Below are 42,620 nucleotides of genomic sequence, written 5' to 3'. Positions count from 1 at the left end.
CCGGCCCCCCGGGGCCAGGCGCACGGCGCTGCGGTCGCCGTCGGACAGCGCGGCGCACACCCACAGCACGCCGTGCTCCTTGGCCACCCCCGACAGGCCCGAGACGAGGCCGCCACCACCGCGTTTCATGGTCAGCTCACCGTCGTCGTCGACGGTGAAGGAGACCGGCCCGCGGTTGGACGCCACGAGAACGCTGTTCATTTGGGCTCCCTTCGCCCATAGGATCCCAGCTATGGCGCTAGATGAGCTAACCGAGGAACTCGCCCGCTCGGCCGCGGCCGGAGACCATCGCGCGCTCGGCGAGCTCCTGGCCAGGATCGAGCCTGACGTGATGCGCCACTGCGCCCGGATCCTGCCCTATCACCAGGACGCGGAAGAAGCCTCGCAGGACACTCTGCTGGCCGTGGCGCGCAACATCGGCCGGTTCGAGGGGCGGGCCAGGTTCAGCACCTGGCTGCACATCGTGACCGCCAACTGCGCGCGCACCACGTACCGCTCGCTGAAGCGCAGGGCCGCCGAGCAGACGTCGGAGGAGCTGCCGATGCAGAAGCCCGACGCGCGGCGGGTCAGCGTGATCGCCGGCTCGCGGCTCGACCTGCTCGACGCGATGGAGGCGCTGGAGGCCGACAAGCCCGACCTGGCCCAGGCGCTGGTGCTGCGCGACATCGTCCAGCTCGACTACAACGAGGTGGCCGAGCAGCTCAACATCCCGCTCGGCACCGCCAAGTCCCGCATCCACCAGGCCCGCAAGTACGTGCAGGGAGTCCTCGGGGAGGACTATCGGTGAGACGCGTCCTCTCGCATGGTGAGACGGGTGGTCGTTTCCGCCACTTGAGAAGGTAGAGTCCTTTTCGACAACTGAATATTGCTCATCCAGAGGGGTGGAGGGACCGGCCCTGCGAAGCCCCGGCAACCCTCCCGGCTTGTGCTCGCGACCTGGCGAGGCCGACCGGGACAAGGTGCCAATTCCGGTTCGCGGTCAAGGTGGCCGCGGGCGAAGATGAGGGAAGGCCTCGCTTCATGTCGCTCGACTTTGGTCCTGCCGTCGCTCTGTCCTGCCGCGAGTGCGGCACGCGCTACCCCCTGGGTCCCAGCTTCGCCTGCCTGGAGTGTTTCGGGCCGCTCGAAGCGGCCTACTCCTTCGGCCAGGTGACCCGCGCGGACATCGAGTCCGGCCCCGCCAACATCTGGCGCTACCGCTCCCTGCTCCCGGTCCCCGCCGACGTGGCGAGCAAGCCCAACATGAACCCGGGCTGGACGAAGCTGGTCAAGGCCGGCAACCTCGGCAAGGCGCTCGGCATCCGGTCCCTGTTCGTGAAGGACGACTCGGGCAACCCCACCCACTCCTTCAAGGACCGGGTGGTCGCCATCGCCGTCGAGGCGGCCAGGAACTTCGGTTTCCACACGCTCTCCTGCTCCTCCACGGGCAACCTCGCCGGCGCGGTCACCGCCGCCGCCGCGCGGGCCGGCCTCGACGCGTGCGTGTTCATCCCGGCCGACCTCGAAGCGGCCAAGATCGCCATGGCCCGGGTGTTCGGCGGCCGGCTGATCGGCATCGACGGAACGTACGACGAGGTCAACCGGTTCTGTTCGGAGCTGATCGGCGACCCGCTGGGCGAGCGGTGGGGGTTCGTCAACGTCAACCTGCGGCCCTACTACGCCGAGGGCTCCAAGACGCTCGCGTACGAGATCGCCGAGCAGCTCGGCTGGCGGCTGCCGGAGCAGATCGTCATCCCCATCGCCTCCGGCTCCCAGCTCACGAAGATCGACAAGGGCTTCAAGGAGCTGATCGCGCTCGGGCTGGTCGAGGACACCCCCTACAAGGTGTTCGGGGCCCAGGCGGCCGGGTGCTCGCCGGTCTCGACGGCGTACAAGGCGGGGCACGACGTCGTCCAGCCGGTCAAGCCGGACACGATCGCCAAGTCGCTGGCCATCGGCAACCCCGCCGACGGGCCGTACGTGCTCGACATCGCCCGGCGCACGGGCGGGGGCGTCGAGGACGTCACCGACCCCGAGATCGTCGCCGCCATCAAGCTCCTGGCCTCCACCGAGGGCATCTTCGCCGAGACCGCGGGCGGCGTCACGGTGGGCGTGCTGAAGAAGCTCGTCGAGACGGGCAGGCTCGACCCCGAGGCCGAGACGGTGGTCCTGAACACCGGTGACGGCCTGAAGACGCTCGACGCGATCAGCGACGACGCGCGGCCCACCGCCGTGATCCGGCCCTCTCTCGACGCGTTCCGCGCGACTGTCTGACAATCCAGGAAAGGCAACAAAAACCATGAGCGTTTCTGTGCGGATTCCCACCATTCTGCGCACTTACACCGGGGGTAACGCCGAGGTGAGTGGCGAAGGGGCGACTCTTCGTGACGTTCTCGCCAAGCTTGACTCCGACTACCCGGGGATCGGCGCGAGAATTCTGGATGAATCGGGCAAGATTCGTCGTTTTGTCAACGTATACGTTGGTGATGAGGATGTCCGTTTCGCCGAGGGCCTGGACACTCCCGCCCCTGAAGGCACTCAGATCTCCATCATCCCCGCCGTCGCGGGCGGCTGACCGCCGGACCATCGACTCTTGAAGGCGCCCCTTGTGGGCGCCTTCTTGTTTTAGAACCAAATTCAACCTCGAACGACTCAGCCTTCGATGAAATTAGCGTTTTGTCGGTTGACTCTGTTGCCAAACCCCGTGCCACAGGTATGGTCGAGGGCGATCGTCTGGCTGATTTTCCCAAAAGTCATGCGATTACGGGTCTCGCGAAGGAATGGGCGAGATCTGCGAGCCCAGTAAGAGGAGTCGGAAGTGGCGCAGGGCACCGTCAAGTGGTTCAACGCGGACAAGGGCTACGGCTTCATCGCGGTAGACGGTGGTAAGGATGTATTCGTCCATTACTCAGCGATCATGATGGACGGGTACCGCTCTCTCGAACAGGGACAGCGCGTCGAGTTCGAGATCACGCAGGGCCAGAAGGGGCCGCAGGCGGAGTCCGTCCGCACGGTCTGATTCACCCTCGCTGGTATGCACCAAGGCGGGACGTGCGGCAGCGCAGTCCGTACGGGCTCGCCACTGTTTCCTCCGTCGGCTTCGCACGGCGGGCCGCGCCTCAGGGGCGGCTCGCCGTACGAACCGGCGCACCCGATGACCTGCCCGATGAGCTGGGGTGGGGTGCCCGTGGCTTGCACTCGGCAGGGTAGAGTGCTAAACAGTTCGTTGGCACTCTGTGTGGCAGAGTGCCAACAACTCGGATCGAGACGATGGGGTCTGCCGAACGGAGATGCAGGCCTATGCCGTCGCGGGCGTCGGCTCGGTCCAGGACACGCCACCCTGCATCTGGGAGGTCTAGCCTTATGGCAGCCAAGATGATCGCGTTTGACGAGGACGCCCGGCGCGGTCTCGAGCGCGGTATGAACCAGCTCGCCGACGCCGTCAAGGTGACCTTGGGCCCCAAGGGGCGCAACGTCGTGCTGGAGAAGAAGTGGGGCGCTCCCACGATCACCAACGACGGCGTCTCCATCGCCAAGGAGATCGAGCTCGAGGACCCGTGGGAGAAGATCGGCGCCGAGCTGGTCAAGGAAGTCGCCAAGAAGACTGACGACGTCGCCGGCGACGGCACCACCACGGCCACCGTGCTCGCCCAGGCTCTGGTGCGCGAAGGTCTGCGCAACGTGGCCGCCGGCGCCAACCCGATGGCCCTGAAGAAGGGCATCGAGGCCGCCGTCGAGCGGGTCAGCGAGGAGCTCTCCAAGCTGGCCAAGGACGTGGAGACCAAGGAGCAGATCGCCTCCACCGCCTCCATCTCCGCCGCCGACCCCGAGATCGGCTCGCTCATCGCCGAGGCGATGGACAAGGTCGGCAAGGAAGGCGTCATCACCGTCGAGGAGAGCAACACCTTCGGCCTGGAGCTTGAGCTCACCGAGGGCATGCGCTTCGACAAGGGCATGACGTCGATGTACTTCGTGACCGACTCCGACCGCATGGAGGCCGTTCTCGAAGACCCGTACATCCTGATCGTCAACAGCAAGGTCTCGGCCAACAAGGACCTGCTGCCGCTGCTCGACAAGGTCGTGCAGTCCGGCAAGCCGCTGCTGATCATCGCCGAGGACGTCGACGGCGAGGCCCTGGCGACCCTGGTGGTCAACAAGATCCGCGGCCTGTTCCGCTCCGTGGCCGTCAAGGCCCCGGGCTTCGGCGACCGCCGCAAGGCCATGCTGGGCGACATCGCGATCCTGACCGGCGGTCAGGTCATCGCCGAGGAGGTCGGCCTCAAGCTCGAGACCGCCACCCTCGACCTGCTCGGCCGCGCCCGCAAGGTCGTGGTGACCAAGGACGAGACCACCATCGTCGACGGCGCCGGTGACGCCGAGGCGATCTCCGGCCGGGTCAACGAGATCCGCGCCGAGATCGAGCGCACCGACTCCGACTACGACCGCGAGAAGCTGCAGGAGCGCCTGGCCAAGCTGGCCGGTGGCGTGGCGGTCATCAAGGCCGGCGCGGCGACCGAGGTCGAGCTCAAGGAGCGCAAGCACCGCATCGAGGACGCCGTGCGCAACGCCAAGGCGGCCGTCGAGGAGGGCATCGTCCCCGGCGGTGGCGTGGCGCTGCTGCAGGCCGGCGCCAAGGCGTTCGACAAGCTCGAGCTCAACGGCGACGAGGCCACCGGCGCGGCGATCGTGAAGAAGGCTCTTGAGGAGCCCCTCAAGCAGATCGCGGTCAACGCCGGTCTTGAGGGCGGCGTCGTCGTGGAGAAGGTGCGCAACCTGACCCCGGGCGAGGGCCTCAACGCCGCTTCCGGCGAGTACGTCAACATGTTCGAGTCCGGGATCATCGACCCGGCCAAGGTGACGCGCTCCGCGCTGCAGAACGCCGCCTCCATCGCGGCGCTCTTCCTCACCACCGAGGCCGTCATCGCCGAGAAGCCCGAGAAGACCCCTGCTGCTCCGGCCGGCATGCCCGGCGGCGGCGACATGGACTTCTAGGCCTCGCCTGGTCGCTGACGCATCAGAAGGCGGTTCGGATCTCCAAGGATCCGGCCGCCTTTTGTTGTGTCCGGTCCCGTTATGTTTAGTAGTTATTGACTACGGACAGTAACGAAACGAAGTGACGATTCACCGCACAAAGGAGTAGTTACATGAATTCCCGCACCGCGCGCGTTCTCGGGCTCGGAGCCGTCATGCTGGCCGCCGCGGCCGCCATGACGATGCCCGCCCAGGCAGACGACCACGGTTACCTGGACGAGGCCCTGGAGTACGTCGACGTGCCCTACTGCGCGGGCTACCTGGAACTGTACGACCGCGACTACTGCGCCTCGCCGTCCAGGTGGACGTCGCAGGACGAGCGCGGGGAGATGTCGGAGGAGGGCGAGGACAGGTCGTCGGAGGAGGCCGAGGACAGGTCGTCGGACCAGGCCGACGAGTGGTCGACGGAGGAGGCCGACGAGCGGTCCGGCGAGCGCGGGGATGCCTCGGACGAGGGCGCGGACATGTCCGGCGAGCGCGAGGACGTCTCGGAGGAGGGTCAGGACATGTCGGGCGAGCGCGAGGACGTCTCGGACGCCTTCGAGGGCGAGTCGGGCGGCGAGAGCGAGGACCTGTCGTCCAACGCCCCCGGGGACTTCACGTTCGCGGACGAGCTGGTGCAGGGCGACTGAAGCCCCGTCTGGTGGCGCCGGGCGTACTGAACCCGACGCGGCACCACGGCGAAGGCGCCCCGAACGAACGGGGCGCCTTCGCCGCGGTGTTGTGCCGGTCTCAGACGCCGAAGTGCGCGACGATGTGGCCGCGGGCCAGCGTGTTGGCGGTGATGTTGAATCCGACCACGGCCGGGCTCGCGTCGCCGCCGACGCCCAGCTCGTCGACCCCGAGCGCGTGCACCGTGAAGACGTAGCGGTGAGGGGCGCCGGGCGGGGGAGCGGCGCCGCCGTAGTCTTTGGTGCCGTAGTCGTTGCGGGCGTGGACCGCGCCGGCGGGCAGGCCCTTGAAGTCGGGGCCGGTGCCCGCGCCCCTGGGCAGCTCCGTGGTGTCGCCGGGCAGGTCGAACAGCACCCAGTGCCAGAAGCCGCTGCCGGTGGGGGCGTCGGGGTCGTGGCAGGTGACGGCGTAGCCGCGGGTGCCCTCGGGCGCGCCCGACCAGCGCAGCTGGGGCGAGACGTTCCCGCCGGTCATCCCCCAGTCGTCGAAGACGTGGAGGTCGTTCAGCCGCTCGCCGTCGCGGATGTCGTCGCTCTCCACCACGAGCGCGGGGACCGGGGGCAGGTGTTCATGCGGAAGCGGTGCGGGCACGGCATCCTCCTAGGTTGACAGCTCCTTCAGGCCATCCTAGAAGCGGCCGTGCCCGCCCTCCGTCAGGTTCCGAGCTGCGCCGGGAGCGGCCTGTCGTGCAGCACCGTGAGCGAGGTGACCGCGCGGGTCAGGACCACGTACAGGCGGGCCAGGCCGCGGGGCTCGGCCTCGACGATGTCGGCCGGCTCCACGACGATCACATGGTCGTACTCCAGGCCCTTGGCGAGCGTGGCGGGCACGATCAGCAGGCGGTGCTCCTGCGTCGCGTCGGGGTCGAGCACCGCGTGCGGCAGGCCGGACAGCGACTCGGAGACCGCCGCCACCATCGCGTCGGGGACGATGACCCCGATCGAGCCCTCCCTGGCCAGGACCTCCCGGGCGGCCTCGGCGACCGTGCCGCCCGGCCGGACCGTGAGCGAGCCGGCGCCCGGACGCAGCGACCGCGGGGCGGCCAGCGCGGGGGCGATCGAGGGCAGCAGGCGGGCCGCGTAGTCGAGCACCTCGCGCGGCACGCGGAAGCCGAGCGTCAGCTCGGTCACCTCGCCCTCGTCCTGGCCGAGGTGCTTCAGCACGGTCTCCCACGAGGTGGTGGACCACGGCGTGGTGCCCTGGGCCAGGTCGCCGAGCACGGTGGCCGAGCCGTTGCGGCAGCGCCGGCCGAGCGCCCGCAGCTGCATCTCGGACAGGTCTTGCGCCTCGTCCACGACGAGGTGGCCGAGGGACGGGGTGCGCTCCATGAGGTCGCGCAGCTCGTCGAGGAGCGCGGCGTCGGCGGCCGACCATTTGGCGGACTTCCAGCTCCGATAAGGCTTCCGCCAAAGCAGCATTTCCTGCTCGTCAGGCGACAAATCAGTTTTGGCGGCTTTTGTGAGGAATTCCGGATCGGACAACAGGCGGTGCAGGACCTGTTCCGGCGTCAGTTTCGGCCACACCGCGTCGACGAGCTGCTTGACGGGCCTCGACCTGGCCACCGCGTCCTGGACCCGGTCGTCGGGCGACTCGCCGCGCTGCTCCATCCGCACGAGCACCTGGTGGGCCAGGCGCTGGGCCAGCGCGGCCCGCCCCGGCGAGTAGCGGGTGGTGCCGCGCAGGGAGGCCACCATCTCGCGCACCTCGTGGTCGGCGACCCGGTAGCGGTAGGCGCCCTTCGTGAACACCAGGCCGTCCTCGGGCTTGACGATGTGCATCCACAGCGCCCGTTCGAGCACCGCGGCCATCCTGGCGTCGCCCTTGACCGCGGAGACCATCGGGTCCTCCTCGGCGGCGTGCTCGCCGAGCAGCCCGGCCACGGTGGTCTGGTCGACCTTGACCTCGCCCAGCGCGGGCAGGACGGAGGAGATGTAGGACAGGAACGCCCGGTTCGGGCCCACGATCATCACGCCCGACCTGGCCAGTCGCTCGCGGTGGGTGAACAGCAGGTACGCGGCCCGGTGGAGGCCCACGGCGGTCTTCCCGGTGCCGGGGGCGCCCTGGACGCACACGGTCTGGGCCAGCGTCGCGCGGACGATCTCGTCCTGGTCGGGCTGGATGGTGGCCACGATGTCGCGCATCGGGCCGGTGCGCGGGCGTTCGATCTCCTCGGTGAGGATCTTCGAGGGGCCGACCTCGCCGCCCTCGCCGAGCGGCTCGTCCTCGAACGCGGTCAGCGCGCCGCCGTGGTAGCCGAAGCGGCGGCGGCGGACGACGCCCATCGGGTCGGCCGGGCTGGCCTGGTAGAACGCGCGGGACACCGGCGCGCGCCAGTCGATGACCAGCGGCCGGCTGGTGCCGTCGTGCACGTGGCGGCGGCCGACGTAGAGGGTGCCCGGCAGGTCGTCGCCGCCCTCGCGGTCGAGGCGGCCGAAGAACAGCGGGGTGTCCGGATGGTCGGCCAGGGCGGCCACGCGCTGGTCCAGCAGCGACTGGAGGATCTGCTGCGAGACCCAGTCGCCGGCCGCGTCGGCCGACAACGACTGGGCGTGGGCCCGCATCGCCTTGAGCGCGGCCCTGGACTCGGCCAGGTGGGCCTGCTCGGCGGCGAGCACGTCGGAGGGTATGTCGGGAGCCAGTTGGTGTGTGGGCATGCGAAAGCGCCTCCCATGCTGGAAAACGGAGGTGGTCAAGGCAGCGAATCGACTAGTTTAACGGCGGCCGCGCGGCGCCTCCAAAACATTTACCGGCGCGCGGCGGGGTACGGAGGGAAGGTGGCGCGGCTTCGCCTGGTCCTCTCGCCGATGATCCCCACGGTCGCGAGCTTCCTGCTGGCGGCGCTCTGGGGGATGTCGGTCTTCGCCGGTTGGGGGCTGGAGGCGTTCTGCGCGGGCGGCGAGTCCCCGGCGGCGTGCTCCCGGCGGCTCGGCGCGGTCTGCGCGGTGTCGGGGGTGTTCGCCGTGCCGGCCGCCTGCGCCACGCTGGCCGCCTGGCTGGTCCCGGCAGCCCGGCGAGACCCGCGCACGTTCGGCCGCCTCATGGGGACGGGGGTCGCCGCGTGGATCGTCGCCGGCGCGGTGCTGTTCCTCGGCGGCCTGCTGGCCGGCTAGCGAACCCGGCAAAGAACGTATCTCTGAGTGAACGTGGGAATACCGAAAAAGTCGGGCATTTCAGGTGCGTTTGTCGGATCATGGGGGTATGTCGCAGGCGGCGTGATAGTACGCAGGTGAGGGGGGTGGTTCGATGTCGACGACCCGTGGAGTCTCGTGGACGTGACATAAGCGCCGTGCCTGGCCGCTCAGGCAACGAGCGGCCGGGCATTCAACCGGTCACACCTCGCCGTGCACGTCGTCGGCGTCGATGATCTGGTAGGCGTATCCCTGCTCGGCCAGGAATCGCTGCCGGTGGGCGGCGAACTCCTGGTCGACGGTGTCCCTGCTGACCACCGTGTAGAACCGGGCGCCACCGCCGTCGGCCTTGGGCCGCAGCACCCGCCCGAGCCGCTGGGCCTCCTCCTGCCGCGACCCGAACGTGCCCGACACCTGGATCGCGATGGCCGCCTCGGGCAGGTCGATGGAGAAGTTCGCCACCTTCGACACCACCAGGACCTGGATCTCCTTGTCACGGAACGCCTGGTAGAGCCGCTCGCGCTCCTTGACCCTGGTCTCGCCCTTGATGACCGGCGCGTTGAGGTGCTCGCCGAGCTCGTCGAGCTGGTCGATGTACTGGCCGATGACCAGCACCTGCTCGCCCAGATGCCGCCGGACCAGCGCCTCGGTCACGTACGTCTTGGACGGCGTGGTGGCGCAGTAGCGGTAACGCTCCTCGGCCTCGGCCATCGCGTACGCCAGCCGCTCCTCGTCGGTCAGCGTGACCCGCACCTCGACGCAGTCGGCCGGCGCGATCCAGCCCTGGTTCTCCATCTCCTTCCACGGCGCGTCGTAGCGCTTGGGGCCGATGAGGGAGAACACGTCGCCCTCGCGGCCGTCCTCGCGCACGAGCGTCGCGGTCAGGCCCACCCGCCGGCGGGCCTGGAGGTCGGCGGTCATCCGGAAGATGGGCGCGGGCAGCAGGTGGACCTCGTCGTAGACGATCAGGCCCCAGTCGCGCGCGTCGAACAGCTCCAGGTGGCTGTAGACGCCCTTCCGCCTGGTCGTCATCACCTGGTACGTGGCGATGGTGACCGGGCGGATCTCCTTCTTGTTGCCGGAGTACTCGCCGATCTCGTCCTCGGTCAGCGAGGTGCGCTTGAGCAGCTCGGTCTTCCACTGGTGGGCGCTGACCGTGTTGGTCACCATGATCAGCGTGGTGGCCTGGGCGTGGGCCATGGCCGCCGCGCCCACGATGGTCTTGCCCGCGCCGCAGGGCAGCACGACCACGCCGGAGCCGCCGTGCCAGAAGGCGTCGGCCGCCTCGCGCTGGTAGGGGCGCAGCTCCCAGCCGTCCTGGAGCAGCTTGATGGGGTGGGCCTCGCCGTCGACGTAACCGGCCAGGTCTTCAGCGGGCCAGCCCAGCTTGAGCAGCGCCTGCTTGACGTTGCCGCGGTCGCTCGGGTGCACGATGACCGAGTCGGCGCCGAGGCGCTCGCCCAGCATCGGCTGGATCTTCTTCGAGCGCAGCACCTCTTCGAGCACCGCGCGGTCGGTCGAGGTCAGGACCAGCCCGTTGACCGGGTCCTTCTCCAGGCGCAGGCGCCCGTAGCGGGCCATGGTCTCGGCGATGTCGACGAGCAGCGCGTGCGGCACCGGGTAGCGGCTGAAGCCGATCAGCGCGTCGACGACCTGCTCGGCGTCGTGGCCGGCGGCACGCGCGTTCCACAGGGCGAGCGGCGTGACGCGGTAGGTGTGGACGTGTTCAGGCGCTCGTTCGAGCTCGGCGAACGGCGCGATCGCCTTGCGGCACGCGTCGGCCTTCTCGTGGTCGACCTCGAGCAGCAGCGTTTTGTCCGACTGGACGATGAGCGGGCCGTCGTTCACGGACATCCCTTCCTACGGTTGACCCTTATCCAACACACACGACGGCAGGAACAGTCCCGGAACGGGTAATCGATCAGTCGTCCAGGCGGCCGGTGAGGCCCAGGAAGAGGAAGAGCCCGACGTTCAGCACGAAACCGGCGCCGAACAGCACCCAGCTCCAGACCAGCAGCGAACGGGCGCTCCTCGGCTGCTCGCGGACCCGCGTCAGCGCCACGGCGGCCAGGATGCCGCCGGGCAGCCCCAGCACGTTGAGGCAGGAGGCGAGGGACAGGAAGTTGAGCACGACGGCGACGATCGCGGCGGCCTGCGGGCCCTCGTCGCGCCGCGGCGGCACGCCGTAGCCGTAGCCGTACTGCGGAGGCGGCTGCTCGCCGTAGGGCGCCCCGTAAGGCAGGTGCGGGTAGCCGGACGGATCTTCTTGACTCACGTTCACCTCCAGACAGGTCAACGTTTATCACGGAATACGGGCGCGCCCGACCCGGTGTGCGCGGACGGTCACAACCGCCCGCGCAGGGCCTTCCTGTCGAGCTTGAGCACGCTGGTGACCGGGATCGTCTCGACGAAACGCACCTCGCGCGGGTACTTCACCCGTCCGACCCGGTCGCGCGCCCACTCGATGAGCTCCTCGGCGTTCTCCTCGGCCCCCGGTCTGAGCTGCACGAACGCCACGACCTCCTCGCCCAGCCGCGGGTCGGGACGGCCCACGACGCCCGACATGACCACGTCGGGGTGCTGGTTGAGCGCGTCCTCGACGTCGCGCGGGAAGACGTTGAAGCCGCCGCGGATGATCAGGTCCTTCTTGCGGTCGACGATGTAGAGGTAGCCGTCGTCGTCCACGCAGCCGATGTCGCCGGTGCGCAGCTCGTCGCCGACCAGCGCGGTGCCCTCGGGGTCGGGTTCGTGCTCGCCCCAGTAGCCGAGCATCAGGGAGTCGCCGCTGACGCAGATCTCGCCGACGTCGCCGCACTCCACCGCTTCGCCCGCGGCGTCGCGGATGGTGATCGTGTAGCCGGCCAGCGGCAGGCCGACGCTCCCGGGCCGGCGCCTGCCCGGCGGGTTGAAGGTGGTGACGGCGCTGGTCTCGGTCAGGCCGTAGCCCTCCAGGATCTGCGTGCCCGGCATCCGGCGTTCGAACTCCTGCAGCGCCTCCCGGCCCAGCGGCGCCGCGCCGCAGGTCAGGTAGGCCAGGTCGGGGAGCGGGTGCGACTCCAGCGGCTGGGCCAGGAGCATGTGGATCATGGCGGGCACCACGGTGCCGTACTGGACGTGCTGCTCGGCGGCCAGGCGCAGGAACGCCTCCGGCTCGAACCAGCGCATGAGCACGGCCTGCTGGGGCTCGGTCGCGTGCAGGCCGGCCACGGTGATGATCAACCCGTACGCGTGCGAGAGCGGCACAGGCACGATCGCACGATTTTTCCCCTCTTGATGGGATATTTCGTACGCGTCCTTCGCCACCTGCCAGAGGCCGCGATGGCTCAGCATGACCCCCTTCGCGACGCCCGTGGTGCCGCCGGTGTACATGAGCGCGGCCAGGTCGCCGGGGTCCCTGCGCACCGGTCCGTGCTCGGTGGCCCTCTCCAGCTCGGCCGTGTCCACATGGATCGGGACGTCCACCGCCGCGGCCCGTACGGTCTCCACGAGCTCGGGCGAGGTGACGACGGCGGCCGCGCCGCTGTCGAGCAGGATGTGCCGCAGCTCCTCGGCCCCCACCAGGAAGACCACGGGCGTGACCACCGCGCCCGCCGCCCACAACGCCTGGTAGACGATCGGGACCTCGGGGGACGTCGCCATCATCACGACCACCCGGTCGCCCGGCCGGACCCCGGCCTCGACGAACCCGCCGCACATCCGGCGCGCGCGCCCGGCCAGCGTGTGGCTGCGGTGCCAGACCCCTTCGTAGAACACCGAGTCGTGGTCGTCGAAGCGGTTCCATGACTCCTCGGCCAGCTGGCCCAGCGTTTGCTCGGTCACATGCACAACCTGATCGGAGGCGCCGCGCGCAGTCAACCCTGAACGTTCACACGTCCCCCCTTGACTGACGATTGTGGACGATGCTCTCATGCCGAGTAAATGTCCAATATCGGCCTAGAAGGTCATTCGAGTTTTCGGGTGGCGCTAGATCGTGTATTGGTGGGACAACTAGGGTTCCGTGCTACCAGATGGCCTGTCGCGGTTCTTGTCACCGGCCCGTCGCCCAGAGCAATGGAGGACATGATCGACATGCGCGCGCCGGCGGCCGTGGCCGCGAGCTTCGCGAGGAATGCCTGGTCAGAACGGTGGCTGCCGGGCGGCGCACGGTCAATCCATAAGCCGGGGAAACAAGTCGCCGGACAAAGAAGTTCGCGAAAGACATTTTCCACAGTCAACGTCCCAGTCAGGCCCGAGGTGACTTCGTGATCGACACGCCTGAGGCAGGCGAGAGCGACCTCGACGACAAAACGCTCACCGAGCTTGTCATCGCCATCAACGAGCAGCTCCGGCCTCTGGTCGTCCCGGTGGCCCGCGACCTCGACCGGCGCGCGGCCGACACCCTGCTGCGCTCCTACCTGGAGCCCGCCGGCTTCGCCGACGCGGTGCGTCGGCTGTCCATGCGGCATCTGCTCGTCCTGGTGGGGGAGGCGGACCTGGGCAAGCGGCTCGGCGCCATCGCCCTGCTGTCGCGCATGTCGCTGGCCGAGGGCAGGATCACCGTGCTCTCGCCGGCCGGCAGCGCCGCCGACCTGCTCGCCAGGACCGAGTACGGGCCGGGGCGGGCGTACCTGCTGCACGACTGGATCGCCGGCAGCACCGACCCCAGCGAGCTGCTCGACCTGGCCCGCAAGCTCGCCGAGCTGGGGTCGTACCTGGTGATCACCCGGAACGGCGTCCCGTCGCAGGCGGTCGAGGTGGAGCAGCCGTGGTGCGCGCCCGACCCCGGCGAGCTGTTCGATCTGTACCTGAGCGCGTTCGGCGGCCGGAGCGCCCCGGCCGGGGCCGCCACCGCCCGGGTCCGCGCGCTGGCGCTGCGCACGCCCGCCGAGGTCGTCCGCCTGGCCACGCGCCTGGTGCGGGACGACGAGCCCGCGGGCGAGGAGGTGGCCGCCTGGTTCGACACCAAGCCGCCGATGCGCGAGGTGCGGGCGGTGGCGGCGCTCGCGTTCGCGCACGGGCTGCCCGAGCCGGAGTTCGCCCGCCGGCTGGCCGCGTTCGAGCGGAGCCGGGAGACCCACGAGCCGGGGCCGGGGCCGACCGGCGCGCCGCACCCGCTGATCGCCGTGCACGACGGTCTGGTCGTCTTCCGCGTTCCGGGCCACCGCGCCCAGGTGCTCGGCGAGCTGGTCGCCCGGTACGGCTACTGGTTGTGGCAGCCGCTGCGCGAGTGGGTGCGCTCGCTGGCCCTCCAGGGGGACGACGTGCGCGCGCGGGCGGCCGAGGGCGTGGCGTTGCTGGCCGCCTGGTCGTTCAGGGAGGCGCGGCAGGAGTTCCTGGAGGTGTGGGCCCGGGGGCGGGCGGGCGAACGGCTGGCGGCGGGCGGTGCGCTGTCGTACATGTGCGCCGACGACGCCCTCGCCCCCGAGGCCCTGCGCCTGGCGCTCACCTGGGCCCGCGACCCGGCCGACCCGCGGGCGGCCGCGGCGGTCGCCGGGCTGTGCGGCGGGCTGTCCCTGCGCTACCCGGCCGACGCGGCGGCCCAGCTGCGCCGCCTGGCCGCCGGGGACGGCCCCGCGGCCCGGCTCGCGGCCCACGCGCTCACCCGCCACCCCTGACCCGGACGCGGGCCGGGAAGGCGGATCAGAGGCCCGCGACCCCGGTGATGCGATGGAGGGCGAAACGGTGGACGGCCGCCCTGGTCTCGTCGTACGCGGTCAGGTAGCCGCCCTCCATCCGGGCTGGCTCCAGGATGCGCGAGGTGGCGTTGCCCTGCGAGTCGAGGTAACCGATCCACACCCGTACGCCCTGCTTGATGGCGTCCTGGAGGGCCGAGATCGTGGCGGTGGCGGGGCCCCGGGGCACCGCGCCGCCCGGGGCGTCGACCGGCTCGCGGCGTGCCAGGTGAGCGGCGTCGCCCGCGCGCAGCGCGCGGACGGCCGCCGAGGCCACCTCGGGATCGAGCCCGCTGACCGAGGCCACGGCGCGTACGGGCGCCACCCCCTCGGTGCGCCTGCTGTCGAGCTGGGAGATGATCACGTCGCCGTCGAGCGACTCGGCGACCGGCGCGTACCCCATGGCCCGCAGCGAGTCCACCAGCGCCGCCCTGGACGAGCGCGAGGCGATCACCGTGGGGGCCAGCCGGCGCAGGCGCAGCGCGGCGGCGCGGCGGTCGGCGGTGATCTGGTCGAGCAGCGCCGGATCGTCGCACCGGACGTAGGCGCTGGCCGTGCCCACCCGGATCCGCCCGTGCCGCCGGGCCACGTCCGTCACCAGGTACGACAGGGCCTGCGGCACCGGCGTGGCCGAATGGCGGGCCAGCATCGCCAGCAGCTCCTCGCCGCCGTGCCCGGCGTCGAGCGCCCGCCGGATCGAGCCCTCGCCGAACCGGTAGACGGTCGCCCCGCCCTTGGACTCGACGTCGGCGGTGAGCGTCATCCAGCGGTTGAGCTCGCTGGTCAGCGGCCCGGGGGCGACGGCGGTGAGGTCGGCCTGCAGCAGCACGTGGTCGACCGGCTCGGGCAGCAGCGGCGCGAGCAGGCCGGCCGCGTCGCCGCCGTCGAGCAGCGCCCGTCCGTGGCCGGACAGCGTGCCGAGCCCGGTCACGCCGATCTGCTCGGCCTCGCGCAGCGCGAACTCGGTGAGCTGCTCGCGCAGCGGCCCGCGCCGGCGCGGCTGCTCCCAGGCCAGGCGTTCGAGCACCGAGTCGCGGTCGGGCGCGAGGCCAGGCGCGGCGGCCAGCACGCCGAGGGCCGCCGTGCGCACCCCCGGTGCGGAGGCCCGGCGCAGGTCGGTGTGCAGGGCGTTGAGCGGCCGGTCGCGGTCGTCGCGCTCGCCGACCAGGCCGGGCACGCGGTCCATGTGCAGCCAGGCCGCGGCGAGCGTCACCCAGCGGTCGGCGGTGGCCCTGACCCGCCACAGGTCGTAGCCGGAGGTCGGCAGCCACTCGCCGTCGACGCCGCCGCCCGCGGCGACCAGCCCCGCCGCGTGCGCCACCTCGACGACCAGCGCCGCCGCCCATTCGGGCAGGTCGAGGTCGGTCGCGGTGCGCTTCATGTCGCGTACGCCGAGCCCGCCGGTGCGCAGCACCCCCGGCGGATCGATGCTCCACCGCTCGCACAGCTCCTCCACGGACCTGACGAACGAGAACGCCTGGCCCGCCGCCGTACGGTCGGCCAGCTGGCGGTCGCGCGCGACCCCGCCCAGCGCGGGCGGCACGGCGAGCAGGTCGCGGTGGACGCGCCCGCCGCGCAGGTGCAGGCCCACCTCGCGGGGCAGCGTCACGCTCTCCTCGCCGGTGGCCGCGAGCAGCCCGCGCGCCAGCAGCTCCTCGATGGGCGAACGGGCCGAGGCCACGCGCACCTCGCGCCTGGCGTTGGGCACCCGTCCGGTCGGCGGCCCCCACACGAGCTGGTCGAGCGCGCCCCTGGCCTCGGGCGAGACCGCCGCCACCAGGGCGTCGGGCGCGGACAGCGCGGCGGCCAGCCGCTCCTTGCCTGGCCCGTCGGTGCCGGGGGCGACGTCGTCGGCCATCTCGTCGAGCTGCTCGGGCGGGTGGTGCCGGAACACGTCGACGACCCTGGGGCCGAGCCCGGCGGGCTCCTCCAGGACCTTGCGCACGCCCGGCCCGAGGTCGAGCGCGTTGTCGGGGCCGAAGACCAGCGCCAGGTCACGCAGCCGGTCGAGGGCCGCGGTCAGCGCGGGCTCGGGTCTGCCCGCCGCCAGCGCCCGCCCGATCAGGCCGCGCAGCGCCGCCTTCGTCACCGGCCCGTCCTGTACGGCCAGCGTCTCGACGACGGCCAGCGTGAACCGGTCGAGCCGGTCGAGCACCCTGCCGATCGCCGAAGGGCTGGCGGCCCGCGCGGCCAGCCCTTCCAGATGCGCGGGCACCGGAGTGATCAACTCAGGCCGCGCGGAGACGAGCGCCCGAAGCTGTTCGTCGGTGCGCCCCCTGATCCACTCCGTGAACTCCATCGTTGCCATGGTATGTCCCGCCTGATCGGGGCAGCATTGCCAGACGTGATAGAGCGCGCGGACCAAATGGTGCTGAACTACGTCAGCAGGGCGGCCGACGCGGCGCACGGCGTGCTCAGGGCCGACCAGCGGCTCGACTTCGCCCGACGGCTGCGGGCCAGGATCGAGGCGGAGCGGCGGGGCAGCCAGGACGCCCGGGACGTCGCCAAGGTGCTGACGCGCTTCGGCGACCCGGTGGCCCTGGTGGAACGCGAGGCCCGCCGCCTGGCCGACCCAGCCGCGGCCCCCACCGACCCAGCCATCGGCCCGCCCGCCGGCCCGCCAGCCGACCAGCTCGCCGACCAGCCAGCCGGACGGCGCGGCGAGTCCGCCCCGAGGGCGTCCGCCGGGCCGCGGCCCACCCTGCGCCTCCCGGCCGTCCGGCCCGGGACCGGCCGCGCGGCGACCGGCCCGGCGGCGACCGGCCGCAGGGGCGTCGGGAGCGTGGTCAGGGGGCGGCCGCGCGACCTCGCCGCCCTCGTGGTGCTGGCGCTGGCCGCGCTGCTGGTGCCGGTGGGGCTGCCGGCCGTGGCGATCTTCCAGGTGCCGGTGCTGGTGTGGGCGGCGGGGGCGGCGGCCGTGCTGTTCAGCGACACGTGGACGGCGGGCGACAAGCTGGCCGGGGCCGGGGCGCCGCTGTTCGGCTACACGGTCGGCGGCGTGCTCGTCGGGGGGTTCCAGGCGGCCGAGCCGGGGCCGGCGGCGTTCGTCGCCCGGTTCTTCGAGGTCAGCGGGGTCATGTTCATGATCGGTACGGCCCTGGGCGTCGCCTGGCTGGCCTACCGGCTGCTCGACGTCAGCTGACCGGCGCGGGGCTGGGGAGCAGCCCGACGGCCAGACGTACCCAGGCGGCGACGAACTGGTCCTTCTCCGCGTGGCCCGGCATCTCGCCCACGGTCTCCTGGAACAGCCGGTAGTGGACCACCGAGCCGCCGAGCACCGCGGCGATGCCCGTCCAGTCGACCTTGACGTCGGCGTACTCGGGCTGGGCGCGGAACCAGGTGGTGATCGCGTCGAACATGGGTTGCAGCAGCCCCTCGCGGACCACCGCGACCAGCTCGGGGAACTGGCTCAGGTCCCGGAAGAACACCCGGGTGAGCTCCGACTCCTCCCGCACCTTGGCCAGGCCCGCCCGGCACAGCAGCGACAGGCGGTCCTCCAGGCCGGCGGCGGCCTCCATGGTGCTCAGCTCGGCCAGGCTCTCGGCGACCTGGCTCCTGGTGCGGGCGGCATGCTCGTTGATCGCCGCCGCGAGCACCTCGTACTTGGACTTGAAGTGCCTGTAGAGCCCGCCCGCGCCGGGGGAGAGCCCTGAGGCGGCCTCGATCTCGGCCACGGAGGTGGCGGCGTAGCCACGCTCGGCGAACAGCCGCAGGGCCTCGTCGATGATCCGCTCACGGGTCGATCTGGTCATGTCTGTGCAGATACCTCCGCAACGAGAGTAGTCGTCAGGGCGCGGTGCGCCTGACCAGGCCCGCCAGCGCCGAACCGGCCACGACCCACACCAGCGCGGCCAGCCCGTCGTTGACGAGCGTGGTCCAGCGCGGGTCGGCGAGCTGGAACAGGTCGGCCAGGCCCAGCGAGAGCCCAGAGGCCAGCGACTCGACGAGCTGGTACCAGCCGTTGGCCGGATTGGCCCGGAACACCGTGAAGACGCCGTGCAGCGCCAAGGAGAGCGCCGCCAGCCTGGACGCGAGCCGCACCGCGTACGCCACGAGCGACACGGCCCGCCGCCAGGCCGTCACCGGCGTGCCGCGCGGCCGGGCGGGCCGATGGGGACGGGGAGCGGCGGCGACGAGCCGGTCTTCCGCGCCGGGCGTGCGGGGGGGTCTCTGACACGGTCACTCCTCTCCGATAAGTAATTCCTTTCTGCCCATTCCCAGAGTCCCACAACAAGGGTCGTTACCGACGTGGATGCGGCGTTTGGCATCCTGCACGGGTGACTACCTCAGTGGGTTTCGACCTGGACATGACATTGGCCGACACGCGATCAGGCATCGCGGCCGTTTACGACGAGCTGTCAAGCCGTTTGGGCGTGCACATCGACAGCGGTGAGATCGTCACCCGGCTGGGGCCGCCGCTGGAGTACGAGCTGGCCAACTGGATGCCGGCGGAGGCCATTCCCGCGGCCGCCGAGCTGTTCCGGGAGATCTATCCCGCGGTGGGCGTTCCGGTGCACACCGCGATGGCGGGCGCGTACGAGGCCATCGCCGCCGTACGGGCCCGCGGCGGCCGGGTGATCGTGGTGACGGGCAAGAACCCGCGCGACGCCGCCGGCACCGTCGAACTGCTCGGGCTGGCCGTGGACGAAGTGGTCGGATCGGTGTTCGGAGCCGCCAAGGGAACGGCACTCGCGCGCTTCGGCGCGGCGGCTTATGTTGGTGACCATGTCGCCGACATCGAGGCGGCACGCGCGGGCGGCGCCATGAGCGTGACCGTCGCGACGGGCCCTTACACGGTGGGAGAGCTGCGTGAGCACGGAGCCGATGTGGCGCTCGCCGACCTGACCGAATTCGCCGACTGGTTCGCCGGATGGCGTGCGCGCGACGAACTACGGTAATTGCCGGGCATTTTCCCGGTCGCCTCCGCGCGCTTCGGGGCATAACCTACATCCATTCATCCTTTTCGACTGTTTGAACGAGGTCCTCCTGTGCCGAGTGGCAAGGTCAAGTGGTACGACGCCGACAAGGGTTTCGGCTTCCTCACCCGTGACGACGGCGGTGAGGTCTTCGTGCATTCCTCCGCGCTTCCCACAAACGCCGGCCCGCTCAAACCAGGCCAGAAGGTGGAGTTCGGCGTGGCCGAGGGCCGCCGGGGCCAGCAGGCGCTGTCGGTCCGGATCCTGGACCAGCCGCCGACCCTGGCCAAGACGAAGCCCAAGGGCAAGCGGAAGACGCCCGACGAGATGGTCGTCATCGTCGAAGACCTGATCAAGCTGCTCGACGGCGTCTCCACCTCCTACCAGCGGGGCAAGCACCCCGAGGCGGCGCACGCCAAGAAGATCGCCCAGGTGCTCAGGGCCGTCGCGGACGACCTCGACGCCTAACCGCCCGGGTTCGTCAGGGGTTTGGTGCGGTCGAGGGTCTCGGTCCGTTGCTGATCGGGGTCCTCGGCCCGCTGCCTGGCCAGCTTGGCCTCGGCCGCCCGCACCCGTCCCCGCCTGGTGACCAGCAGCCAGCCGAGCGCGCCGGTCAGCGCGACCGCCGGCGCGACGAAGCCGGCCAGGGAGCTGCGGGTCAGCGACAACACCAGCCCGAGCAGGCCGCCGAACACCCAGGCGAACTGCAGCACCGCCTCCACCACCCCGAACGTGGACGAGCGCACCTCCTCGCCGATCTCCCGCTGCACGATCGCGTCGAGCGCGAGCTTGCCCAGCTCCTGGGCGAACGCGGTGACCAGCGAGACCGCCAGCGCGGTCCACAGGCCGAACAGGACGGCCGTGGCGATCGTGGTCGCGGCCGTCACCGCCAGCGTGACCAGCACGATCACCTGGGGGGAGTGGTTGCGCGTCCAGTTGGCGACCGCGGCCCCGGCCAGGCCGCCCAGCCCGGCGGCCAGGGCGAGCAGCGCGATCGTCCTCGGCACGTCGAAGAACGAGGCGGCCGCCGCCGGCGTGGCCAGCCACGGCACCGCTTTGTCCTGGACCAGGAAGAGCAGGAAGAACACCAGGAAACCGGAGAAGATCCGCAGCGCCACGTTCGCCCAGACCGCCTCGGCCACGGCCGGGCCCACCTTGAGCAGGGTGCGCCAGCGCGGCGCCACGCCCTCCTCCTCCTGGTCGGGCGAGTCGACGTGCCGCGGCAGGCGTACGGCGGCGACGCCGAGCAGCAGGAAGGCCGGCATGGCCACGCGCAGCACCACGGCGCTGCCCAGCCACGCGGTCAGGCCCGCCCCGACCGGCACCGCCACCCCGGCCGCCACCAGCGTGAACAGCGCCACCCGCGCGTTGGCCGAGACCAGGGTGATGTCGGCGGGCAGCACGCTCGGCATGATCGCCGCCCTGGACACGTTGTACGCCTTCGACAACACCAGCACGCCCAGCGCGCCGATGAACAGCGTCGGCAGGTCGCCCGCCCCCACGGCGGCGGCCATGGCGAAGCAGAGCAGCCCCCGGCCGAACAGCGTGCCGGCCATCACGTACCGGCGCCCCGACCTGAACCGGTCGAGGATCGGCCCCACGAACGGCGCGAGCAGCCCGAACGGCAACATCGTGATGACCAGGTAGAGCGCGACCGACCCGCGCGCCTCGCCGACCGGCACGCCGAAGAACACCGTGCTGGCCAGGGCCACCGTGACCAGCGCGTCGGCGGCGCTGTTGCCGGCCGACAGCTCGATCAGCCGGCCGAGCCCGGTACGGCCCGCGCCGCCCGCGTACGTCAGCTTCCTGGTCGCCCTGCCCGCCTTGCGCGCCCCCCTGGCGGTGGCGCGGCCGGCCCGGACGGCGCCGCTCGCGGTGGCCCGGCCCGCGCGCACACCGGCGCGTCCCGCGCCGCCGATGGCCTGGCCCATCCGCCGCGAGATGTCCCGAGCCTGCTCCCAGCCACCCCCCACGCCTATCAGTCTTACCCGATTCACCCCTCTTCTCAGCTTCGGATCGGCGGTTGTGGGTCTGCCAGGTCCGCCTATGGGTGAGAATGAAGTGTGAGCGAACAGCACCTTCAGGCGGAGGCGGCCCGATGAGCCGCACCCGGGCCCGCGTCCCCGCTCCCGACCAGGCCTGCGTCGCCGCAGTCGATCTGGCGCGCGCCGCGGCGCAGGAGCTGGCGCACCCGGGCGAGGCCGGCGAGCACCTCGGCTTCGAGAGCGAGGGCGACCGGATCGTCACCCACTACTTCGCCTGCCTCGATCGGGCCTATCGCGGCTGGCGGTGGGCCGTCACGGTCACCCGCGCCTCGCGCGCGAAGAAGGTCACGGTCAGCGAGGCCGTGCTGCTGCCCGGCTCGGGGGCGCTGCTCGCCCCCGAGTGGCTGCCGTGGAGCGAGCGGCTGCGGCCGGGCGACCTGGGCGTCGGCGACCTGCTGCCGACCCCCGACGACGACGACAGGCTGGCGCCCGGTTTCACCGAGCTCGACGAAGATGCCGACCGTCAGATGGTTTTCGAGTACGGCCTGGGCCGAGCCCGTGTGCTCTCGGCCATCGGCAGAGACCGGGCTGCCAGACGCTGGCACGCGGGCGAGCACGGGCCGCACACTCCGATCGCACACGCCGCGCCCGCGCAGTGTTCCACCTGCGGGTTCTACTGGCTGCTCTCCGGTGAGCTGCGGCTGTCGTTCGGCGTCTGCGCCAACGAGTACGCCCCCGACGACGGCAAGGTCGTCGCCGCCGACCACGGCTGCGGCGCCCACTCGGAGGCGGCCGTGCTGCCCCCGCCGGTCGAGCAGGCCATCCCGATCCTCGACGACCTGGGTTACGACCTGATCGAGGAGGAAGAGGGCTCGGTGGACGGATCCGCCACCGATGAGGAGCTCGGCCACTCCTGACCGGAGCACGGGCGCGAGCGCGGGCACGGCGGTTTCGTCGGTCAGGGGGGCTAACCTACCCTGGCCCCTCTTCACTCGACCAGGATCGTGATCGATGACCGACACCTTTGGCACTGACCGGATGCGAGCCGCCGTCCTCTCCGCCTGGACGGCCTCGCCCGCCCGCTTCCGCGAGGACGCCAACGCCGAGGAGGACTTCGCGCTCGGCGGCTACCGCGACCGGCTGATCGTCGAGCTCGCCCAGAACGCCGCCGACGCGGCGCTGCGCGCGGGGGTGCCAGGGGTGTTGCGGCTGACATTGCGCGGCGACGTGCTGACGGCCGCCAACACCGGCGCCCCGCTCGACGCGACCGGCGTGGAGGGCCTGTCCACGTTGCGCGTGTCGGGCAAGCGCGACGAGATCGGCGCGGCCGGCCGGTTCGGCGTGGGCTTCGCGGCCGTCGTCTCCGTCTGCGACGAGCCGGCCATCGGCTCGCGCGGCGGCGGCTCGGTGCGCTGGTCGCGGGCCGGCACGTCCGAGCTGGTCGCGGGCATCCCCGTGCTGGCGGGCGAGCTGGCCGACCGGGCGGGCCACGTGCCGCTGCTCAGGCTGCCGTTCGACGCGCCGCCGCTGGAGGTGCCGGGCGGGTTCGACACGCTCGTCCGGCTGCCGCTGCGCGACGCCGCGGCGGTCGACGCCGTCCGCGTCATGCTGGCCGAGACCAGCCCGGCGCTGCTGCTCGGCCTGCCCGCGCTGGAGGCCATCGAGATCGACCTCGACGGCGCCACCCGGACGGTCGTGGCCGACGGCTGGCACGTCGTGTCGGACTCCGGCGAGTTCACCCCCGACGAGGTCGCCAGGCTGTTCGCGGACCGGCCCACCGAGGAGCGGGCGCGGCCCTTCTGGTCGCTACGCTGGGCGGTGCCCGTCACCGGCACCGGCGAGCCCGGCCCGCTGCCCGCCGCCGTGCCGCCCGTCGTGCACGCCCCGACGCCGAGCGACGAGCCCGTCGACCTGCCCGCGCTGCTGATCGCGTCCTTCCCGATGGCCACCGACCGGCGGCACGTCGCCAAGGGGCCGCTCACCGACTTCCTGGTCGAGCGGGTGGCCGACGCCTACGTCCGGCTGCTGGGCGAGCTGCCTCGCACGTCCAGGCTGCTCGACCTGGTGCCGTCGCTCATGGGCAAGGGCGAGCTCGACGCGCGCGTCCGGCGGGCCGTGCTCGAACGCCTGCCGTCCGCGCCGCTGCTGCCCGCGTTGTCGGCGCCCGCGCCCGCGGTCCAGACGCCGTCCTTCGCCGAGGCCGAGGTCTACGAGCCCGACGCCGAGTGGCGGGTCGAGCATCCGGCGCGCGAGCCCGAGGGCGACGGCTGGGTGGTCGCGGGCCGGGAGGCGGCCGTCGTGGCCGGGGCCACCGCCGAGCTGCTCGACACCGTGGCCGATTTCGTGCCGGGGCTGCTGCCCGCCGGATGGCCGGCCAGGCATCCGGCCATGGTCGCCCTGGGCGTGCGCCGGGTGGAGCTGGCCGACGTGGTCGACCTGCTGTCTGGGGAGGCCGTGGAGGCGCGTGAGCCGTCCTGGTGGCGCTCCCTGTACGCGGTGCTGCCCGCCGACGACCCCGAGTCGCTGGGCGCGCTGCCGGTGCCGCTGACCGACGGCCGCGTGGTGCGCGGCCCGCGCGGCACGCTGATCCTCACCGACGGCGGCGCCGACCTCGACCTCACCCCGCTCGGGCTGCGCATCGTGCATCCGGAGGCGGCCCATCCGGCGCTGCTGCGGCTGGGCGCCGCCGAGGCCACCCCGCGCACGGTGCTCGAAGACCCGCTGACCAAGGCGGCCGTCGCGCAGTCGCTCGACAGCGCCGACCCCGAGCCGGTCGCGCGGGCGGTGTTGTCGCTGGTGGCGGCGTCCGGGCTGGTTCCCGGCGAGGCGCCGTGGCTGGCCGAGCTGGCGCTGCGCGGCGCCGACGGCGAGCTCTACGCGGCCGGTGAGCTGATGCTCGCCGACGGCGCCCTGGCCGGGCTGCTGGCCCCCGACACCCACCTCGGCGTGGCCGCGCCCGAGCTGGAGGAGACCTACGGGGCGCGGGTGCTGGCGGCGGCGGGCGTGCTCGACGGGTTCGCCGTCGCCCACGACTCCGACGTGCTGCTCGACCCCGACGACTGCGACCACGACCTCGACGGCGAGACCGACTGGCTCGACCACGTGCTCGACCTGCTGCCCGACCTCGCGGTGCCGCCGGTGGTGGCCGAGTTCGCGGCGGTGCGCGACCTTGAGCTGGTGGCCGACTGGGAAGCCGCGCTGCCGCTGCTGACCCGGCCGCCGCTGCGGGCCGCGCTGCACCCGCTGCGCGTCGAGGGCGTGGAGGTGCCCTCCTACACCGCGTGGTGGCTGGCCAACCATCCGGTGCTCGGCGGCCGCAAGCCGCTTGAGCTGCGGCTGCCCGGCGCCGACCCGCTGCTGCAGGGCCTCTACGCCGACGCGCCGGCCGGGCTCGACGAGGCGGCGCTGTCGATGCTCGGCGTGCGCACCACGCTCGCCGAGCTGCTGGCCGCCCACGGCGGCCCGGAGGAGCTGCTGGAGCTGATGGCCGACCCGGCGATCGAGGTCGACCGGGCGCAGCTGCGGGCGTTGTGGATCGCGCTGGCCGCCGTCGATCCGGCCCGGGTCGAGCCGCCCTCGCGGGTGCGCGCGGTGCTCGGCGGCGAGATCGTGGTGGCCGCCGCTGAGGACGCCGTGGTGGTCGAGGCCCCCGACCTGCTGCAGCTCGTCACCGACCGGCCGCTGGTGCTGGCCTCCTACGACCTGGCCGAGGCGCTGTCGGAGCTGCTCGACCTGCCGCTGGCCGGTGAGCTGGCCAGCGGCGAGGTGACCTCGCAGGGCGAGGTGCGCGCGGTGCCGCCGCAGGTGCGCTCGCTGCTGCCCACTGCGCCCGAGACGTACGTCGAGCACGAGAAGCTGCTGGTCGACGGCGTCGCCTGCACGTGGCGGTTCTTCGAGGGCGCGGTCCACTGCACCGGCGTCGACGGGCTGGCCCGCGGGCTGGCCTGGGCCACGGGCCAGTGGAACGACCGGCTGGCCGTGGCCGCGCTGCTGCGCGACCCGGAGGCGGTGCCGCTGCTGCTGGCCGAGGCCGACCTGTCCTGAGACCGGCGGGCCGCCTCCCGTCGCGGGGGCGGCCCGCCGCGGTCAGGCCGCGGTCAGGCCGCGCAGGTGGCGCCCGCCCCCGGTCCCATCCCCGGTCAGGCCGCGCAGGTGGTGCCGGGCGCCGGCACCTTTCCGTTCAGCAGGTACGCGTCCACCGTGCGCGTCACGCAGCCGTCGCCGCTCAGGTAGGCGCCGTGGCCCTCGCCCTCGTACGTCATGAGCACGCCGGTCTTGAGCTTGGCGTTGAGCGCGGTGGCCCACTCGTACGGCGTGGCCGGGTCGCCCTTGCCGCCGATGACCACGATGGGCGCCGAGCCGGTGGCGTCGATGCGCTTGGCCGCGTCGTCGCCGGGGGTGGGCCAGTGGCCGCAGGCAGTGGCGGTGCCGTCCGCCGACAGGATGGGGAAGATCTTCTTGATCTTGTCGTCCACCCGGGCCATGTCGGCGGCGGTCGGGCGTTCGGTGGTGTCGGCGCAGGTGATGGCCTGCAGGCTGGTCATCATGGTGGAGTAGGTGCCGTCGGGCCGCCGTCCGGTGTAGGCGTCGGCCAGGGCGAGCAGGGTGGCGCCGTCGCCCTTGATCCCGGCCGCGGCGGCCTGCTCCAGCACCGGCCAGGCGGACTTGGCGTACAGCGGGGTGATGACGGCGAGCTGGGCCAGGCCGTAGGTGAGCTGCCGGTCGCCGACCTTGAGCGGCTTGCTCCTGAGCCCGTCGAGCAGCTTCTCGACGGCGCTCTTCACGGCGGCCGGGTCCTGGCCGAGGTCGCAGGTCTGGGCCACGCAGTCCTTGGCGAACGCCTCGAAGGCGTGGGCGAAGCCGGTGGCCTGGGTGACGGCGCGCTGCTCGAAGGTGACCGTGGGGTCGAAGGCGCCGTCGAGGACGAAACGGCCGACGTTCGCGGGGAAGCGGGTGGCGTAGACGGCGCCGAGGTGGGTGCCGTAGGAGAAGCCGAAGTAGTTGAGCCGCCGGTCGCCGAGCGCGGCCCTGATGCGGTCGAGGTCCTGGGCGGCGTTCACGGTGCCCACGTGGGGCAGGATCTTGCCCGAGTCCTTCTCGCAGGCGGCGGCGAACTTCTTCGACATGGCCTCGCCGTCGGCCCCCGCGGGCGCGGCGAGGAGGGCGTCGAGCTCGCCGCCGCACCTGACGCCCGCGCTGCGGTCGACGCCGCGAGGGTCGAAGCTGACGAGGTCGTAGCGGGTGCCCAGGCTGCCGAACGCCTTCGCGGCCTGGGCCAGCGTGTCGACGCCCGACCCGCCGGGCCCGCCGAAGTTGAAGACCAGCGAGCCGAGCGGGTCGCCGTTGGCCTTGATCCGGATCAGCGCCAGGTCGATCTTCTGGCCGCCGGGATTGTCGTAGTCGAGCGGCACCGGTACGGCCCCGCACTGGACGGCCTCGTCCTTCGGCAGCGGCTTGCCGTCGGGCCCGGTCAGCCCGGTGCACGGGCTCCAGGCGACGGTGCCCTTGCCGGGCCCGGCCTGCTTCGCGGGCTCACCTGTGGTGCCGCAACCGGCGAGGACGGCGGCGCCCAGCAGGATCGTCAACATCGCCTTCTTCATGCTGACCAGCCTGCCGGGACGGTGTCCGCCCAGGTAGTGGAGGGAGACATGGGTTCCTGATGACTTCGGAGATGTCCGGAAGATGATGAATGTCAACCCCGGCGCGGGCGGCTGACGAACCACATGCCGAAGAGGCCGAAGCCGACCCCGGTGGCGCAGGTCCAGATCCACCACGTGTTCTCGGGGGCCGGGCGGAAGATCAGCAGGACGATCAGGGCGACGGCCCACAGGGCGGTGCCGGCCCCGACGGCGGCCGTGTCGTTGGTCTTGATCGGCTCGGGATCGGGGCGCCACTGCTGCTTCACGTGTCCAGCCTAGCTTCCAATCGGGTCTCGATCCGATTGCGGACACTTTTCCCAGCTCACCACTACTGTCACTCTTCGGCGCGTGAGTGACATACGTAATGCAATAGACCGTTTCTTCGCAATCTCTGAACGAGGCTCCACGGTCTCCCGTGAGGTGCGCGGCGGCCTGGCCACGTTCTTCACGATGGCCTACATCGTGGTGCTGAACCCGATCATCCTCGCCTACGGCAAGGACATCGAGGGCCAGGTCATCGGTGACGGCACGACCCCGCAGGTGCCGCTGGTCGCCGCGGGCACGGCGTTCGTGGCCGGCGTCCTGACGATCATCATGGGCCTGGTCGGCCGGGTGCCGTTCGCGATGGCCGCCGGGCTCGGGCTGAACGCCTTCGTGACCTTCAACATCGCCACGATGATGACCTGGGAGGAGGCCATGGGCCTGGTCTTCCTCGAAGGCGTCATCATCGCGATCCTGGTGCTGACGGGCCTGCGGACGGCGGTGTTCCGCGCCATCCCGGCCCAGCTCAAGACCGCCATCAGCGTCGGCATCGGCCTGTTCATCGCGCTGATCGGCTTCGTGGACGCCGGTTTCGTGCGCAAGGCCGCGGGCACGCCGCTGGAACTGGGCATCGGCGGCCAGCTCACCTCCTGGCCGGTGCTCGTGTTCATCGTGGGCCTGCTGGCCACGGCCGCCATGGTGGCGCGGAAGGTCAAGGGCGCGATCCTGATCGGCATCGTCGGCTCGACCGTGCTGGCGATCGTCGTCCAGGCGGTCACCAAGGTGGGGGCGGCCGGGCCCAAGAACGCCGGCGGCTGGCAGCTCAACGTCCCCGCCCTGCCCTCGGCCGACAAGATCTTCGGGTTCCACAACCCGCTGACGCTGTTCACGGAGTTCGACCCGATCGGCGCCTTCAGCCGGATCTCCGTGCTGCTGGCCGTGCTGTTCGTGTTCACCCTGCTCATCACCGACTTCTTCGACACGATGGGCACGATCGTCGGCGTCGGCCGCCAGGCGGGCCTGGTGCAGGCCGACGGCACGCTGCCGCGGACCAGGGAGATCCTGCTCGTCGACTCGATCGCCGCGGCGGCGGGCGGCGCCGGCTCGGTCTCGTCGAACACCACCTACATCGAGTCGGCCGCCGGCGTCGGGGAGGGCGCGCGGACAGGTCTGGCCAGCGTGGTCACCGGTGCGCTGTTCCTGATCGCCATCTTCTTCGCGCCGCTGGTCGCCGTCGTGCCCTACGAGGCCGCCACGCCCGCGCTGGTCGTCGTCGGCTTCCTCATGATGACCGCCATCCGCGACATCGACTGGGACGACTACGAGATCGCCATCCCGGCCTTCCTCACCATCGTCGTCATGCCGTTCACCTACTCCATCTCGAACGGCATCGGCGCCGGCTTCATCAGCTACGTGCTGGTCAAGGTCGTGCGGGGCAAGGCGCGCGAGGTCCACCCGCTCATGTGGGGCGTCACCGCGCTGTTCGTCCTGTACTTTGCGATCGGCCCGATCCGGGCCGCGGTCGGTCTCTGACCTCGACGTCCAGGAGCCGCCCCGCGCATGTGGGGCGGCTTCGGGGTATCAAGGAGTGAGACGAACCTGACCTAGGGAAATATCTTGCCTTCGCATATAGTTAGCAAAGGTAATGAGACGTGCTAATGAACAACCAGCCCAAGATGGACCTGCGCAGCGACGCGGGCCTGGCCTCAGCCCTACGCGTGTCGATGGCAAGGCTGACCAGGCGACTCCGGCGTCAGGCGGCGGCGCACTCGCTGACGCCCACCCAGTTCGCGACGCTCGCCGCCGTGGAACGGCATTCCGGGATAACCCCCGGCGAATTGGCCGAGCTAGAGAAGGTGCAACCGCCCTCGATGACGCGCGTGATCGCCGCGCTAGAGGAACGCGGCCTGGTCGCACGCACCCCGCACCCGACCGACCGGCGTCAGGTGACCGTGACCGTGACCGAGGCCGCCCAGACGTTGCTGAAGGAGGAACGCCGCCGCAAGGAGGCGTGGCTGACACAGCGGCTGAAGGAGCTCTCGCCGGAGGAGCGGTCGATCCTGCGGCAGGCGGCGCCGATCCTGGAGAAGCTCAGCAAGATATAGAGCCTGAGCAACCCAAGACCGGGATGTTCCGGTCGCTCAAGGTTCGCAACTATCGCATGTTCGCGGCAGGTGGCGCCGTCTCCAACGTCGGCACCTGGCTGCAGCGCACCGCCCAGGACTGGCTGGTGCTCGACCTGACCAAGGGCCCGCACGGCGCGGGCGGCAGCGCGGCGGCCCTCGGCCTGGCGACCGCCCTGCAGTTCCTGCCGATGTTGTTGTTCGGGCTCTTCGGCGGCGTGCTCGCCGACCGGTACCCCAAGCGGCCCATCCTCATCGCCGCCCAGTCGATGATGGCGGTGCTCGCGCTCACCATCGGCGTGCTGACCATGACCGGCGCCGCGCAGGTGTGGCACGTGTTCGTGATGGCGTTCCTGCTCGGCCTGATCTCCTGCGTGGAGGTGCCGACCAGGCAGGCGTTCGTGGTCGAGATGGTCGGACGGCAGGACCTGCCCAACGCCATCGCCCTGAACAGCTCCATCTTCAACCTCGCCCGCGTGGTGGGCCCCGCGCTGGCCGGCATCCTGATCTCCGTGCTGGGCGGCACCGGACCGATCTTCCTGATCAACGCGCTCACCTTCGGCGCGGTGATCTCCAGCCTGGTCTTCATGCGGAAGTCCGAGCTCAACCTGTCCGAGCCGGTGCCCAGGGCCAAGGGCCAGCTCAGGGAGGGCCTGCGGTACGTGCTGCGGCGCGAGGAGCTCCTCATGCCGATACTGCTGATCGCCTTCGTGTCGATGTTCTCGCAGTCGTTCTCGATGTCGATCGCGCTGATGGCCCGCGAGGTGTTCGGCGCCGGGGCGTCGTCGTTCGGGCTGGCCTCCAGCATGTTCGCGGTGGGCGCGCTGGGCGGCGCGCTGCTGGCGGCGCGGCGGGCCAGACTCTCGCGCAAGGTGCTCTTCTCCGGGGCGATCGGGTTCGGGCTGTTCCAGGTGCTGACCGGGCTGGCCCCCTTCTACCCGGTCTATCTGCTGCTACTCGTCCCGACCGGCATCGCGTTGATCACCATCAACACGGCCGCGAACGCCAGCGTGCAGATCGCCACGTCCCCCGAGATGCGGGGCCGGGTCATGGGCATCTACATGCTGGTCTTCACCGGGGGAGCGCCCATCGGGGCGCCGCTGATCGGGTGGCTGTCGGAAGTGGGCGGGCCGCGCACGGGCGTGCTGCTGTCGGGCGTGCTCGTCCTGGTGGGCACCGGGCTCGCGGTGATGGTGACCAAGCTGATCGGCAACCGGATGGCCAGGCCGGCGCTGGCGATGGCGTGATCCGTCCCCGTCCGGGGACAATCGCATGACATGAGGCTCTTCGCGGCCGTGGTCCCGCCTGAGGAGGCGCTCGACGAGGTCGAGCGGGCCGTGGCGCCGTACGTCGGGCAGGTGCCGGGGCTGCGCTGGGCCGGCCGCCCCACCTGGCACGTCACGCTGGCCTTCTACGGCGAGGTGCCCGAACGGGCGCTGCCCGACCTCCAGGTGCGCCTGGAGCGGGCCGCCCACCGGCACACGGTGCTCGACGTGGCCCTCGCCGGGGCCGGGGCGTTCTCCTCGGCGCGGCGGGCCAGGGTGCTCTGGGCCGGGGTCGCGGGCGACCCCATGACCCGGCTGGCCGACTCGGCCCGCGCGGCCGGCCGCCGCGCGGGGGCCGTGCAGACCGACGAGAAACGGTTCCACGCCCACCTCACCCTGGCCAGGGCCCGGACGGACATCGACCTCAGAGAGCTGGTGGAGTCGCTGGCCGGGTTCGCCGGGTCGCCGTGGCGGGCCGAGCGGCTGCACCTGTTCCGCAGCCACACCGGGCCTGCGGTGAGGTACGAGTCACTCGGCGATTGGGCGCTCGCACCGGTGAAGCAGGGCTAGGCTCCAGGGCGTGGACCGTCCTCGCCCCTGGCTGCTGCCCCTCGTGCTCGGCCTGCTGTTCCTGATCGTCCTTCTCGGCGCCCTGCTGACCTGAGCCGCCCCGAGCGGCCGGGCCCGTGGTCGTGCCGGGCCCGGCCGGTCACGCCGTCACCAGGCGTAGTCCTCCGGGGCGGTGCGGTGGCCGGGGAAGATCTCGTCGAGGCGGGCCAGGGTGGCCTCGTCCAGCTCGATCTCCAGCGTGCGCATGCTGCCTTCGAGCTGCTCCAGCGTGCGCGGGCCGATGATCGGGGCGGTCACCGCGCGCTGCCGCAGCAGCCAGGCCAGCGCCACGTACGCCGGGTCCTCGCCCAGCTCGTCGCAGAGCTTCTCGTACGCCTCGATCTTGTCCCGGTGCTTGTCCAGCTCCCGCACCATGGTGTCGGAGGCGGACCGGCCCTTGTCGATCTTGCGCAGGACGCCGCCGAGCAGGCCGCCGGCCAGCGGGCTCCACGGGATCACGCCGATGCCGTAGTCCTCGCAGGCGGGCAGCACCTCCAGCTCCACCGCCCGGGTGAGCAGGTTGTAGTGGCTCTGCTCGCTGGTCAGCCCGAACGTGCCGCGCCGCGCCGCCGTCTCCTGGGCCTTGGCGATGTGCCAGCCCGCGAAGTTGGACGAGCCCACGTAGATGACCTTGCCCTGCTGCCGCAGGACCTCCATGGCCTCCCAGAACTCCTCGAACGGCGTGTTCCGGTCGACGTGGTGGGCCTGGTAGATGTCGATGTAGTCGGTCTGCATGCGCTTCAGCGAGGCGTCGCAGGCCCGGCGGATGTTCAGCGCCGACAGGCGGCGCTCGTTGGGCCAGTCGCCCATGTCGCCGTAGAGCTTGGTCGCGATGACCGTGCGCTCGCGCCGGCCGCCGCCCTGGGCGAACCAGCGGCCCAGGATGTTCTCCGTGATGCCCTCGCCCTTCTTCCAGCCGTAGACGTTCGCGGTGTCGAAGAAGTTGATGCCCAGGTCGTGGGCCTTGTCCATGATCGCGAAGGAGTCTTCCTCCGAGGTCAGCGGGCCGAAGTTCATCGTGCCGAGGCAGAGCGGGCTCACCTGGAGGCCGCTGCGTCCGAGGTTGACATAGTCCATGGGGTCCACACTAAATACCTGGAGTGCGCTCCAGGCCATAGGGTGAGTTCATGATCTGCGCGGGGTCGTCGTGATCGTCCTGCTCCGCGCCGCGCTGCCGGTCTTCCTGGCGATGGTCACCGGCATGGTGGGCACGCTGGTGGTCACGTCCGTGCTCGGCAACCACGAGACGGTCGCGCTGGCCGCCTTCGCGGTGATGACCGCGGTGCTCAACCCCGCCACCGCCGCCGTGCAGGGCGCGCTGCGGGGGCTGGGGCCGTTCGTGGCGCCGTACCGGGACGATCCGGGCGCGGCGGTCCCTGTTGTACGGGACGCGCGCTGGCTGAGCCTGGTCACGGGCACGCTGGGGGCGCTCGCCGTGATCTGCGTGCCCGCGCTCGCGCGGGTGAGCGGGGTGCCCGGCGAGGTGGTCGGCGAGCTGGGCCTGCTGCCCTGGTTCCTGGCCGCCTACCTGCTGGTCTTCGCCACGACCGGCGGCGCGAGCACGATCCTGGTGGCCCTCGGGCGCAGCCGCGACGTGTTGTGGCCCAGCCTCACCTTCGGCCTGCTGCTGAGCGTGCTGACCGCGGTGCTGGCGCCGCGGCTCGGCCTCGACGGCGTGGGCGTGGCCTGGGTGGTCGCCGGCGTGGTGGCCGCGGTCGTGGCGAGCCGCCTGCTGCGCAGGGCGCTCGGGCGGCCGATCGGTCAGGGGCGGCCCAGGGTGGCCGAGATCGTCCGGCTGGCCAGGGTCAGCGTGCCGCTGGCGGCGACCGTGCTGATCAAGTTCGGGGTGCTCGGCGTGGTCACGTTCGCCGCGGGCGCGACCGGCGCCCGCGACACCGCGGCGCACGCGGTGCTGACCACGCTCACCGGCCTCATCATGTTGGTCTCGCTGTCCGTCGCGCAGGCGTCGGTGCCCGAGGTGGCCCGCGCCGGCGACCCGGCCGGGGCGCGGCGGGCCAACCGCGCCGCCGCGCTGCTCGCCGTCGCCGGGACGCTGGCCGCGGCCCTGGTGCTGCTGCTGCTCGGCGAGCGGGTGCTCGGGCTGTTCACCGGCGACGCCGCCGTACGCGAGCGGGCCCTCGCGCTGCTGCCGCTGATGCTGGCGTCGTCGCTGGCCGACGCCGCGCAGGCGGTGCAGGGCATGGGGCTGACCGCGCTCAAGAGGTCCGGCGCGAGCCTGGCCTACTTCGTCCTCGGCTACGGCGTGCTCCTGGCGGTCGCCGTGCCGGTGGCGCGGACGTGGGGCATCACCGGGCTCTGGGTGGCCATGGCGGCGGCCAACGGCCTGCTCCTGGTGCTCCAGGGAGCCGGGTTCCGCCGTCACAGCGCCCGCGTGGGCACGGCCGAGGCGGTGGCCTGAGCGTCCCGGGCGCAGCCGTGGGGCATGATGGCGAGGTGGGGGATGTCGTGTTCCGGGTCCTGGCCGCCGTGGCGGCGACGTTCGCGCTGTCGGCGGCTCCGGCGTGGGCCGACGACGACGGGCCGGAGAAGCTGTTCACGTTCAAGGATCGGAACATCACCGAGTCGAGCGGCCTGGCCGTGTCGCCCACGCACGAGAACGTCTTCTACACCCACAACGACAGCTCCGCCGCCCCCGTGTTCTACGCGGTCGGCGCCGACGGGCGGACGAAGGCCACCTTCCACCTGCGTGGCGCCGAGGCCAGGGACTGGGAGGCCATGGCCGCGACCAGGGACCCGGACACCGGGCAGGGCACGCTCTGGTTCGCCGACATCGGCGACAACCTCGACGGCGCCTGGCCCGACGTGTCGATCTACAAGGTCGCCGAGCCGCGCACGCTCCGGGACGCCACGCTGCCGGCCACCCGCTACCGCTTCCGCTACGCCGGCGGCGGCCGCAACGCCGAGGGCATCATGATCAACCCACGCACCGGCCGCCTGTACGTCGTGTCCAAGGAGTTCTCCGGGTCCGTCTACGCCGCGCCGAAGAAGCTCCGCACCGACAAGGTCAACATCCTGCGCCGGGTCGCCGCGGCCCCGATCATGGCCACGGACGCCGCCTACGCCCCCGACGGCTCCTCCTACGTCGTCCGCACGTACTTCTCGGCCACCCTCTACCGCCCGTCGGGGGAGACCCTGGCCAGGGTGCCCATGCCGGAGCTGCGGCAGGCCGAGTCGATCGCCTACACCGCCGACGGCAAGGCCCTGCTGGTCGGCTCGGAGGGCCCGAACAGCCCGGTCTACCGGGTGCCGCTGCCCGAGCGCGCCCAGGCCACGCGCACCCCCACGCCGAAGCCCGTCGCCGTCCAGGAGAGCGCGCGGCCGTCCGACACCGGCGAGCCGAGCGGCCTGACCGTCAAAGACGTGCTGATCTGGCTGGCCGCGGCCGCGGGCGCGACCGGGGTGATCACCTTCATCGCGCGCCGCACCCGGTGAGCCGTCAGGGGTGGCGCATGGTCGCGGTGAACATGTCGCCGCGCAGCGCGCGCTCGACCACCTCGATCGAGCGTGACAGGCGCACCAGCCGCGGCCCCTCCTCGCGGTAGGCGTCGAGCACGGCCTCGATGGCGTGCGGCGGCAGGTGGCCCTTGAGATCGACGGCCGCGCCGCGATAGCCCGCGCGGGCGGCCTCGACCGCCGACCGCACGTGATGCCTGGCCATGCTGGCCAGGGCCACCGGGTGCCGCCTCAGCACTTCGTAGGCCCGGTAGTCGGGCGGCACCGCGTCGAGCAGCCAGGCCACCGCCGAGGTCTCCCAGTCGGGGACGCTGGGCGGGCGGACCTCGGCGGGCCACTCTGGCGGGACGTACATGAAGGCCATCGTACTCATGTTCGATTCGCCCAGGTATGGCGGCAGGGCGGCCTTTACCAGGAAAATCAGGTGTGTGACGGAAAAGATCGGTGTCGTCGGCGCCGGGATCGTCGGACTGGCCGTGGCGCGTGAGCTGGCCGCCGCCCGCGGCGCCGAGGTGACCGTGCTGGACAAGGAGCCGCGCGTCGGCGCCCACCAGACCGGGCACAACAGCGGCGTCGTGCACGCCGGGATCTACTACCCGCCGGGGTCGCTCAAGGCCAGGCTGTGCCGGGAGGGCGTGGCGCTGCTCAAGGCGTACTGCGCCGAGCACGAGCTGCCCTACCGGGAGGTCGGCAAGCTGGTCGTGGCGAGCACGCGGGCCGAGCGCGCGCCGCTGCGCGCCCTGGCCGAGCGGGCGCGGGCCAACGGCGTGCCGGGCGTCGCCGAGCTGGACGCCCTCGGCCTGCGCGAGATCGAGCCGCACGCGGTCGGCGTCGCCGCGATCCACTCGCCGCACACCGCCATCGCCGACTTCCCCGCCGTCGCCCGCGCGCTCGCCCTCGACGTCGCCAGGACGGGCGGCTCGGTCCGCCTGTCGCACCCCGTACGGGCGATCCGCGAGACGTCGAGGGGCGTCGAGGTGCTGGCCGGGGGGCGGCGGTTCACCTTCGACCGGCTGGTGGTCTGCGGCGGCCTCGGCACGGACGCGGTCGCCAGGATGGCCGGGGCGGCGGGGGACGTGCGGATCGTGCCGTTCCGCGGCGAGTACTACGCGCTGGCCGGGGCGGCCAGGGAGCTGGTGCGCGGGCTGATCTACCCGGTGCCCGACCCGCGGTACCCGTTCCTGGGCGTGCATCTGACCAGGCACATCGACGACGAGGTCCTGGTGGGGCCGAACGCGGTGCTGGCCCTGGCCTACGAAGGCTACCGATGGCGAGATGTACGAAATTTCGGTCAAATTATGCGTTGGCCGGGGACACTTCGCATGGCTCGCACCCACTGGCGTACCGGGATCAAGGAGGTCTACGGCTCGCTCGTCAAGAGCGCGTTCGTCCGGGCCGCCAGGCGGTACGTGCCCGAGCTCACCGCCGCCGACCTCGTCAGGACCGGCGGCGGCGTACGCGCCCAGGCCGTCGCCAGGGACGGCCGGCTGGTGGACGACTTCGTGGTCGACGTCCACGGGAGCGTGGTGCTGGTGCGCAACGCGCCCTCGCCCGCGGCGACGTCAAGTCTGGCAATTGCCCGGCATATTGCCGGAATTGTTCCAGCACTCTCCCGATGAGGGCATCCTTGGAGGTGATGGAATCACGCCTGCTGATCGTCGAGGACGACCCCAACATCCTCGAACTCCTCGCCGCGAGCCTGAGGTTCGCGGGCTTCGACGTGACCACGGCCAAGAGCGGCCTCGACGCCGTCAACGCCGTGCAACGGCACCGGCCCGACCTCGTCGTGCTCGACGTCATGCTGCCCGACCTGGACGGGTTCGAGATCGTCCGCCGGATGCGGAGCGGCGGGCTGCACACGCCCGTGGTGTTCCTGACCGCCCGCGACGAGACCGAGGACAAGATCCGCGGGCTCACGATCGGCGGCGACGACTACGTCACCAAGCCGTTCAGCCTGGAGGAGGTCGTGGCCAGGATCCACGCGGTGCTCCGGCGCACGAGCGGGGACGCGCAGGCCGCGCCGCCCAGGCTGACCTTCGCCGACATCGAGCTGGACGAGGAGAGCCACGAGGTCTGGCGCGGCGGCAACGCCGTCTCGCTCTCGCCGACCGAGTTCAAGCTGCTGCGCTACTTCATGACCAACGCCGGTCGCGTGCTGTCCAAGCCGCAGATCCTCGACCACGTCTGGGACTACGACTTCAGGGGCGAGGTGGGCATCGTGGAGTCGTACGTGTCCGTCCTGCGCCGGAAGATCGACAACCGTAGCCCCCGGCTCATCCACACCCTGCGGGGCGTCGGATACGTGCTGCGCCTGCCGCCGAGCCCCTGATGAGAGCCCTGCCGCTGAGGGTCAAGCTGATCGCGGCGATGCTGGCCCTGCTGGGCTGCGGCATGACCTTCGTCGGCCTGGTCAGCGTCTCGGTCCTGCACGGTTACCTCATGGACCGGGTGGACAGCCAGCTCAACCTGCTCAGCGTGCGCATGCACAAGAAGGTCGTCAGCGACTGGCGGCGGGACAGGGAGACCCCCGACCGCCCGATCCTCATCGAGTCCGACGCGATCGCGCTGGTCAAGGAGCCGGGTGAGGCGTTCGTCCCGATGCTGCGCGACCGCGACGTGGACGCCAAGCCCAAGCCCGTGCTGCGCGAGTCGCCCGGCGAGGACGCCTACACCGCGCCCGCCGCCGGCGGCGACGGCGAGTGGCGGGTGCTGCAGAGCGAGATCCAGCGGCGCACGCTGGTCGTCGCGGTGGACCTGGAGGAGGTGGACGCCATCACCCGGCGGCTCGTGCTGATCGAGCTGCTCGGCGGCGGCGGCATCCTGCTCATCCTGGCGGTCGCGGGCGTCACGATCGTGCGCCGCAGCATGCGCCCGCTCGGCCAGATCGAGCGCACGGCCGAGGCCATCGCGGGCGGCGAGCTCGGCCGCCGGGTGCCGGACGCCGACCCCCGCACCGAGGTGGGCCGCCTGGCCAGGTCGCTCAACGGCATGCTCGCGCAGATCGAGACCGCCTTCGCCGCGCGTTCTGCGTCGGAGGCGGCGGCCCGCCGCTCCGAGGACCGCATGCGCCAGTTCGTCGGCGACGCCTCCCACGAGCTGCGCACCCCGCTCACCTCCATCCGCGGCTTCGCCGAGTACGCCCGCCAGAACCCCGGCGCCGACCCCGCCGAGCTGATGCAGCGCGTGGAGAAGGCCGCCGGGCGCATGAGCCTGCTGGTGGACGACCTGCTGCTGCTGGCCAGGGTGGACCAGCAGCGCCCGCTTCAGATGCGCCCGGTGGACATGCTGGCCCTGGTCGCCGACGCCGTGCACGACGCCAGGATCCTCGCCCCCGACCGGACGGTGAAGCTGGACGTGGTCGGCGGCGCGGCTCTCATCGTCTCCGGCGACGAGGTGCGCCTGCGGCAGGTCATCAGCAACCTCATGACCAACGCCATCGTGCACACCGAGCCCGGCACGCCCATCGTCGTCCGGGCCGGGGCGACCGACGACACCGTCTTCACCGAGGTCGCCGACAGCGGCCCCGGCCTGCCGCCCGAGCAGGTCGAGCGGGTCTTCGAACGTTTCTACCGCGCCGACTCCGCGCGCAGCCGCCGCCGTTCCTCCGAGGACCGCGGCAGCGGGCTCGGCCTGGCCATCGTGCAGGCGCTCGTCCAGGCTCACGGCGGGACCGTGACGCTGACCAGCTCGCCCGAGGAGGGCTCCACCTTCCGGGTCGAACTCCCACTCGCCTTGGAGTGAGCCTTCAGCTAACCCTCAGGTGCCTGGGTCACCCTGGAATCGTGACAAAACCCGAGCTCCGCGAGGTCCGCGAGGCGTTGATCATGGTGGTGGACGACGAGCCCAGCATCAGGGACCTGCTCTCCGCCAGCCTGCGCTTCTCCGGATTCGAGGTGCTGACCGCCGCCGACGGGCAGGAGGCCGTCGAGGTCGCCGAACGCGCCGCGCCCGACCTGGTGGTGCTCGACGTCATGCTGCCCGACCTGGACGGGTTCGAGGTGGCCAGGCGGATCGACGCGCCCGTGCTGTTCCTCACCGCCCGGGACGCCACCGAGGACAAGATCGCCGGTCTCCGGGTCGGCGACGACTACGTCACCAAGCCGTTCAGCCTGGAGGAGGTGCAGGCCAGGATCCGGGCGGTGCTGCGCCGTACCAGGACGGAGGGGGCGCCGGCCAGCCGGCTGAAGGTGGCCGACCTGGAGCTGGACGAGGACGCCCGCGAGGTCTGGCGGGCCGGCCGCCAGGTGCGGCTGTCCCCGACGGAGTTCAAGCTGCTGCACTACTTCATGGTCAACGCCGGCCGCGTGTTGTCGAAGGCGCAGATCCTCGACCACGTGTGGAACTACGACTTCGGCGGCGACGCCGGCGTCGTCGAGTCGTACGTCTCCTACCTGCGGCGCAAGGTGGACGACGTCGAGCCCCGCCTGATCCACACGCTGCGCAGCGTCGGGTACGTGCTCAGGGAGCCGCCGCCCGCCGGTTGATCCCCGCCGCGCGGCCCCGGCCGGTGGACCGTCCCGGGCGCTCACCGTAGCGTGGACCTGCGGGCGCGAGGTGTCGAGCGGCGTACCGCGGGAAGCGGGGTTGGCACCTATGGATCTGCTGGGGGCGTTGGAGTCGTTGCGCCGCCCGCTCGACCGCGAGCTGTTCCCGCTGGCGATCGGCGAGGCCGCGGCGGACCGGCGTGCCCTGCGCGAACTGGCCGGGCAGCTCGACGACTACCTGCTGCCGCGGCTGCGGGCGATCGACGCGCCGCTGCTCGCCGTCGTCGGCGGGTCCACCGGGGCGGGCAAGTCCACGCTGGTCAACTCGCTGGTGGGGGCCGACGTGGCCGAGCCCGGCGTGCTGCGGCCCACCACGCTGGTGCCCACGCTCGTCGTCAACCCGGCTGACCGCGACTGGTTCACGGGCCAGAACGTGCTGCCCGGCCTGTCCCGCGCCACCGGCGACTCCGGTGGCGGCGGCGCGGGCGCGCTGCGCGTGGTCGCCTCCGACGCGCTGGGCGCCGGGCTGGCGCTGCTCGACGCCCCCGACATCGACTCCGTGGTCACCTCCAACCGGGAACTGGCCGCGCAGCTCCTCGCCGCCGCCGACCTGTGGCTGTTCGTCACCACCGCCGCCCGGTACGCCGACGAGGTGCCCTGGAGCTTCCTGCGCTCGGCCCGCGAACGCAGCACGGCCCTGGCCGTCGTCCTCGACCGGATCGCGCCCGAGGCCGTCGAGCCCGTCTCGCGCGACCTCGACCGGCTCCTGGTGGAGAACGGCCTGCCGGGCACCCGGCTGTTCACCGTGCCCGAGGCCGCGCTGCCCGACGAGAGGGCGCGGCTGCCGGAGGAGTCGGTGCGGCCCATCGTCTCCTGGCTCACGGGGCTGGCCGCCGACGCCGCCGAGCGGGCCCGGGTCGTCCGCCAGACGTTGTCGGGCGCCCTGGACAGCCTGGACACCCGCGTCCCCGCGCTGGCCACGGCCGTCGAACGCCAGCAGGCCGCCTTCGACGGGCTGCGGACGATCGTGACCGGCGCGTACGCGGGCGGCATGGCCGACTTCGACGAGGGCATGCGCGACGGGTCCCTGCTGCGCGGCGAGGTGCTGGCCCGCTGGCAGGACTTCATCGGCACCGGCGACCTCATGCGTTCCCTGGAGAGCCGGGTGGGGTGGCTGCGTGACCGGATCGTCGGCTTCTTCACCGGCCGCGCCCCCGCCGTCGAGCTCAAGGACGCCCTGGAGAGCGGCGTCGAGTCGCTGATCAGGGGCGCGGCCGACGGCGCCGCCGAACGCGCGCTCGAAGGGTGGTCGGCCGCGCCGGGCGGCGGCGGGCTGCTCGACCGGCTCGGCGCCATGGAGGCCGCGCGGCTCGGCCGGGCCTCTCCCGACCTGGCCGGACGGGCCGAGGCGGCGGTGCGCGGCTGGCAGGAGTTCGTCCTCGACCTCGTCCGCGAGGAGGGGGCGGAGAAACGCACCACCGCCCGGCTGGCCTCGTTCGGGGTCAACGGGGCGGGGCTGCTGCTCATGCTGGCCGTGTTCGCCTCGACCGGCGGGCTCACCGGGATCGAGGTCGGCATCGCGGGCGGCACGAGCGTGTTGTCGCAGAAGCTGCTGGAGGCGGTCTTCGGCGATCAGGCCGTGCGCTCGCTGACCACGCGGGCCCGCGAGGACCTGCGCGAACGGGTGCGGGTGCTGCTGGCGGAGGAGGCCGCCCGCTTCACCGACCGGCTGGAGACCGTCGAACCGCCCAGGGGCACGGCCGACGCCCTGCGCGCGGCGGCCCGCGCCGTCCACGACCACCGCGCCGAACTCCCCGCCGCCTCCGCCCCGACGGCGGAACTCCCCGTTCCCCCGGCTCCTCCCGCTCCCACAGCCGAGTTGCCCGCTCGCGACCGCTCGGAGGGGCCGTGAAGCTGCTGCGCCGCAAGGAGGGGCCCTCGCTCGACTCCCGGCTGGCCGCTCTGCTGGAGGCCGCCGAGCTGGCCGAAGGACGCCTTCCCGAGCAGGACGTGTCCGCCGCGCGGTCCGTCGCCGAACGGGCCGGCGCCCGCCGCAGCCTCTCCGTCGACCACACCGTGGCCGCGCTCGCCGGCGCGACCGGCAGCGGCAAGTCCTCGCTCTACAACGCCCTGGCCGGCGAGGACCTGGCAGCCGTGGGCGTCACCAGGCCGACGACGTCCACCGCCCAGGCCGCCCTGTGGGACGGCGAGGGAGCCGGGCCGCTGCTGGACTGGCTGGACGTCCCGCGCCGCCACTCCGCCGCCGAGGCACCCGGGATGTCGGGTCTCGTCCTGCTCGACCTTCCCGACCACGACTCCATCCGGCTCTCCCACCGCCTTGAGGTGGACCGCCTGGTGGCGCTGGTGGACCTGCTCGTCTGGGTCGTGGACCCGCAGAAGTACGCCGACGCCGCGCTGCACGAACGCTACCTGCGCCCGCTGGCCGGGCACCGCGACGTGATGCTGGTGGTGCTCAACCAGGTGGACCGCCTGCCTCCACAGGCTGTGGACCGCTGCGTGGCCGACCTGCGCCGCCTCCTGGAGGAGGACGGGCTGGCGGGCGTGCCGGTGCTGCCGGTCTCCGCCAGGACCGGGGCGGGCCTGCCGGAGCTGCGCTCGGTGCTCGCCGACCGGGTCGCCGAGCGCGAGTCGTGGGCCGCCCGCCTGGCCGCCGACGTCACCGCCGCCGCCGGTCACCTGGCCGCGGACGGCGCCCGGCCGGACCCCGGCGACCGGCGGGCGGCCGGGCTGGACCGGCGGCTCACGGGCGCGCTCTCCCAGGCCGCCGGGGTGCCGCTGGTCCTGGAGGCCGTGGCCAAAGGGCACCGGCACCGGGCCGTCGTCGCCACCGGCTGGCCGGTCACCCGCTGGTTGCGCAGGTTCCGTCCCGACCCGTTGCGCAGGCTCAGGATCGGGGTGGGGAAGCCGGGCAAGGAGATCGTGGGGCGTACGTCGGTGCCGGCGGCGTCGGCCGTACAGCGGGCGCAGGTCGAGACGGCGATCAGGGACGTCGGCGAGGCGGCCGCCGCGGACCTGCCCGGCCCGTGGGCGGCGGCGGTGCGGCAGGCCGCGCGCTCGCGCTCCCCGGAGCTGGCCGACGCGGTGGACCGGGCCGTGGGCCGCACCACCGCGGGCACGACCCGCAGGCCGCGGTGGTGGCGGATGGTGAACGTGCTGCAGTGGCTGGTCTTCGCCGTCATGGTGGCGGGCGCGTTGTGGCTGGGCGTGCTGTTCGGGATGGACTACCTGCGCCTGCCGCAGCCGCCGCTCCCGACCGTGGGCGCGGTGCCGTGGCCGACCGTGCTGCTGGCGGGCGGCGCGCTGGCCGGGGTGGTGGTCGCCTTGTTGTCCAGGCTGGCCGCGTGGGCGGGCGGGCGGCGCCGGGCCAGACGCACGGCCCGCG

Annotated in this window: 38 protein-coding genes, 1 pseudogene and 1 riboswitch; of the genes and pseudogenes, 25 read left to right on the top strand and 14 right to left on the bottom strand. The window is 72.2% G+C overall.

All coding sequences use genetic code 11. The annotated features are described in order from the left end of the window. Positions 1-201 (bottom strand): annotated as a pseudogene (locus ACWCSD_RS10905) (trehalose-6-phosphate synthase); the annotation flags it as partial. A gap of 31 nt (positions 202-232) precedes the next feature. On the opposite strand from ACWCSD_RS10905, the gene ACWCSD_RS10900 reads away from it, so the two are divergent. The 6 genes from ACWCSD_RS10900 to ACWCSD_RS10875 all read left to right on the top strand — a co-directional run bounded on the left by ACWCSD_RS10900 (position 233) and on the right by ACWCSD_RS10875 (position 5,642). Continuing rightward, positions 233-787: an RNA polymerase sigma factor gene (locus tag ACWCSD_RS10900; RefSeq protein ID WP_189654051.1), complete on the top strand. Its 555-nt coding sequence runs from the start codon at positions 233-235 to the stop codon at positions 785-787. 79 nt (positions 788-866) lie between these two features. Further along, positions 867-1,007: riboswitch (SAM riboswitch) on the top strand. Between the two features lie 13 nt (positions 1,008-1,020). Then, a complete protein-coding gene (thrC, locus tag ACWCSD_RS10895; protein ID WP_358298739.1) occupies positions 1,021-2,253 on the top strand; it encodes a threonine synthase in 1,233 nt (410 codons plus the stop codon). Positions 2,254-2,278: 25 nt separating this feature from the next. Continuing rightward, positions 2,279-2,554, top strand: coding sequence for a MoaD/ThiS family protein (locus ACWCSD_RS10890; RefSeq protein ID WP_352361720.1), 276 nt, complete (start codon positions 2,279-2,281; stop codon positions 2,552-2,554). Positions 2,555-2,797: 243 nt separating this feature from the next. Then, entirely contained in the window at positions 2,798-2,998 is a 201-nt protein-coding gene (locus tag ACWCSD_RS10885) for a cold-shock protein (protein ID WP_106250594.1), read from the top strand. A gap of 344 nt (positions 2,999-3,342) precedes the next feature. Further along, positions 3,343-4,971 carry a chaperonin GroEL gene (gene groL / locus ACWCSD_RS10880; protein WP_357696638.1) on the top strand — a complete coding sequence of 543 codons (1,629 nt, stop codon included), beginning with the start codon at positions 3,343-3,345 and terminating at the stop codon, positions 4,969-4,971. A gap of 152 nt (positions 4,972-5,123) precedes the next feature. After that, entirely contained in the window at positions 5,124-5,642 is a 519-nt protein-coding gene (locus ACWCSD_RS10875) for a hypothetical protein (protein WP_397161683.1), read from the top strand. 100 nt (positions 5,643-5,742) lie between these two features. On the opposite strand, the gene ACWCSD_RS10870 is transcribed toward ACWCSD_RS10875, so the two are convergent. Then, positions 5,743-6,273: a YbhB/YbcL family Raf kinase inhibitor-like protein gene (locus ACWCSD_RS10870; protein ID WP_397217311.1), complete on the bottom strand. Its 531-nt coding sequence runs from the start codon at positions 6,271-6,273 to the stop codon at positions 5,743-5,745. A 62-nt stretch (positions 6,274-6,335) separates the two neighbouring features. Continuing rightward, the gene (locus tag ACWCSD_RS10865) at positions 6,336-8,336 is read right to left on the bottom strand and encodes a HelD family protein (RefSeq protein ID WP_397161681.1); all 2,001 of its coding nucleotides are present in this window, start codon (positions 8,334-8,336) and stop codon (positions 6,336-6,338) included. 120 nt (positions 8,337-8,456) lie between these two features. On the opposite strand from ACWCSD_RS10865, the gene ACWCSD_RS10860 reads away from it, so the two are divergent. Beyond that, on the top strand, positions 8,457-8,792 hold the full coding sequence (locus ACWCSD_RS10860; RefSeq protein WP_397161680.1) for a hypothetical protein: 336 nt from the start codon (positions 8,457-8,459) through the stop codon (positions 8,790-8,792). 219 nt (positions 8,793-9,011) lie between these two features. Here ACWCSD_RS10860 and ACWCSD_RS10855 read toward each other — a convergent pair whose 3' ends face one another. From ACWCSD_RS10855 to ACWCSD_RS10845, 3 genes are all read right to left on the bottom strand, one after another. Further along, a complete protein-coding gene (locus ACWCSD_RS10855) occupies positions 9,012-10,664 on the bottom strand; it encodes a DNA repair helicase XPB (protein ID WP_449914097.1) in 1,653 nt (550 codons plus the stop codon). A 67-nt stretch (positions 10,665-10,731) separates the two neighbouring features. Continuing rightward, on the bottom strand, positions 10,732-11,085 hold the full coding sequence (locus ACWCSD_RS10850; RefSeq protein WP_397161679.1) for a hypothetical protein: 354 nt from the start codon (positions 11,083-11,085) through the stop codon (positions 10,732-10,734). A gap of 68 nt (positions 11,086-11,153) precedes the next feature. After that, complete coding sequence (locus tag ACWCSD_RS10845; protein ID WP_449914095.1) at positions 11,154-12,629, bottom strand: AMP-binding protein; 1,476 nt, start codon at positions 12,627-12,629, stop codon at positions 11,154-11,156. Positions 12,630-13,051: 422 nt separating this feature from the next. On the opposite strand from ACWCSD_RS10845, the gene ACWCSD_RS10840 reads away from it, so the two are divergent. After that, positions 13,052-14,404, top strand: a complete 1,353-nt coding sequence (locus ACWCSD_RS10840) for a hypothetical protein (RefSeq protein ID WP_397161677.1) — start codon at positions 13,052-13,054, stop codon at positions 14,402-14,404. 25 nt (positions 14,405-14,429) lie between these two features. Here ACWCSD_RS10840 and ACWCSD_RS10835 read toward each other — a convergent pair whose 3' ends face one another. Beyond that, a complete protein-coding gene (locus ACWCSD_RS10835; RefSeq protein ID WP_449914092.1) occupies positions 14,430-16,760 on the bottom strand; it encodes a helicase-associated domain-containing protein in 2,331 nt (776 codons plus the stop codon). A gap of 45 nt (positions 16,761-16,805) precedes the next feature. Here ACWCSD_RS10835 and ACWCSD_RS10830 point away from each other — a divergent pair, with 45 nt between their 5' ends. Continuing rightward, complete coding sequence (locus ACWCSD_RS10830; protein ID WP_449914091.1) at positions 16,806-17,603, top strand: hypothetical protein; 798 nt, start codon at positions 16,806-16,808, stop codon at positions 17,601-17,603. Here the strand turns inward: ACWCSD_RS10830 and ACWCSD_RS10825 are convergent. Both ACWCSD_RS10825 and ACWCSD_RS10820 read right to left on the bottom strand, forming a co-directional pair. Beyond that, positions 17,596-18,213: a TetR/AcrR family transcriptional regulator gene (locus ACWCSD_RS10825; RefSeq protein ID WP_449914089.1), complete on the bottom strand. Its 618-nt coding sequence runs from the start codon at positions 18,211-18,213 to the stop codon at positions 17,596-17,598. The two genes, ACWCSD_RS10830 and ACWCSD_RS10825, sit on opposite strands and share 8 nt — an antisense overlap. Positions 18,214-18,247: 34 nt before the next feature. Beyond that, on the bottom strand, positions 18,248-18,544 hold the full coding sequence (locus ACWCSD_RS10820; RefSeq protein ID WP_449914087.1) for a hypothetical protein: 297 nt from the start codon (positions 18,542-18,544) through the stop codon (positions 18,248-18,250). A gap of 206 nt (positions 18,545-18,750) precedes the next feature. Here ACWCSD_RS10820 and ACWCSD_RS10815 point away from each other — a divergent pair, with 206 nt between their 5' ends. Together ACWCSD_RS10815 and ACWCSD_RS10810 are read left to right on the top strand one after the other, a co-directional pair. Further along, the gene (locus ACWCSD_RS10815) at positions 18,751-19,359 is read left to right on the top strand and encodes an HAD family hydrolase (protein WP_397161672.1); all 609 of its coding nucleotides are present in this window, start codon (positions 18,751-18,753) and stop codon (positions 19,357-19,359) included. 90 nt (positions 19,360-19,449) lie between these two features. Further along, complete coding sequence (locus tag ACWCSD_RS10810) at positions 19,450-19,845, top strand: cold-shock protein (RefSeq protein WP_352320910.1); 396 nt, start codon at positions 19,450-19,452, stop codon at positions 19,843-19,845. Here the strand turns inward: ACWCSD_RS10810 and ACWCSD_RS10805 are convergent. Beyond that, positions 19,842-21,350, bottom strand: coding sequence for an MFS transporter (locus tag ACWCSD_RS10805; protein WP_449914085.1), 1,509 nt, complete (start codon positions 21,348-21,350; stop codon positions 19,842-19,844). The two genes, ACWCSD_RS10810 and ACWCSD_RS10805, sit on opposite strands and share 4 nt — an antisense overlap. 125 nt (positions 21,351-21,475) lie before the next feature. Between ACWCSD_RS10805 and ACWCSD_RS10800 the strand changes: the two genes are divergently transcribed. Both ACWCSD_RS10800 and ACWCSD_RS10795 read left to right on the top strand, forming a co-directional pair. Continuing rightward, the gene (locus ACWCSD_RS10800) at positions 21,476-22,279 is read left to right on the top strand and encodes a DUF3027 domain-containing protein (RefSeq protein ID WP_449914084.1); all 804 of its coding nucleotides are present in this window, start codon (positions 21,476-21,478) and stop codon (positions 22,277-22,279) included. 94 nt (positions 22,280-22,373) lie between these two features. Then, the gene (locus tag ACWCSD_RS10795; protein ID WP_449914083.1) at positions 22,374-25,406 is read left to right on the top strand and encodes a sacsin N-terminal ATP-binding-like domain-containing protein; all 3,033 of its coding nucleotides are present in this window, start codon (positions 22,374-22,376) and stop codon (positions 25,404-25,406) included. Between the two features lie 95 nt (positions 25,407-25,501). Here the strand turns inward: ACWCSD_RS10795 and ACWCSD_RS10790 are convergent, their stop codons facing one another. Both ACWCSD_RS10790 and ACWCSD_RS10785 read right to left on the bottom strand, forming a co-directional pair. Further along, positions 25,502-26,962, bottom strand: coding sequence for an alpha/beta hydrolase (locus ACWCSD_RS10790; protein WP_449914081.1), 1,461 nt, complete (start codon positions 26,960-26,962; stop codon positions 25,502-25,504). Between the two features lie 92 nt (positions 26,963-27,054). Beyond that, on the bottom strand, positions 27,055-27,267 hold the full coding sequence (locus tag ACWCSD_RS10785; RefSeq protein WP_358298770.1) for a DUF2530 domain-containing protein: 213 nt from the start codon (positions 27,265-27,267) through the stop codon (positions 27,055-27,057). Positions 27,268-27,421: 154 nt separating this feature from the next. Here ACWCSD_RS10785 and ACWCSD_RS10780 point away from each other — a divergent pair, with 154 nt between their 5' ends. The 4 genes from ACWCSD_RS10780 (at position 27,422) to thpR (ending at position 31,220) form a co-directional block, all read left to right on the top strand. After that, on the top strand, positions 27,422-28,795 hold the full coding sequence (locus tag ACWCSD_RS10780; RefSeq protein WP_449914079.1) for an NCS2 family permease: 1,374 nt from the start codon (positions 27,422-27,424) through the stop codon (positions 28,793-28,795). 125 nt (positions 28,796-28,920) lie between these two features. After that, the gene (locus ACWCSD_RS10775) at positions 28,921-29,367 is read left to right on the top strand and encodes a MarR family winged helix-turn-helix transcriptional regulator (protein ID WP_357696577.1); all 447 of its coding nucleotides are present in this window, start codon (positions 28,921-28,923) and stop codon (positions 29,365-29,367) included. A gap of 56 nt (positions 29,368-29,423) precedes the next feature. Continuing rightward, on the top strand, positions 29,424-30,632 hold the full coding sequence (locus ACWCSD_RS10770; RefSeq protein ID WP_397217292.1) for an MFS transporter: 1,209 nt from the start codon (positions 29,424-29,426) through the stop codon (positions 30,630-30,632). A gap of 30 nt (positions 30,633-30,662) precedes the next feature. Then, on the top strand, positions 30,663-31,220 hold the full coding sequence (gene thpR / locus ACWCSD_RS10765; RefSeq protein WP_449914076.1) for an RNA 2',3'-cyclic phosphodiesterase: 558 nt from the start codon (positions 30,663-30,665) through the stop codon (positions 31,218-31,220). Between the two features lie 147 nt (positions 31,221-31,367). Here the strand turns inward: thpR and ACWCSD_RS10760 are convergent, their stop codons facing one another. Then, a complete protein-coding gene (locus ACWCSD_RS10760; RefSeq protein ID WP_397161665.1) occupies positions 31,368-32,336 on the bottom strand; it encodes an aldo/keto reductase in 969 nt (322 codons plus the stop codon). A 70-nt stretch (positions 32,337-32,406) separates the two neighbouring features. Between ACWCSD_RS10760 and ACWCSD_RS10755 the strand changes: the two genes are divergently transcribed. Continuing rightward, on the top strand, positions 32,407-33,678 hold the full coding sequence (locus ACWCSD_RS10755) for an MATE family efflux transporter (RefSeq protein WP_397161664.1): 1,272 nt from the start codon (positions 32,407-32,409) through the stop codon (positions 33,676-33,678). Between the two features lie 35 nt (positions 33,679-33,713). Continuing rightward, a complete protein-coding gene (locus tag ACWCSD_RS10750; RefSeq protein WP_449914075.1) occupies positions 33,714-34,712 on the top strand; it encodes a hypothetical protein in 999 nt (332 codons plus the stop codon). Positions 34,713-34,716: 4 nt separating this feature from the next. Here ACWCSD_RS10750 and ACWCSD_RS10745 read toward each other — a convergent pair whose 3' ends face one another. Then, positions 34,717-35,088, bottom strand: coding sequence for a hypothetical protein (locus ACWCSD_RS10745; RefSeq protein ID WP_397161662.1), 372 nt, complete (start codon positions 35,086-35,088; stop codon positions 34,717-34,719). 16 nt (positions 35,089-35,104) lie between these two features. Here ACWCSD_RS10745 and lhgO point away from each other — a divergent pair, with 16 nt between their 5' ends. The 6 genes from lhgO to ACWCSD_RS10715 all read left to right on the top strand — a co-directional run. Continuing rightward, complete coding sequence (lhgO, locus tag ACWCSD_RS10740) at positions 35,105-36,352, top strand: L-2-hydroxyglutarate oxidase (RefSeq protein WP_449914073.1); 1,248 nt, start codon at positions 35,105-35,107, stop codon at positions 36,350-36,352. 17 nt (positions 36,353-36,369) lie between these two features. Then, complete coding sequence (locus ACWCSD_RS10735; protein ID WP_352361663.1) at positions 36,370-37,062, top strand: response regulator transcription factor; 693 nt, start codon at positions 36,370-36,372, stop codon at positions 37,060-37,062. Then, positions 37,062-38,474 (top strand): sensor histidine kinase, encoded by a 1,413-nt coding sequence (locus ACWCSD_RS10730; RefSeq protein WP_387681278.1) that lies wholly within the window; start codon positions 37,062-37,064, stop codon positions 38,472-38,474. Before ACWCSD_RS10735 ends, ACWCSD_RS10730 begins: the two co-directional genes overlap by 1 nt. A gap of 83 nt (positions 38,475-38,557) precedes the next feature. Next, positions 38,558-39,217: a response regulator transcription factor gene (locus ACWCSD_RS10725; protein WP_352361783.1), complete on the top strand. Its 660-nt coding sequence runs from the start codon at positions 38,558-38,560 to the stop codon at positions 39,215-39,217. A 109-nt stretch (positions 39,218-39,326) separates the two neighbouring features. Beyond that, positions 39,327-41,129 carry an ABC transporter gene (locus ACWCSD_RS10720; RefSeq protein WP_397161659.1) on the top strand — a complete coding sequence of 601 codons (1,803 nt, stop codon included), beginning with the start codon at positions 39,327-39,329 and terminating at the stop codon, positions 41,127-41,129. Next, positions 41,126-42,620, top strand: a 1,495-nt coding sequence (locus ACWCSD_RS10715) for a GTPase family protein (RefSeq protein ID WP_449914071.1), incomplete at its 3' end; no start/stop codon positions are given. The genes ACWCSD_RS10720 and ACWCSD_RS10715, both read left to right, overlap by 4 nt.

The organism is Nonomuraea sp. NPDC001684, assembly GCF_053596515.1.
Note: the sequence above shows the minus strand (reverse complement) of the source record. Positions and strands in the feature narration are given on the sequence as shown.

Bases quoted from the DNA above. Each gene is read 5' to 3' on its own strand.
- thrC (WP_358298739.1), top strand. From the start codon at position 1,021: ATGTCGCTCGACTTTGGTCCTGCCGTCGCTCTGTCCTGCCGCGAGTGC.
- ACWCSD_RS10730 (WP_387681278.1), top strand. From the start codon at position 37,062: ATGAGAGCCCTGCCGCTGAGGGTCAAGCTGATCGCGGCGATGCTGGCC.
- ACWCSD_RS10835 (WP_449914092.1), bottom strand. From the start codon at position 16,760: ATGGAGTTCACGGAGTGGATCAGGGGGCGCACCGACGAACAGCTTCGG.
- ACWCSD_RS10760 (WP_397161665.1), bottom strand. From the start codon at position 32,336: ATGGACTATGTCAACCTCGGACGCAGCGGCCTCCAGGTGAGCCCGCTC.
- ACWCSD_RS10725 (WP_352361783.1), top strand. From the start codon at position 38,558: ATGGTGGTGGACGACGAGCCCAGCATCAGGGACCTGCTCTCCGCCAGC.
- ACWCSD_RS10790 (WP_449914081.1), bottom strand. From the start codon at position 26,962: ATGAAGAAGGCGATGTTGACGATCCTGCTGGGCGCCGCCGTCCTCGCC.
- ACWCSD_RS10890 (WP_352361720.1), top strand. From the start codon at position 2,279: ATGAGCGTTTCTGTGCGGATTCCCACCATTCTGCGCACTTACACCGGG.
- ACWCSD_RS10865 (WP_397161681.1), bottom strand. From the start codon at position 8,336: ATGCCCACACACCAACTGGCTCCCGACATACCCTCCGACGTGCTCGCC.
- lhgO (WP_449914073.1), top strand. From the start codon at position 35,105: ATGTTCGATTCGCCCAGGTATGGCGGCAGGGCGGCCTTTACCAGGAAA.
- ACWCSD_RS10770 (WP_397217292.1), top strand. From the start codon at position 29,424: ATGTTCGCGGCAGGTGGCGCCGTCTCCAACGTCGGCACCTGGCTGCAG.
- ACWCSD_RS10735 (WP_352361663.1), top strand. From the start codon at position 36,370: ATGGAATCACGCCTGCTGATCGTCGAGGACGACCCCAACATCCTCGAA.
- ACWCSD_RS10875 (WP_397161683.1), top strand. From the start codon at position 5,124: ATGAATTCCCGCACCGCGCGCGTTCTCGGGCTCGGAGCCGTCATGCTG.
- ACWCSD_RS10745 (WP_397161662.1), bottom strand. From the start codon at position 35,088: ATGTACGTCCCGCCAGAGTGGCCCGCCGAGGTCCGCCCGCCCAGCGTC.
- ACWCSD_RS10800 (WP_449914084.1), top strand. From the start codon at position 21,476: ATGAGCCGCACCCGGGCCCGCGTCCCCGCTCCCGACCAGGCCTGCGTC.
- ACWCSD_RS10825 (WP_449914089.1), bottom strand. From the start codon at position 18,213: ATGACCAGATCGACCCGTGAGCGGATCATCGACGAGGCCCTGCGGCTG.
- ACWCSD_RS10720 (WP_397161659.1), top strand. From the start codon at position 39,327: ATGGATCTGCTGGGGGCGTTGGAGTCGTTGCGCCGCCCGCTCGACCGC.
- groL (WP_357696638.1), top strand. From the start codon at position 3,343: ATGGCAGCCAAGATGATCGCGTTTGACGAGGACGCCCGGCGCGGTCTC.
- thpR (WP_449914076.1), top strand. From the start codon at position 30,663: ATGAGGCTCTTCGCGGCCGTGGTCCCGCCTGAGGAGGCGCTCGACGAG.
- ACWCSD_RS10795 (WP_449914083.1), top strand. From the start codon at position 22,374: ATGACCGACACCTTTGGCACTGACCGGATGCGAGCCGCCGTCCTCTCC.
- ACWCSD_RS10855 (WP_449914097.1), bottom strand. From the start codon at position 10,664: ATGTCCGTGAACGACGGCCCGCTCATCGTCCAGTCGGACAAAACGCTG.
- ACWCSD_RS10775 (WP_357696577.1), top strand. From the start codon at position 28,921: ATGAACAACCAGCCCAAGATGGACCTGCGCAGCGACGCGGGCCTGGCC.
- ACWCSD_RS10900 (WP_189654051.1), top strand. From the start codon at position 233: ATGGCGCTAGATGAGCTAACCGAGGAACTCGCCCGCTCGGCCGCGGCC.